General features: G+C 58.1%; 44 protein-coding genes and 3 pseudogenes (1 of these 47 cut by a window edge). 29 read left to right on the forward strand and 18 right to left on the reverse strand.

The window, feature by feature from the left end:
* From ACIQVE_RS15075 to ACIQVE_RS15085, 3 genes are all read left to right on the forward strand, one after another.
* Window positions 1-707: the final stretch of an Ig-like domain-containing protein gene (locus ACIQVE_RS15075; RefSeq protein WP_402809597.1), read on the forward strand. Its footprint begins 3028 nt before the window's first position; only the last 707 of its 3735 coding nucleotides appear in the window; the start codon falls outside the window, past its left edge; it ends in the stop codon at window positions 705-707.
* Between the two features lie 263 nt (window positions 708-970).
* On the forward strand, window positions 971-1951 hold the full coding sequence (locus ACIQVE_RS15080) for a hypothetical protein (protein ID WP_402809598.1): 981 nt from the start codon (window positions 971-973) through the stop codon (window positions 1949-1951).
* 38 nt (window positions 1952-1989) lie between these two features.
* The gene (locus ACIQVE_RS15085) at window positions 1990-3033 is read left to right on the forward strand and encodes a hypothetical protein (protein WP_402809601.1); all 1044 of its coding nucleotides are present in this window, start codon (window positions 1990-1992) and stop codon (window positions 3031-3033) included.
* Here the strand turns inward: ACIQVE_RS15085 and ACIQVE_RS15090 are convergent.
* Genes ACIQVE_RS15090 through ACIQVE_RS15115 form a run of 6 tightly spaced genes read right to left on the reverse strand, consistent with a single transcriptional unit; the run spans window position 3028 to window position 9747 of the window.
* Window positions 3028-4359, reverse strand: coding sequence for a DUF58 domain-containing protein (locus tag ACIQVE_RS15090; protein WP_402809603.1), 1332 nt, complete (start codon window positions 4357-4359; stop codon window positions 3028-3030). The two genes, ACIQVE_RS15085 and ACIQVE_RS15090, sit on opposite strands and share 6 nt — an antisense overlap.
* On the reverse strand, window positions 4356-5357 hold the full coding sequence (locus tag ACIQVE_RS15095) for an AAA family ATPase (protein WP_402809606.1): 1002 nt from the start codon (window positions 5355-5357) through the stop codon (window positions 4356-4358). Before ACIQVE_RS15095 ends, ACIQVE_RS15090 begins: the two co-directional genes overlap by 4 nt.
* Complete coding sequence (locus tag ACIQVE_RS15100) at window positions 5354-6517, reverse strand: DUF4350 domain-containing protein (RefSeq protein WP_402809609.1); 1164 nt, start codon at window positions 6515-6517, stop codon at window positions 5354-5356. The genes ACIQVE_RS15095 and ACIQVE_RS15100 overlap by 4 nt, the downstream gene beginning before the upstream one ends.
* Window positions 6514-8061, reverse strand: a complete 1548-nt coding sequence (locus tag ACIQVE_RS15105) for a DUF4129 domain-containing protein (RefSeq protein WP_402809612.1) — start codon at window positions 8059-8061, stop codon at window positions 6514-6516. The genes ACIQVE_RS15100 and ACIQVE_RS15105 overlap by 4 nt, the downstream gene beginning before the upstream one ends.
* The gene (locus ACIQVE_RS15110; protein WP_402809615.1) at window positions 8048-9025 is read right to left on the reverse strand and encodes a stage II sporulation protein M; all 978 of its coding nucleotides are present in this window, start codon (window positions 9023-9025) and stop codon (window positions 8048-8050) included. The genes ACIQVE_RS15105 and ACIQVE_RS15110 overlap by 14 nt, the downstream gene beginning before the upstream one ends.
* Window positions 9022-9747 (reverse strand): RDD family protein, encoded by a 726-nt coding sequence (locus ACIQVE_RS15115; RefSeq protein WP_402809616.1) that lies wholly within the window; start codon window positions 9745-9747, stop codon window positions 9022-9024. Before ACIQVE_RS15115 ends, ACIQVE_RS15110 begins: the two co-directional genes overlap by 4 nt.
* 181 nt (window positions 9748-9928) lie before the next feature.
* On the opposite strand from ACIQVE_RS15115, the gene sbcB reads away from it, so the two are divergent.
* Window positions 9929-11359 (forward strand): exodeoxyribonuclease I, encoded by a 1431-nt coding sequence (sbcB, locus tag ACIQVE_RS15120; protein ID WP_402809619.1) that lies wholly within the window; start codon window positions 9929-9931, stop codon window positions 11357-11359.
* 97 nt (window positions 11360-11456) lie between these two features.
* On the opposite strand, the gene mvaT is transcribed toward sbcB, so the two are convergent.
* Window positions 11457-11834 carry a histone-like nucleoid-structuring protein MvaT gene (gene mvaT, locus ACIQVE_RS15125; RefSeq protein ID WP_007933316.1) on the reverse strand — a complete coding sequence of 126 codons (378 nt, stop codon included), beginning with the start codon at window positions 11832-11834 and terminating at the stop codon, window positions 11457-11459.
* Between the two features lie 338 nt (window positions 11835-12172).
* Here mvaT and purU point away from each other — a divergent pair, with 338 nt between their 5' ends.
* On the forward strand, window positions 12173-13021 hold the full coding sequence (purU, locus tag ACIQVE_RS15130; RefSeq protein WP_402809621.1) for a formyltetrahydrofolate deformylase: 849 nt from the start codon (window positions 12173-12175) through the stop codon (window positions 13019-13021).
* Window positions 13022-13124: 103 nt separating this feature from the next.
* The gene (locus ACIQVE_RS15135; protein WP_402809623.1) at window positions 13125-13301 is read left to right on the forward strand and encodes a hypothetical protein; all 177 of its coding nucleotides are present in this window, start codon (window positions 13125-13127) and stop codon (window positions 13299-13301) included.
* On the opposite strand, the gene ACIQVE_RS15140 is transcribed toward ACIQVE_RS15135, so the two are convergent.
* From ACIQVE_RS15140 to ACIQVE_RS15160, 5 genes and pseudogenes are all read right to left on the reverse strand, one after another.
* Entirely contained in the window at window positions 13285-14283 is a 999-nt protein-coding gene (locus ACIQVE_RS15140) for a lysylphosphatidylglycerol synthase transmembrane domain-containing protein (protein ID WP_402809625.1), read from the reverse strand. The two genes, ACIQVE_RS15135 and ACIQVE_RS15140, sit on opposite strands and share 17 nt — an antisense overlap.
* Window positions 14280-15056 (reverse strand): DUF2334 domain-containing protein, encoded by a 777-nt coding sequence (locus ACIQVE_RS15145; protein ID WP_402809628.1) that lies wholly within the window; start codon window positions 15054-15056, stop codon window positions 14280-14282. Before ACIQVE_RS15145 ends, ACIQVE_RS15140 begins: the two co-directional genes overlap by 4 nt.
* Complete coding sequence (locus ACIQVE_RS15150) at window positions 15049-16161, reverse strand: glycosyltransferase family 4 protein (RefSeq protein WP_402809630.1); 1113 nt, start codon at window positions 16159-16161, stop codon at window positions 15049-15051. The genes ACIQVE_RS15145 and ACIQVE_RS15150 overlap by 8 nt, the downstream gene beginning before the upstream one ends.
* Before the next feature lie 279 nt (window positions 16162-16440).
* Complete coding sequence (locus ACIQVE_RS15155) at window positions 16441-17205, reverse strand: methyl-accepting chemotaxis protein (RefSeq protein ID WP_402809690.1); 765 nt, start codon at window positions 17203-17205, stop codon at window positions 16441-16443.
* A gap of 93 nt (window positions 17206-17298) precedes the next feature.
* Window positions 17299-18330: pseudogene (locus ACIQVE_RS15160) on the reverse strand (cache domain-containing protein); the annotation flags it as partial.
* A gap of 188 nt (window positions 18331-18518) precedes the next feature.
* On the opposite strand from ACIQVE_RS15160, the gene ACIQVE_RS15165 reads away from it, so the two are divergent.
* Window positions 18519-20006 (forward strand): helicase HerA-like domain-containing protein, encoded by a 1488-nt coding sequence (locus tag ACIQVE_RS15165; RefSeq protein WP_402809633.1) that lies wholly within the window; start codon window positions 18519-18521, stop codon window positions 20004-20006.
* A 145-nt stretch (window positions 20007-20151) separates the two neighbouring features.
* Here the strand turns inward: ACIQVE_RS15165 and ACIQVE_RS15170 are convergent, their stop codons facing one another.
* Window positions 20152-20607, reverse strand: coding sequence for a DUF721 domain-containing protein (locus tag ACIQVE_RS15170; protein WP_402809636.1), 456 nt, complete (start codon window positions 20605-20607; stop codon window positions 20152-20154).
* Window positions 20608-20914: 307 nt separating this feature from the next.
* On the opposite strand from ACIQVE_RS15170, the gene secA reads away from it, so the two are divergent.
* From secA to ACIQVE_RS15190, 4 genes are all read left to right on the forward strand, one after another.
* The gene (secA, locus tag ACIQVE_RS15175; protein ID WP_402809638.1) at window positions 20915-23650 is read left to right on the forward strand and encodes a preprotein translocase subunit SecA; all 2736 of its coding nucleotides are present in this window, start codon (window positions 20915-20917) and stop codon (window positions 23648-23650) included.
* A 121-nt stretch (window positions 23651-23771) separates the two neighbouring features.
* Window positions 23772-24989, forward strand: a complete 1218-nt coding sequence (gene argJ / locus ACIQVE_RS15180) for a bifunctional glutamate N-acetyltransferase/amino-acid acetyltransferase ArgJ (RefSeq protein WP_402809641.1) — start codon at window positions 23772-23774, stop codon at window positions 24987-24989.
* Window positions 24990-25295: 306 nt separating this feature from the next.
* Complete coding sequence (locus tag ACIQVE_RS15185; RefSeq protein ID WP_402809644.1) at window positions 25296-25928, forward strand: glutathione S-transferase family protein; 633 nt, start codon at window positions 25296-25298, stop codon at window positions 25926-25928.
* Complete coding sequence (locus tag ACIQVE_RS15190) at window positions 25925-26869, forward strand: Nudix family hydrolase (protein WP_402809647.1); 945 nt, start codon at window positions 25925-25927, stop codon at window positions 26867-26869. The genes ACIQVE_RS15185 and ACIQVE_RS15190 overlap by 4 nt, the downstream gene beginning before the upstream one ends.
* A gap of 123 nt (window positions 26870-26992) precedes the next feature.
* On the opposite strand, the gene ACIQVE_RS15195 is transcribed toward ACIQVE_RS15190, so the two are convergent.
* From ACIQVE_RS15195 to ACIQVE_RS15205, 3 genes are read right to left on the reverse strand one after another with little or no spacing between them, the layout of a single operon-like run.
* Entirely contained in the window at window positions 26993-27577 is a 585-nt protein-coding gene (locus ACIQVE_RS15195; RefSeq protein ID WP_402809649.1) for a cob(I)yrinic acid a,c-diamide adenosyltransferase, read from the reverse strand.
* A gap of 3 nt (window positions 27578-27580) precedes the next feature.
* Window positions 27581-29617 carry an ATP-binding protein gene (locus ACIQVE_RS15200; protein WP_402809652.1) on the reverse strand — a complete coding sequence of 679 codons (2037 nt, stop codon included), beginning with the start codon at window positions 29615-29617 and terminating at the stop codon, window positions 27581-27583.
* 45 nt (window positions 29618-29662) lie between these two features.
* Complete coding sequence (locus ACIQVE_RS15205; protein ID WP_402809655.1) at window positions 29663-30580, reverse strand: putative 2-dehydropantoate 2-reductase; 918 nt, start codon at window positions 30578-30580, stop codon at window positions 29663-29665.
* A 140-nt stretch (window positions 30581-30720) separates the two neighbouring features.
* Between ACIQVE_RS15205 and ACIQVE_RS15210 the strand changes: the two genes are divergently transcribed.
* A complete protein-coding gene (locus ACIQVE_RS15210; protein WP_042560649.1) occupies window positions 30721-31206 on the forward strand; it encodes a YajQ family cyclic di-GMP-binding protein in 486 nt (161 codons plus the stop codon).
* Between the two features lie 153 nt (window positions 31207-31359).
* Window positions 31360-32202, forward strand: a complete 843-nt coding sequence (locus ACIQVE_RS15215; RefSeq protein WP_402809658.1) for a mechanosensitive ion channel family protein — start codon at window positions 31360-31362, stop codon at window positions 32200-32202.
* A gap of 227 nt (window positions 32203-32429) precedes the next feature.
* Here ACIQVE_RS15215 and ACIQVE_RS15220 read toward each other — a convergent pair whose 3' ends face one another.
* Entirely contained in the window at window positions 32430-33755 is a 1326-nt protein-coding gene (locus ACIQVE_RS15220) for an OprD family porin (protein WP_402809661.1), read from the reverse strand.
* Between the two features lie 895 nt (window positions 33756-34650).
* Between ACIQVE_RS15220 and ACIQVE_RS15225 the strand changes: the two genes are divergently transcribed.
* Both ACIQVE_RS15225 and ACIQVE_RS15230 read left to right on the forward strand, forming a co-directional pair.
* Window positions 34651-35076: an HIT domain-containing protein gene (locus tag ACIQVE_RS15225; RefSeq protein ID WP_402809663.1), complete on the forward strand. Its 426-nt coding sequence runs from the start codon at window positions 34651-34653 to the stop codon at window positions 35074-35076.
* Between the two features lie 3 nt (window positions 35077-35079).
* On the forward strand, window positions 35080-35286 hold the full coding sequence (locus ACIQVE_RS15230) for a SlyX family protein (RefSeq protein WP_402809666.1): 207 nt from the start codon (window positions 35080-35082) through the stop codon (window positions 35284-35286).
* A gap of 72 nt (window positions 35287-35358) precedes the next feature.
* On the opposite strand, the gene ACIQVE_RS15235 is transcribed toward ACIQVE_RS15230, so the two are convergent.
* Window positions 35359-35961 carry a cold shock domain-containing protein membrane protein gene (locus tag ACIQVE_RS15235; protein ID WP_402809669.1) on the reverse strand — a complete coding sequence of 201 codons (603 nt, stop codon included), beginning with the start codon at window positions 35959-35961 and terminating at the stop codon, window positions 35359-35361.
* Between the two features lie 308 nt (window positions 35962-36269).
* Here ACIQVE_RS15235 and ACIQVE_RS15240 point away from each other — a divergent pair, with 308 nt between their 5' ends.
* The 14 genes and pseudogenes from ACIQVE_RS15240 to ACIQVE_RS15305 form a co-directional block, all read left to right on the forward strand.
* Window positions 36270-36740, forward strand: a complete 471-nt coding sequence (locus ACIQVE_RS15240; RefSeq protein ID WP_042560644.1) for a Dps family protein — start codon at window positions 36270-36272, stop codon at window positions 36738-36740.
* Window positions 36741-36921: 181 nt separating this feature from the next.
* Window positions 36922-37260, forward strand: coding sequence for a ribbon-helix-helix domain-containing protein (locus tag ACIQVE_RS15245; RefSeq protein WP_402809672.1), 339 nt, complete (start codon window positions 36922-36924; stop codon window positions 37258-37260).
* A gap of 131 nt (window positions 37261-37391) precedes the next feature.
* Window positions 37392-37613 (forward strand): FmdB family zinc ribbon protein, encoded by a 222-nt coding sequence (locus tag ACIQVE_RS15250; protein WP_402809675.1) that lies wholly within the window; start codon window positions 37392-37394, stop codon window positions 37611-37613.
* Window positions 37614-37721: 108 nt separating this feature from the next.
* Entirely contained in the window at window positions 37722-39497 is a 1776-nt protein-coding gene (gene aspS / locus ACIQVE_RS15255; RefSeq protein WP_402809678.1) for an aspartate--tRNA ligase, read from the forward strand.
* Between the two features lie 133 nt (window positions 39498-39630).
* The gene (locus ACIQVE_RS15260; RefSeq protein ID WP_402809680.1) at window positions 39631-40377 is read left to right on the forward strand and encodes a YebC/PmpR family DNA-binding transcriptional regulator; all 747 of its coding nucleotides are present in this window, start codon (window positions 39631-39633) and stop codon (window positions 40375-40377) included.
* A gap of 158 nt (window positions 40378-40535) precedes the next feature.
* A complete protein-coding gene (gene ruvC / locus ACIQVE_RS15265) occupies window positions 40536-41063 on the forward strand; it encodes a crossover junction endodeoxyribonuclease RuvC (protein WP_007912737.1) in 528 nt (175 codons plus the stop codon).
* A gap of 115 nt (window positions 41064-41178) precedes the next feature.
* Window positions 41179-41787, forward strand: coding sequence for a Holliday junction branch migration protein RuvA (gene ruvA, locus ACIQVE_RS15270; RefSeq protein WP_402809684.1), 609 nt, complete (start codon window positions 41179-41181; stop codon window positions 41785-41787).
* Window positions 41788-42849 carry a Holliday junction branch migration DNA helicase RuvB gene (gene ruvB / locus ACIQVE_RS15275; RefSeq protein WP_402809687.1) on the forward strand — a complete coding sequence of 354 codons (1062 nt, stop codon included), beginning with the start codon at window positions 41788-41790 and terminating at the stop codon, window positions 42847-42849. It begins immediately after the preceding gene.
* Between the two features lie 127 nt (window positions 42850-42976).
* Window positions 42977-43444 (forward strand): tol-pal system-associated acyl-CoA thioesterase, encoded by a 468-nt coding sequence (ybgC, locus tag ACIQVE_RS15280; protein ID WP_064391775.1) that lies wholly within the window; start codon window positions 42977-42979, stop codon window positions 43442-43444.
* Complete coding sequence (gene tolQ / locus ACIQVE_RS15285; RefSeq protein ID WP_008080223.1) at window positions 43434-44129, forward strand: protein TolQ; 696 nt, start codon at window positions 43434-43436, stop codon at window positions 44127-44129. Before ybgC ends, tolQ begins: the two co-directional genes overlap by 11 nt.
* A gap of 23 nt (window positions 44130-44152) precedes the next feature.
* Window positions 44153-44605: a protein TolR gene (gene tolR, locus ACIQVE_RS15290; RefSeq protein ID WP_187679779.1), complete on the forward strand. Its 453-nt coding sequence runs from the start codon at window positions 44153-44155 to the stop codon at window positions 44603-44605.
* Window positions 44605-45684, forward strand: a pseudogene (tolA, locus tag ACIQVE_RS15295) (cell envelope integrity protein TolA). Before tolR ends, tolA begins: the two are co-directional and overlap by 1 nt.
* A gap of 17 nt (window positions 45685-45701) precedes the next feature.
* Window positions 45702-46982: a Tol-Pal system beta propeller repeat protein TolB gene (tolB, locus tag ACIQVE_RS15300; RefSeq protein ID WP_402809692.1), complete on the forward strand. Its 1281-nt coding sequence runs from the start codon at window positions 45702-45704 to the stop codon at window positions 46980-46982.
* A 58-nt stretch (window positions 46983-47040) separates the two neighbouring features.
* A pseudogene (locus ACIQVE_RS15305) lies at window positions 47041-47145 on the forward strand (peptidoglycan-associated lipoprotein); the annotation flags it as partial.

Below are 47145 nucleotides of genomic sequence, written 5' to 3' on the forward strand. Positions count from 1 at the left end.
GGATTAATTATCTGTTTATAGCCGATGGCACCAACGATGGCAGCTTCGGTTTGTGCTTTGCCTCCGAGCTACTGGCGGACCTGTCCCCCGTGAACGCGATGTCCTTGGGCGAGGGCTCGCAAGTGATAAAAATTGCCGAGCGTCAGAGCGTCCACCAGACGTTGTTCTGGGGTGATGAGGTGTTTGAGGCGATCACGGTGGTCTCCTCGGTTACGAGTAAACCGATGGCGGGCAAACCCGTAACCTGGCGCAGTCCTGACCTTGGGGAAGTAACGACGGACAGCAGTTTTCAGGGCGTAGCGGGTACTCGCTTTGTTCCCGTTACACCGGGGGCGTTTGAGTTGATTGCAACAGTTGGCGATGCGCTGTATTCGGAGTCGCTTTCGTTGTCGTTTTTCCTGAATGAACCTCGGGAAATTCACTCATTCACCAGTCCGAAGCCCAGTGGCCATCTCGGAGAGCGGGTTTACGCTGTCGTTAATGTAGTGTCGGCCCTTACCGGCGAGCCTTTGCAGGACGTCGAGGTTGAATGGGAATACCCCGACAGAATTCTTGCACCGACCAGAACCGATGCCCACGGGGATGCTCGGGTTGAATTCAGATTACCAGGCATAAGACGTGCCTGGCTGCTTGCCTCCGTAAAGGGTGGCTTTGCCGGATGGGTAGTTAAATCTCTTGAGTTTCAGTTGGTGCCGACTGACGTCTAATCCTGTTGGAGGTTTTATCCCTTTGCTTAAATGTCGAAGCCCACTGGCAGTGTAAATGGCGAGAGCATAAGTTGGACCAATGTGCCAAAGACGTTATTGGCAGATAACGTTTGTGCGCGAGTAGTTTAACTGCGAATACAGTTTTTCTGGTAGCGAACCTGATGCTGTGTTTACGGTGGAGATACTGTTTTTTATTTTGATCGGAATAACGAAGTCGTTGTTTGGTTGTCGTGGTTTGGAGTTATCACAAAGGAGTCATTTACATGAATACTAAAACGATGCCTAGCTCGGAAACCTGGATGCAAGAGTTTACCCCCTATGTCAATGGCCAGCGAGTGAAGTGGCCTGACTTGGCATTGAATTTACTGGAAGGCGACGAATGCACACTAACACTGGACTATGAATACAGTTGGCTGATCGGTGATCCGTTCGCCTTTATTACTCTGCAGTATCAGTATGGCCAAGAGGGGCGCGGTCTGGTTTTCGATCCCCCTTTGATGCAAGTGATTAAAATGGCCGAAGGAACCACTTCGTTGAGTTGGACTATTAAAACGGATGGCGCACCAAGTGGAACTTTTGGATTGGAATTTAGCATACCTTTAATTACCGAACTTCCGGTGTCCCCACCAGTGCCGGGGACGATATTGAATCTGGCGCAGGAACTGGACGTTAAATTTGACGAGTTTGACGTTGCCTTCGGAGGCGGCGGCGTCTTCCCGTGCCATGGTGCGAAACATACGTTGACCGTTCGACCAAAACCCGCCAGCAAATTGCTGGATAAACCTATAAAACTGCAGTGGGAAAAGGCACCTGGCGCAAATCTTGGAGTGGCGATTACACCAGCATTGGGCAAAGAGGAAGTGCTCACGAAGGAGGGGAAAACATGGGAGTTGGACTGTCTCAACAGTTCCCGGAATATGGATTTTTCCTTGCAGATGACGCTAGTGGAATCGGGATCAACGTCATCACCAATAGCTATGTCATTGGCCCATAACCTTGTGAGCGTTGAGCGAAGGATTAAAGAACATTGGGGGCATCCAGACCTTACGTGGTATTCGCACCATATCATTGCTACGTCGGTTTTTTTGAAAAAGCCTGCATCAGAAGTTTTGGTGACTATAGTAAGAGATGGTCGTGATAGTTATTTGAAAGCAGACTCCAATGGGGAAGTTGTGGTGAATAACCATAATGGTGCAAGTATTAAGATGTCAGTGCTTAATTACTATAGCGGAGTGGTTGTTTGATTGGTGTGCCGAAATGTTTTTTTAAGGGAGTGATAAGCATGAACGAAGAAATTATACCCAGCTCAGATCTCTGGCATCGAGAGTTCACGCCCTACGTAGATGGCCGGCGGGTGAGGTGGCCTGACGTGGCGTTAAATTTGTCAGTAGGCGACGTCTGCACGTTGACCCTGGACTATGAATACAGTTATTTGATTGGCCAGCCTGAAAGCCGTATTGGTTTGTATTACCTGGCTGGTGAAGATGGGCTTGGACTGATTTTTGACCCGCCTTTAGAGCAGTTGATTGAAATGCCGATAGGAACCACGTCTGTAAGTTGGACTATCACGGCGCAAAACGCACCCAGCAATGCGTTTGTATTGCAATTCGGTCTTCCACGCGTTGCCGGCCTACCGAGGTCACCACCAGTGCTGGGGACGGTGTGGAATCTGGCGCAGGAACTGGACGTTAAGTTTGACGAGTTTGATGTTGCGTTCGCAGGCAACGCTTTTCCATGTCTTGGTGCAAAGCACAGGTTGACCGTTCGACCCAAACCCTTCAGCCATTTGCTGAACAAGCCGATAAAACTGCAGTGGGAAAAGGCACCTGGCGAGAATTCAGGTGTCAAGATTGCACCTGATCTGGGGAGAGAGGAACTGCTCACGCTGGAAGGGAAAACATGGGAGCTGGACTGTCTCAACAGTACCCAACGAGGGGATTTTTCCTTGCAGATAACGTTAGTGGAATGGGGGGTAACGTCTTCGCTCTTAGCTATGTCATTGGCCCATAACCTTGTGTGGGTCAAGCGTTGGACAACGCCAGAGTTCAGCTGGCCAGACATGAATTGGAACAAGCGTCACATTCAGGCGACATCTGTTTTTTCGGGAAAGTTGGCAGAGGGTGTTCCGGTCAATAAAGCCGGTTCCAGCCAGACTTACAAGCACACCAATTCATTGGGTGAGGCCGCTACGGATATTGCTTCACAAGGAGGGGGCGGCTGGAAATTCGCAACCGATACGACGGAACGATCGTTTGATACGGCTTGTGGGTCGCTATGCAATAAACACCTTTTCAATGAGAGAGGGTGTTTTACTCACCACCTATAAATCCCCCGCCTTCTTTAATGCCAGATACCGTGTCACCAATCCAACGCCTAGTTCAAAGGGGCGCGAATCCAAAAACTGGATGTCATGAGCATTCAACCGCTCATGCAGTTCCGCCCGTTCGTTCAAATAATTCACTGTCCCGCAATAGGCTAATGCCTCGGGTAATGTTTGCACTGGCGACTGACGCAACGTGTCGAGTGTGTCCTCGCGCAGGCTCGCCACCAGCACTCGATGTTGCTTGCCCAAGCGCTTGACTGCTTTCAGCAGTTCTTCATCGTCTTCATCACGCAGGTTGGTGATCAGGACTACCAGCGCACGGCGTTTTTGTCGGACCAATAATTGGTTGATGGCGGCCTGGTAATCGGCCGGGCGTTGGCTGCTGTCGAGGTCATAAACCGCGTTGAGCAGTACGTTCAGTTGGCCGTTGCCTTTCGCCGGCGCAACGTAGCGCGGTTGGTCACCCGCGAAAGTACTCAAACCCACCGCATCACCTTGGCGCAGGGCCACATAACTGAGCAGCAGGCAGGCATTGAGCGCGTGATCGAAGTGCGACAGCTCATCGTCCTGACTGCGCATGCGTCGACCACAGTCGAGCATGAAGATGATCTGCTGATCGCGTTCATCCTGATATTCGCGGGCAATCGGTGCGCGTTGGCGGGCCGTGGCTTTCCAATCGATCTGGCGCAGGCTGTCGCCTTCTCGAAATTCACGCAACTGGTGAAACTCCAGACCCTGGCCGCGACGTTGCCGTTGGCGTACGCCGAGCTGGCTGAGCCAGTTGTCCACCGCCAGTAGCTGGCCGCCGTAGAGACGCGCGAAGTCCGGGTAGACACGGGTGTTGTCGATAACGCTGAGCAGGCGTTTGCCCGACCATAAACCCAGTGGACTCGGCAGACTGATTTCGCACTGCTCGAAGCTGAAATGCCCGCGCTTGAGCGGTCGCAGGCGATAGCTGATCTGGCTGTGCTGAGCAGGTTGCAACTCGACGTTCAGCGGCAGGTTTTCGAAACTCAGGCCATCGGGCACGTGGTCGAAAATCTGAATGTTCAATGGCTCGGCAAAATCATGCTCAACCTTGAGCTGCACCGCACCCCAGCGCCCGAGCGCGAGGCTGCCGGGCATCAGTCGCGTGATCCGCACGGTGGGCAAACGCTTGAGGCGCACCGCGTCGAGCGTCGCCAATGCCAACAGTGCCAGCAGCAATCCCCAGTTGATCGACAGCAGACTGGCCGGGAGCTCGATTTGCAGTGCCTGCAACGTGCCGAGCACGATGCCGATGGCCAGCAGTACGGCGACCCAGCTTAGTAATAGTTTTGAGGGTTTCACAAACGCGGCGCCGGAATCTGGTCGAGCAGTTGCTGGAGCACCTGATCGACTTGCAGGCCTTCTATGTCAAGCTCCGGGGCAATGCGCACACGATGGCGCAACACCGCCAGCGCGCAGCCCTTGATGTCATCCGGGATCACGAACTCACCGCCGCGTAACAAGGCTCGGGCGCGGGCGCAACGCACCAGTGCAATCGAGGCGCGTGGCCCGGCACCGAGGGTCAGCCCCGGCCAGGTGCGGGTGCTAAGCGCCAGGCGCACGGCGTAATCGAGCACCTGATCGTCCAGCGGCAAATCGCTGGCGATGCGCTGCAAGGCCTGCACGTCCTTGGCTTGCAGCACCGTGCGCAACGGCTGCACATCGAGCATGTCGGCGCGGGTCGAGCGACTGACCTGACGCACCATGTTCAATTCCTGATCCACGTCCGGGTAGTCCATGCGCACCTTGAGCATGAAGCGGTCGAGTTCAGCTTCCGGCAGTGGATAAGTGCCTTCCTGTTCGATCGGGTTCTGCGTGGCCAGCACCATGAATGGCTGAGCGATCGGCAGGGCGCGTCCCTCAAGTGTGACCTGGCGTTCCTGCATTGCTTCGAGCAGCGCTGCCTGGGTTTTCGCCGGGGCGCGGTTGATCTCATCGGCCAGCAGCAGGTTGGTGAACAACGGGCCTTTGCGCAGCTTGAACTGTTCGGTGTGCAGGTCGTACACGGCGTGGCCGGTGACGTCGCTGGGCATCAGGTCGGGAGTGAATTGAATGCGCGCGAATTCACCACCGAAGCAACGCGCCAAGGCCCGCACCAGCAAGGTCTTGCCCAGTCCGGGAACGCCTTCAAGCAGCACGTGCCCGCCAGCGATCAGCGCCGTCAGTACGTCGTCGATCACTGCGTCCTGACCGATTACCGCTTTGCGCAATTCGCTGCGCACCGCTTGGGCCAGTTGACTGGCGCGCTGGCGTTGCTGGGCGGCGTGGCTGGCGCTGCCGGGCTCGATCTGTTCAGTCATAGCGTGTTCCTCAAGGTTTGCAGGTGGGCGACCTGGCGACAGAAGTCGGCGCTGGACATCCGCCGGTTCGGCACCGGGCTCAAGGCCTGGCTGATGGCGCGGGTGGGTTGTCGCGTCAGGCGCGACAACGCCAGCCATTGTTCGGCAACGTTCAATTGATCGAAACCGGGATGTCGGCGCCGGGCACGGCGCAACACGTCTTGTTGCAGGGCCTGTAACAGCGCCTGCTGACCGTTATGCCGAAGCATGAAATCGGCGCTGGCTCGCAAGTGTTCTTGCAACTGCCGACGGCCACTAGGGGCGGGCGCCTGAAGAGGGCCATGGCGCACGCCGGCCTGCCAGAGCCACAAACCGATCAGCGCCAGCAGGGCGACGATGGCTTGCGGAAAATAGCGCCAGAGCAGCGTCAGCAAGCCATCGTGTTCGGTGTTGTAGATCAGTGTGACGTCGGTGTCGGCACTCAGATACCAGAGCAACCACGCGTTGTCGTACTGGGCGATCGCCGTGGTTTTCCACAGCTCGGCATCGGTGACCACCGTGATCGAACCGAGGCTGTAGGCCAGTTGCATCATGTGTGTGGCCTTGGCGCTGTTGGCCCAGGCTTGCGCAATATTCTTCGGGTCGTCGAGGTGGAAGTCGGTGTCGAACCCGGCGTAGGCCGGCGCGTCTTCGTCCTCCAGATACAACTTGGTCAATGTCGGGTACGGGTCTTTCTCTTGATCGGCGGGCGGATCCTTCAGATCCTTGCTCAGGGATTGATGCAGTTGCACTCGATCAAGCAGCAGGTCGTTGCTCTGTTTTGTCTGTTCGTCCCACAACGATTCCGCGACGAATACCAGCCGTCCGCCAGCTCGCGTCCAGTTCAATACTTGATCGACCTGGCGCGGGGTCATCCGCGAACGATCGTTGAGCAGCAGCAGGGTGTGTCCGCGCGGTTCGATATCCGGCAGCACAGCCAGGCTTTCGGCATGGCTGACGTTGATGTCGCGATCACGCAAGAACATTTCCGCCGCCAGATAGGGATTGGCCTGTGCGGCGGGCGAGGGGCCGTGATCGATTTGTTCCTGATAAGGCTTGGCGGCAAAGAAGAGAAAAACCCCCAGCGCACTCAGCAGAGCGACGATCAATGCGCCGACCCACCACAGCGTGCGCCGATTCAACGGGACACTCCATGGCCGAACAACGCGCGCCAGCCATCGCACAATTCCTGCTGCAGATGCACCGCCGGTACGCGATGCCCGTAGGCCATGTTCTGCCAATGGGTGGTCAGGGTGCGGCTGAAAGCGAGCAGTTCCGGACGCTGGAGTTGTTCGACTCGGGCCAGTACCTGATTTTCGGTGTCGGCGGCTTTCAGGGTCAGATCAAAGTCGTGGAGCAAGTGGCTGAGCAGGCCACGATAGAGCAGGCTCAGGGCCGCGCGTGGCTGACTCTGCCAGAGTTGTTCGGCGTGGGCGGCGATATCGTCGGGCAAGGTGTCGCGGTTCAGATCCAGACCGAAGACTTGCTGTGACGCTGGCCGTTTTGCCCGAGGGGGCAGCGCCGGACGGCGGCTGACGAACGCTTGCAGGAACTCGCGATAACGCCAGATCAGCCAGCCAAGCACGGTGATCACCGTGCCCCACAGCAACACTTCGATGATCGTCGCCAAGGCGTTGAAGTGCTGACCGTCCAGCCAGCCCAATAGAGTTTTGAGCCACTGCGGGGCTTCACCGGGTTTTTCTTCTTTGGCGGTGGTTGCCGGGTCATCGCCAAAGCGATAGCGGGTAACGGATTCCGGGTTTTTGAATGGTGGCTGTTCGAGCAGCGCCTTGATGCTGTCGCGCGATACCTGACTGGTCAGTGGCTGATTCAACAGACGTGGAGCGTCCGGTGCATCAATGGGCTCGACCGCCCACACCGGTTGCACATTCGGCAGCAACAGACACACCGCCAGCAGCACGCCGAGCACGCTGCTGTTCAAACGTTGGCGCAAGCGCCGGAACACCAGTTCAATGTCCCAGGCCTCCAGTTGCGTGCGCCGGTTCAGATAAAGGCTGAACCCGCAGGCCACGTAGATCGGCTCCCACACCACCAGCACTAGCGCATAAAAGGCATTGGTCAGATGCTCCAGCCAGCGCCAGTCGTGATCCGCGGCGAGGATCAACGACTGCCAGTCCCAGTCGATTTCAATTTGCTGAGGCAACAACATATAGAACAGTACCAACAGACCAATCCACAGTGCCGTTTCCAGATGCACGCCGATGATGGTCAGCCACTGCGCGGCGCCGGCGTTGCGTTGCAGCAGCACCTGCAGACGTTGTTGCCGAGCGTCGCCGGCCAGACCTTCGAGTTGCACCACGGGCATCAGAAAACTGCGGCTGAAGGTCAGCCGTCGCCAGGTCAGGCTGGCCAGCAGTTGTGGCTTGAGCAGGCGCGGCCACTCTCGCAGGGCTTGTTTGAGTGTCGGGGTTTCGCCGAACAGGGCTTTGGACAGGATGTACAGCGGCAGACGTTCGTAGGCCGGTTTCAGCCACCAGAAGATAAACACCGCCAGTGATGGCGAGTCCCACAGCAACACGCTGAGCAAGGCGAACAGCGGCAGGGTGACGATCGCCCAACTGGTCATCAGCAGACGCCGATGTTGCTGGCTCATGAGTACGCCCAGGTCCATGGCCTCCCATGTTGTACGCGGTCGGATCACCACCGTGGCGTCACTCAGGCGCATAGCGTGTCCTTCCGGCGAACAGCAAATAGCTGGCGACCAACACCCAGAGACCGGCGCCGGCCAGGTATTTGGTGAGCGGCGCGACGCTGGTTTTTGACGACCAGTACGCTTCGATGAACGCCGCGATCAGCAAGAACAGCATCACCCCGCAGATCAGCAACACGCTCTTGCGTGCGGCGCGTTTCAACGCTTCGGCGCGGGTCAGACGGCCCGGCGCGATCAATGCCCAACCCAGCTTCAGACCTGCGGCGCCGGCCAAGGCAATGGCCGTCAGTTCGAAAGCACCATGGGCGATGACGAATGACCAGAAGGTCTGGCCGAAACCGATTTCGCTCAGGTGCCCGGCCACGGCGCCGATGACCAGACCGTTGTAGAGCAGGAAAAACGCGCTGCCCACGCCCATCAGCAATCCGCTGGCGAACGTCTGAAAGGCAATGCCGATGTTGTGCATCACGTAGTAACCGAACATTACCCAGTCTTCGCTGGCGGCCCGCTCGGCCGGGCGCCCGAGGTGACCGGCCACTGGGTCATACATGCCTTGCATTTCACGCACTTGATCGGCGGGTATGAGGTTGTAAACCAACTCGGGGAAAATGTAGACCAGAACCCCGACACCGATCAGGCTGCCAAAAAACAGCAGGCCGGCGACCAGCACGAAGGGCCATTCGCTGCGCACCAGGCGCGGGAAGTCGGCGAGGATGAAGCCGAGCAGGTTGGCGCCCAGTAGACTGCGATGCCGGTACAGTTGTTGATGACCGCGCAGCACCTGCTGTTGCAGAGAGTCGATGAGAAAACTGCTGTAGCCGCGTTCCTGCGCCAGCGCCAGGTGTTGGCAAAGGCGCCGATAAGCCTTGGGAAAACCCGCCACTTGCGAGGTTTCCTTGCCCCGTTCGAGGCGTTCAAGGGCCAGCGCAAAACGCTCCCATTCGGCCTTGTGGCGACTTTCGAAAAGACTTTGCTTCATGTCGGGCCCAACAAGCCGCGAGCGATCCCGTTGAGTTCGGCGACGGCTTTGGGGGCGGAAATACGCAGCGGCTGGGCCAGCAAACCGGCTAGCTCATTGACCCGTGCGGGTGACAGTTCACCTTGGCGCTCAGCAAAACCGAGCACAGCACGTTGCTCGCTCAGGGTGAGCGGCACGGGCGCACGGCGGGGTTCGGCGACGGGTAATTGCGGGCGGGTCAGCGGGCGTTCGCTGTACACCACCAGCGTACCGGCGGCGATATCGCCCAAACGCTTGAAGGTCGGGTGTTGCAGGCAACTGATGGCGCCGAGGAAGTAGCCGAACGGCAGCAGGTCGACAAAGCGCAGCAGGTTGCGCAGCAAGGAGGCCGACCAGCCGATGGGGGTGCCGTCGTCGTGCACCACCCGCAACCCCATCCATTGTTTACCCGGCGAGCGTCCCTGACGCAGCACTTCGAACAGCACCATGTACCACCAGCTGATCGCAAACAACAGCAGCGAGCCAAGGCCCATGCCGAGTCTGCCGAGCAACGCCAGCACGATGAACAGCACGCCCATGATCAAGCCACGAATCCCCAGATCGATCGCGAAAGCGATGGCCCGCACCATCAACCCGGCCGGACGCAACGGCAAGTCGATGCCCTCCGGCGTTTCGACCTGGTGCCGTGTATCCAGCGGCGGGGCCAGCGATGCTTTCCTTGGCGGTGCTGTAGGCTCGAGCATGGGCTACCTGATGTTCGCCTGTTCGGGGTGCAAGTGGGGCCGATGCTAGCAGCCTCTCGGGGGAAAACGACATAACTATGTATTGCACATCGTGTGTCACCCGGTGGTTGAATGACGCGAGGCTGGCCGCAACCGCGGTTGAGCGCCTAGACTTCGCCGATCTTCAGTTCAGGAACCGCCCGTGACTTCCATCTTCTGGTACGACTACGAAACCACCGGCATCAATCCCCGTTGCGACCGGCCGCTGCAGGTTGCCGGGATTCGCACCGATCATGAGCTCAACGAAATCGACGAGCCGGTCAACCTCTATTGCCAGCCCAGCGAAGACATCCTGCCGCACCCGGCCGCGTGCGCGATCACCGGTATTAGCCCAAGCCAGCTCGCCGAAAAGGGTTTGAGCGAAGCCGATTTCATGACCCGTGTTCACGCGCAACTGGCTGCTCCCGGAACCTGTGGCGCGGGTTACAACACCTTGCGTTTCGACGACGAGATGACGCGCTACAGCTTGTATCGCAACTTCTTTGACCCGTACGCCCGTGAATGGCAGGGCGGCAACAGTCGCTGGGACTTGATCGACGTGGTGCGTGCCGCCTATGCCTTGCGGCCGGACGGGCTAGTCTGGCCGACTGATGACGAGGGGCGCGTCACCCTCAAGCTTGAACGCCTGACGGTCGCCAACAACATTGATCACGGGCATGCCCACGAAGCGTTGTCCGACGTGCGCGCGACCATCGCGCTGGCGCGGTTGATCCGCGAAAAGCAGCCAAAGCTTTACGACTGGCTGTTCCAATTGCGCAGCAAGCAAAAAGTCATGGATCAGATTCGCCTGTTACAGCCGATGGTGCATATCAGCGGACGTTTCTCGGCGGCGCGCAGCTATGTCGGCGTGGTGCTGCCGCTGGCCTGGCACCCGAAAAACCGCAACGCCTTGATTGTCTGCGACTTGCACCTTGATCCGCAGGGCTTGCTCGATCTGGATGCGCAAGCCCTGCGCCAGCGCCTGTACACCCGTCGTGACGATTTGTTGGAAGGCGAGTTGCCGGTGCCGCTCAAGCTGATTCATATCAACCGTTGCCCGGTGGTAGCGCCGTTGTCGGTGTTGCGTGCGCAGGATCAGCAAAGATTGGGTCTGGACATGGCGCTTTATCAGGAGCGAACGCTGCGACTAACTGACGCACAGCAAGTTTGGAAAGATAAAGTTGCGGCGATTTATGCCAGTGAAGATTTCACCCCGAGCGAGGATCCGGAACAACAGTTGTACGACGGATTTATCGGTGACCGCGACCGGCGTCTATGTGAGCAAGTCCGAGCAGCCGATCCTGCTCAATTAGCGCAAGAGCAATGGCCTTTCGATGATGAACGTTTGCCTGAATTACTCTTTCGATATCGAGCGCGCAACTTTCCAGATACGTTGAATTCTGAAGAGCAGGAGCGCTGGCAAATATTTTTGCGGCAGCGTTTGTCCGAGCCTGAATGGGGTGCGCCAAATACCTTGAAATCTTTTACAGAGGCCGCAGAGCAATGGTTGCTTAGTGCGACACCGGTGCAGAGAGAGGTGCTCAATGAATGGCAGAATTATGTCCAGGCATTACGCAAACGTTTGAATCTTTGAAATCGAACATGGCCGGGAACAAATTCCAGGCATAAAAAAACGCCAGCATTCGCTGGCGTTTCTTTTTTCGCGGATCGCTCTGCGAAGGCGTTGCGGCTTAGCCCAGCAGGGTAGCCCAGCCTTCAACCACGTCACCGCCCCACTTGGCTTTCCACTCTTTCAGAGTTTTGTGGTTGCCACCTTTGGTTTCGATGACTTCGCCGTTGTGCGGGTTTTTGTATTGTTTAACTTTGCGAGCACGCTTGGTGCCGGTAGTTTTTACTGCGCCGCCGCGTGGTGCTTTGGTTTTCGATTCCGGATCCAGCAGCGCGATGATGTCACGCAGGGATTTGGAGTATTCGCCCATCAGGGTGCGCAGTTTGCCTTCGAATTCCAGCTCGGTTTGCAGTTTGTCGTCTTGCGACAGGTTCTTCAAACGGGCTTGCAGCTCTTTGATAGCTTCTTCGGTGGCGCGATATTCGTTGATCAAGGACATGATTACTACCTTAGTAGAGTGCTGGATGGCAGGGTACAGTGGCGCAATAATAGTCAGGCTGTTTCATCAAGTAAACATTTAACCGGGTTTTTTATTTAAATGAGTTACAAGAATTAGCAGCAAATTGAATGTTCAGTTAAATAGTGTGATGCAGTCATCACAGATATTCACAGTGATCTGCACAAAAGCGGCCATTGGCTTGCCGTCAAGTTGACGGTGACCCCCTTCAAAAAAGCCGTGCTCCGGCGCAGGACGCGTGCCTACGCTCATCAATACTGCAGTTTTCCTGCGCAGTCGCTAGAATGGCAGCCTTTGCGAAGTTCTGGAGTTACCCCCTCATGCGCACTTTTCGGCTGGTGATTTCTTGCCCGGACCGCGTTGGCATCGTTGCCAAAGTCAGTAATTTTCTGGCATCCCACAACGGCTGGATCACCGAAGCGAGCCACCACTCGGACAATCAGGTTGGTTGGTTCTTCATGCGTCACGAGATTCGTGCCGATTCGCTGCCGTTCGGTATTGAAGTATTGCGCGAGAAGTTTGCGCCAATCGCCGAAGAGTTCTCGATGGACTGGCGCATCACCGATACCGAACAGAAAAAACGCGTGGTGTTGATGGCCAGCCGCGAATCCCATTGCCTGGCCGACCTGCTGCACCGTTGGCACAGCGATGAGCTGGACTGCGACATCGCCTGCGTGATTTCCAACCACGACGACCTGCGCAGCATGGTCGAGTGGCATGGCATTCCTTACTACCATGTCCCGGTCAATCCGCAGGACAAGGAGCCGGCCTTCGCCGAAGTGTCGCGCCTGGTCAAACAGCACGACGCCGAAGTCGTGGTGCTGGCGCGCTACATGCAAATCCTGCCGCCGGCGTTGTGCCGTGAATACGCGCACAAGGTCATCAACATTCACCACAGCTTCCTGCCGTCGTTCGTCGGCGCCAAGCCGTACCACCAGGCCTCCATGCGTGGCGTGAAGCTGATCGGCGCGACCTGCCATTACGTGACCGAAGAGCTGGACGCCGGGCCGATCATCGAGCAGGACGTTGTGCGCGTCAGCCACAGCGACAGCATCGAAGACATGGTGCGTTTCGGTCGTGATGTCGAGAAGATGGTACTGGCGCGCGGTCTGCGTTATCACCTCGAAGATCGAGTGCTGGTGCACGGCAACAAGACTGTGGTGTTCTGATCGAACTCACACAGGCTTGAAAAAGGAAGGGCCTGGGCGTTCAATCGTCCAGGCCCTTTTTTTATATAAGTGCCTTTGCCGTTTCTGATCCGAGGAAAAGCTGATGAGCGATCCACTGGACAAAGCCACTTCCAAAGCCCCCGCTACTTTGGGCGAAGGATGTTTGAGTCGTTATGACCCGGATGATATGAGTCCGGAGGATGGCACCGAGTTTCCCGGTGCGGCCGAGTTATGGGAGCAACTCATCGATGAACAGGATGAGACTAAGAAGCCCGCCTGACTTTCATTAACTTCCTCAACAGCGGTCGCCCAAGCATCAGCACAAACACCGGCCCACCCACCACCAGATAGAAATAAAACGTCACCACCCGCCAGATCAGAATGGCTGCCGCCGCTGTCGATTTGCCAACCATGGGCGCCAGTAGCGCCGCCGAGGTCAACTCCGCAGCGCCTGCGCCTCCGGGCAACAGACTGAACTGCCCGGCGCCCAGCGAAAGCATCTGCACCAGAAAACTCCACGCCCATTGCAAGTCCGCCCCCAGGCCACGCAATGCCAGATACAGCACGCTGTAGCGCAGCAACCAATGCACGCAGGTCAGGGCGAAGACTTTGCTCAACGTTTGCCATGGCAGTTTCAAGGTGTCGATAAACGCCGCGAGAAAATGCAGCAGCTTGCGTGCCCAGCGGCGACGGGTGTCGGCGCGCACGTTCATGCGGGCCAGCAACCGACCGCTCAGGCGAATCAGTTGGCGGTGGTAGCGCGCCAGCAGCACACAACTGCACAATCCGCCGAACAGCGACACCGCGCTGATAATCAGCAGCCATTCCATGCGGTCGCTGAGGTGTTGAAAAAGCGCGTAAATCAGAATCCCGCTCAGGGCGCAGAGAAAAAACAGCAAATCGTTGAGCTGATCCATGGCAAACACCGCACTGCCACGGGCCGGCCGCACGCCGCAGCGGGCCAGCAACGCCATGATCGTCAGCGGCCCGCCGCTGCCGCCGGGTGTCGCGCAATAGGCGAACTCGGCCGCCATGACCACGCCCAGGCTTTTCAGCGGCGTGACGCGGTCACGTTGATCGCCGAGCAACAAGCGCAGGCGCAGGGTGTTGATGCCCCAGCACAGCAGAATCATGCCGAACATGATCAGCAGCCATTGCAGCGGGAAGCTTTGCAGGCGCGCCCAGATTTCGCTGCCGCCGAGCAACAGCGGAATCAGCACCGCCGCAAGCAGGCCGATCAACAACACAATGATGCGGTTCATGCGGCGCGTTCCAGTTGACCGCGCTGTTGGGCGAGCCAGTTCATTTTGGTCATCGGTACTCGTCCATCCGTCAGTAACCGTTCAAGGGTATTGCGCCAATATTCGCGGGAGAACCCGTGGCGCATGTCCACGGGGTGCAATCCTAGCCGAATCACCGGCGCTTGGCGCCAGCGCTGTTCACGTTGCTCGCTGAGGATTTTTGACAGGCCACGACGCCAGGCGCTGCGGGCACTCCAGACCAGCCCCGGCGCGTCGATCGAAGTGAAGTCCGGCAAACGATACAGATGCTGCGGATCACTGGTGTAGCGCAGCGGCAATTCGCGCAGCGCCTGGCGCGTGCCCTCGCTCATCAACCAGGCTGGGGCGACGAAACCGTGCAGCGGCCAGTCGTGGCGCTGGAACATTTGAATGCCGGCGCGCAGGCGGGCGAGGGCGGTCTCGTGGGACAAGCGATAGAACTCGCCTTCATGGGTATAGACGCGGCGCATGAACCAGTCGCGCGGTGTAGTCGGGCGAGGTTCCTGGTCATCATGGAAAAAACCGTGCAGGGCCAATTCATCGCCACGGGCGACGCGCGCGCTCAGCAGCCGACGAAAATCCGCATGCGCGTCGAGGTGGTCGTGGCGATGAAAATCCGGCACCACCAGCCAGGTCATCGGCACGTTGCCCAGTGCGTCGACCGCCTCGACAAACGGTTGGTAATCCGCCCAGGTTGATGGCGCCACGTCGTGCAGCACCAACAGTACGGCGGGGCGGTGGCTGAGATCAGGCATTGGCCACCCGTGGGATCGTGTGGCCGAGGACCGCGTGATAGTGAGTCAGCAAGCTGTCGACCACCGCGTCCCACGCGTAATGGCGTTCGACATGTTGGCGCGCCTGACCACCGAGTTTGGTAACGCCGCGACTGAATAGTTCGCGCACGGCATTGGCCATCGCCTGCGGGTTATTCGGTGCGCAGAGCAAGCCGCAGGATTCTTTGACGATTTCTTCAAACGCCCCGGCCGCCACCGCCACGACCGGAATGCCGCAGGCCATGGCCTCAAGAATCACCAAGCCGAAGGTTTCCTGATCACCTGCATGCAGCAATGCGTCGGCACTGGCCATCAGTCGTGCAACGGTCGGTGCCGGGCAGAACTCATTGATGACGCTGACGTTGTCCGGCACCACGGCGGGCATCGACGAGCCGACCAGCAGCAAGTGATAGCGCGGACCGAGTCGCTGCATGCACTTGAGCAGTATCGGCAGGTTTTTCTCTTTCGAACCACGCCCGGCGAAGATCAGCAGACGCGTGTCTTCGCCGATCCCCAGTTCCGCGCGCAGCCCTGGATCACGGGCGTCAGGATTGAACGTTTGCAGATCGACCCCCAGCGGTTGCACGAAGACGTTACGCACGCCGAGGGTGATGAGCTTGTCAGCCATGACCTGACTGGGCGCGAGCACCCGGTCAAAGTTGCCATAGAGCTTGGTGACGTAGGCTTCGATGTTCGGCGTGACCCATTGGCCCATGCGGTTACTGACCAACAGCGGCAGGTCGGAATGATAAAAGCCGATCACTGGCACATCCAGTTGCCGCCGGGCATCCAGAGCGGCCCACGCGGTGAGGTACGGATCGCCGACTTCGATCAGATCCGGCTGTAAATCCTGCAGGACATTTCGCCAAGGTGCCAGACGCACCGGGAAACGATAACCCTTGCCGAAGGGCAGGGCGGGGGCGGGAACCGTGTAAACGCCATCGTGTTCGCCGAATTTTGCGCCGGGGATCAGCAAGCTGTGGCGAATCCCGGATTTAATACCCAGCCGACGGTGCTTGGCATCCAGATAAGTACGCACGCCGCCGCTGGCCGGGGCGTAGAACATGGTGATGTCGGCGATGTGCACGGTGATGGTCCCTGCGCTGTGGTTCTCCCTTGGTTGACCTTTATCCTGAAGGGATGTTCGGTCGGGATTTTTGCGCTGGAACGAAGAGCGCCCTCACCCTAACCCTCTCCCGGAGGGAGAGGGGACTGATCGAGGTGTTTGGGCTTGCTGCGTCGAGCTGAAATTCCGAGTCGAACGCCGGATTTGAATAGCATGAAGATCTGCTCCCTTTCCCCCTCGCCCCCTTGGGGGCGGTCCGACGTTTCGGGAGGGTTGGGGTGAGGGGGTAAGTTCTTGATCTTAAATGCGGAAGCTACCCACCAATTGCGTCAACCGCGAAGCCTGCTGCTCCAGATCCGAACACGCACGCAACGTTGCCTGCAAGTTCTCCACGCCTTCCTGGTTCAGCGTGTTGATCTCGGTAATGTCGACGTTGATCGACTCGACCACCGCTGTCTGCTCCTCGGTCGCCGTGGCCACCGACTGGTTCATCCCGTCGATCTCGCCAATCCGCTGGGTCACGCTGTTCAAGCGTTCACCGGCAAGGTTGGCGATCTCGACGCTGTCCTGACTGTGACGCTGGCTTTCACTCATGGTGCTCACTGATTCGCGGGCGCCGACTTGAAGCTCCTCGATCATGGTTTGCACCTGTTGCGCCGACTCCTGCGTTCGGTGCGCCAGATTACGCACTTCGTCCGCCACCACGGCAAAACCACGACCGGCCTCACCGGCACGCGCCGCTTCAATCGCGGCGTTGAGTGCCAGCAGGTTGGTTTGTTGGGAAATGCTGGTGATCACTTCCAGAATCTGGCCGATGTTCACGGTTTTGCTGTTCAGCGACTCGATGTTGCTGCTCGACGCGCTGAGCATGCTCGACAGTTGATTCATCGCCTTGATGCTGCGATCCACCACTTGCTGGCCGTCTTCGGCGAGGCCGCGGGCGTCGCTGGCCTGATTCGAAGCCTGGGCTGCATTGCGGGCGATTTCCTGCGCTGCGGCGCCGAGTTGATTGATCGCGGCGGCAACGCTGCTGGTACGCGAAGCCTGCTGATCGGAGTTGTACATCGACGAGTTCGACGCAGCGACCACGCGCAGGGCGACTTCGTTGACTTGTCCGGTGGCCGACGACACTTCGCGGATCGAGCCGTGAATCCGCTCGACGAAGCGGTTGAACGCCGTCCCCAGAACACCGAATTCATCGTTGTTGACGATGGTCAGACGCTTGGTCAAATCGCCTTCGCCATCGGCGATGTCTTCCATGGCGCGAGTCATGACGTGCAGCGGCTGGATCAGGATGCGGATCAGCATGCCGAGCAGGGTAAGGATGATGCCGACGGCGATGATGGTCGCAATGACGGCTGAGGCGCGGAATTCGCTGAGCATCGCGTAGGCCTGATCCTTGTCCACCGACAGGCCGATGTACCAGTTTACTGACGGCAAGCCTTTGATCGGCGCGAAGGTGACGATGCGTGTTTTGCCATCGACGATCACTTCACTGAAGTCGGTGCTGATGCGCGGGGTGTCCTGTGGGAAGGCTTCTTTGAGCGACTTCATCACCAGCGCTTTGTCTGGATGCACGAGGATCTTGCCGTCGGCGCTGACCAGGAACACATAACCCATGCCGTCGAAATCCCGGGCAGCAAGGGTGTCGACCAGTGATTGCAGGCTCAAGTCACCGCCGACCACGCCAACGCTCTGGCCGGCTTTTTTCGAGGCGGTGGCGATGGAGATGATCAACTGACCGGTGGCCGCGTCGATGTACGGTTCGGTCAAGGTCGAGGTGCTGCTGCTCTCGGCACCTTTATACCAAGGGCGCACGCGTGGATCGAAACCGTCTGGCATCTTCACGTCCGGGCGGATGGTGAAGTGGCCGGTGGCATCGCCCAGATAGGTGGCCATAAACGTCGACGTCAGGGTTTTCTGTTCCAGCAGACTGGCGACGTTGGCGGGCTCGGGGTTGATGGCAATGTTCTGGGCGGCGTTCTCGACCAGCATAATGCGGCCGCTGAGCCAGGTCTGGATGCTGCCGGCAGTGACTTCGCCCATCTCATTGAGATAGTTGTTCAGGTCTTCACGAATCGCATTTCGCTGTAGCCAGTCGTTGTACAGCGTAAACGAGGCGAAGGCGGCGATGACGATGAGGGCGGCGGCAAGCAAAATTTTATGGCTGAAGCGCAGATTTTTGTTCATGGCTTGGGGTTCCGCTAAGGTCTTAATGTCCTGGGCGTGCTTTTATAAAGACGCGCAATATGGGCAAGGGTGAATAAAAGCTGATATTTCCGTCTCTCCTTAGGGAAATGTCCTACCGACTTTTCAGTCAGGTCTACGCCTTTATCTATCGGCCATCGCGCATTAAAGATTAACCATTGGGTGACAAAATGCCTGACTCATCGCAACTCGTAATCGGCGCCGACCTCACGGGGCAACCGATCGCCCAGGCCATGCGCCTGGCAAACCGTCACGGCCTCATCGCCGGCGCCACCGGTACCGGTAAAACCGTCACCTTGCAGCGTTTGGCTGAAGCGTTCAGCGATGCTGGGGTCGCCGTGTTCGCCGCCGACATCAAGGGCGACCTGTGCGGCCTCGGTGCTGCCGGCAATCCGCAGGGCAAGGTCGCCGAGCGTATCGCCGGCATGCCTTGGCTCAATCATCAGCCGCAGGCTTATCCGGTGACGTTGTGGGATATCCACGGCGAGTCCGGTCATCCCTTGCGCACCACGTTGAGCGAAATGGGCCCGCTGTTAATCGGCAGTCTGCTGGAACTCACCGACAGTCAGCAGTCGGCGTTATATGCCGCATTCAAAGTCGCGGATCGCGAAGGGCTGTTGCTCCTGGATCTAAAGGATCTCAAAGCGCTGCTCAACCACCTCAAGGACAATCCGCAGTTGCTGGGCGAAGACGCCGCGCTGATGACCACCGGTTCCAGTCAGGCACTGATGCGCCGCTTGGCGACCCTGGAGCAGCAGGGCGCCGAAGCCTTGTTCGGCGAGCCTGCGCTGCAACTCGAAGACATCCTGCAACCGGCCGCCGATGGCCGTGGGCGCATTCATCTGCTGGATGCCAGCCGACTGGTGCACGAGGCGCCGAAGGTCTATGCGACATTCCTGTTGTGGCTGCTGGCCGAGTTGTTCGAGCAGTTGCCGGAGCGCGGCGATGCCGACAAGCCGCTGCTGGCGCTGTTTTTCGATGAGGCGCATTTGCTGTTCGGCGATACCCCAAAGGCGTTGCAGGAGCGGCTGGAGCAAGTGGTGCGGTTGATACGTTCCAAAGGCGTCGGCGTGTATTTCGTCACCCAATCGCCGACCGACTTGCCGGACGACGTACTGGCTCAGTTGGGCCTGCGCGTTCAGCATGGCTTACGCGCGTTCACCGCCAAGGAGCAGAAATCCTTGCGCGCTGTGGCGGACGGCTTCCGGCCGAACCCGGCATTCGACAGCCTGTCGGTGCTGACTGAGCTGGGGATTGGCGAGGCGCTGGTCGGCACGCTGACGGAAAAAGGCACGCCGGAAATGGTTCAGCGTGTGCTGGTGGCGCCACCGCAATCGCGAATCGGGCCGCTGACCGAGACCGAACGCACGGTGCTTATTGCGGGGTCACCGTTCAAGGGGCGCTATGACAAACCGATTGATCGCGAGTCGGCGTATGAAATCCTGATGGGGCGTAAAGGTCTGGCGCCGGAGGCAGAGGCTCCCGCGGGCAAACCGGCGGCCGAGGAACCGAGCCTGGCTGATCGTGCCGGGGAGTTTCTCGGCACGGCGGCGGGTCAAGCCTTGAAGTCAGCGATGCGCCAGGCAGCCAACAACCTGGGCAAACAACTGGTGCGCGGGCTGATGGGCTCCCTGCTCGGCGGCAGCAAGCGCCGCTGATTAAATGGTGTGGATGTAGATCTAAATGTGGGAGCGAGCTTGTTCGCGAAAGCGGTGTGTCATTCAGCGTCTATGGCGTCTGACACGGCCTCTTCGCGAGCAAGCTCGCTCCCACATTGGCTTTGTATACAAATGTAGATAGATGTCAGGTTTTGTCTTTGGCGTGCGCCGCCAGTCGCTCCAGCGCCGCGCGCAACCCCGGATCACTGATCCCGTCCGCCGTAGCCTGAATGGTCGCCGCCGCGTTCGTCGACAGATCCATCGTGTGCCCGGTCGCCCCGCGCTGAACCGTCGGCGGCTGCACCTTGAACAGAATCCGCGTCAGGCTGGCGAACTCATCGAACATCTGCAATTGCCGTTGCAGGCGTTTTTGTTGATAGCGCAGGCGCGTGGCCCAGTGGCCATCGGTAACGATCAATAACAGACTGCCTTCACGCCACGACGCCACATGGCAATGTTCGCGGGCGGCGGGTTGCAGCTGGCTTTCGAGCAGGCGTTGCAGATGACCCAGTCGATGGGCATGGCCGAGGATGGCTTTGAGCGGCTTGGCTTCGCGTAGCAAAACGGCGGGTGCTTTGGCCGTAAGAGGGCGAAATGCCATGATCGAACACCTGAAGTAACAGAAGCGCCATGGTAGCAGAAAGCACCGAAATCACTCGCCCATTGCTTTTGTCCCCGCTTTACTCATTAAATCAACGACTAACTTCTTTCCCGTGTGGGTTGAAGTTGAGCAAAACGCCCCTATTTTAAGTGAGCCCCGTCAAAGCGCAGTGCCAGCATCGTGGAACATCGCCACTTTCCTCACCACCGTTTCCGGGTAGAATGCTCGTTCGCATGCGGCCATGAGGGCTGCTCGGGCGACTCACGGTGCCGCCCTCCATACCTTTAGTGTGGAAGATCCTGCCGATATGTTTGCGCCTTTGTTAAAGAAACTTTTTGGAAGCAAGAACGAGCGTGAAGTCAAACGCATGCTCAAGACGGTGCAGCTCGTCAATGCCTTCGAAGAGCAAATGGTGGCCCTTTCGGACGATCAATTGCGCGCCAAGACCGATGAGTTCAAGGCCCGCATCGCCAAAGGGGAAACCCTCGACAAGCTTTTGCCAGAAGCCTTTGCGGTAGCCCGCGAAGCCGGCAAGCGCATCATGGGGATGCGCCACTTCGACGTGCAACTCGTCGGTGGCATGACCTTGCACGAAGGCAAGATCGCCGAAATGCGCACCGGTGAGGGTAAAACCCTCGTGGCGACCCTGGGTGTTTACCTCAACGCACTGTCCGGCAAGGGCGTGCACGTTGTGACGGTGAACGACTACCTGGCGCGTCGTGACGCCAACTGGATGCGCCCGCTGTATGAATTCCTCGGCCTGACCGTCGGCGTCGTGACGCCGTTCCAGCCACCGGAAGAGAAACGCCTGGCCTACGCGGCCGACATCACCTACGGCACCAACAACGAATTCGGTTTCGACTACCTGCGCGACAACATGGCGTTCAGCATGGAAGAAAAATTCCAGCGCGAACTCAATTTTGCCGTGATCGACGAAGTCGACTCCATCCTCATCGACGAAGCACGTACCCCGCTGATCATTTCCGGTCAGGCCGAGGACAGCTCCAAGCTGTACACCGAGATCAACAAACTGATCCCGCAGCTGGAACTGCACGTTGAAGAAGTCGAAGGCGAAGTTACCAAGGCTGGCCACTACACTGTTGACGAGAAGACCCGTCAGGTCGAACTCAACGAAGCCGGTCACCAGTTCATCGAAGACATGCTCACCCGCGTCGGCCTGCTGGCTGAAGGCGAGAGCCTTTACTCGGCACATAACCTGGGCCTGTTGACCCACGTTTATGCCGGTCTGCGTGCGCACAAGCTGTTCAACCGCAACGTTGAATACATCGTGCAGGACGGTCAGGTCGTACTGGTCGACGAACACACCGGTCGTACCATGCCCGGCCGTCGTTTGTCCGAAGGCCTGCACCAGGCCATCGAAGCCAAAGAAGTTCTGAACATTCAGGCCGAGAGCCAGACCCTGGCCTCGACCACGTTCCAGAACTACTTCCGTCTGTACACCAAGCTGTCCGGCATGACCGGTACTGCTGACACCGAAGCGTTCGAATTCCACCAGATCTATGGTCTGGAAGTGATGGTCATTCCGCCGAACAAGCCGTTGGCGCGTAAAGACTACAACGACCTGGTGTTCCTGACTGCCGAAGAGAAGTACGCGGCAATTGTCACGGACATCAAGGAAAGCATGGCTGCCGGTCGTCCGGTGCTGGTGGGTACTGCGACCATCGAAACCTCCGAGCACATGTCCGCATTGCTCGTGAAGGAAGGCATAGAACACAAGGTTCTGAACGCCAAGTTCCACGAAAAAGAAGCCGAGATCATTGCCCAAGCCGGTCGTCCGGGCGCACTGACCATCGCTACCAACATGGCCGGTCGTGGTACCGACATCCTGTTGGGCGGCAACTGGGAAGTTGAAGTGGCGTCGCTGGAAGATCCGACCCCTGAGCAAATCGCCCAGATCAAGGCCGACTGGCAGAAGCGCCACCAACAAGTGCTCGAGTCCGGCGGCTTGCAGGTGATTGCTTCCGAGCGTCACGAATCCCGTCGTATCGACAACCAACTGCGTGGCCGTGCCGGTCGTCAGGGTGATGCCGGTTCGAGCCGCTTCTACCTGTCGCTGGAAGACAGCCTGATGCGCATCTTCGCCTCTGATCGGGTGAAGAACTTCATGAAAGCCCTGGGCATGCAGCCCGGCGAAGCGATCGAGCACCGCATGGTGACCAACGCGATCGAGAAGGCGCAGCGCAAGGTTGAAGGCCGTAACTTCGACATTCGTAAGCAACTGCTCGAGTTCGATGACGTCAACAACGAACAACGTAAAGTGATCTATCACATGCGTAACACGTTGCTGGCCGCCGACAACATCGGTGAAACCATCGCTGACTTCCGTCAGGACGTACTCAACGCCACCGTCAGCGCGCACATTCCGCCGCAATCGCTGCCAGAGCAGTGGGACGTCGCCGGTCTGGAAGCCTCGCTGGCGAGCGACTTCGGTGTTCCGCTGCCGATCCAGCAATGGCTCGACGAAGACGATCACCTGTACGAAGAAACCCTGCGCGAGAAGCTCATGACCGAGCTGATGGCGGCGTACAACGAGAAAGAAGATCAGGCCGGTGCCGAAGCACTGCGCTCCTTCGAGAAGCAAATCGTTCTGCGCGTGCTGGATGATCTGTGGAAAGACCACCTGTCGACCATGGATCACTTGCGTCACGGCATCCACCTGCGTGGCTACGCCCAGAAGAACCCGAAGCAGGAATACAAGCGCGAGTCGTTCACGCTGTTCTCCGAGCTGCTCGATTCGATCAAGCGCGACTCGATCCGTGTGCTGTCGCACGTTCAGGTTCGCCGCGAAGATCCGGAAGCCGAAGAGCAACGTCTGCGTCAGGAAGCCGAAGCATTGGCCGCCCGCATGCAGTTCGAACACGCTGAAGCCCCTGGTCTGGAGCAGCCGGAATTACTCGGTGAAGAGGTCGATGTAGCCCTCGCCACTGCACCGGTTCGCAACGAGCAGAAGCTGGGCCGCAACGAACTGTGCTACTGCGGTTCGGGCAAGAAATTCAAGCATTGCCACGGGCAGATTCAGTAAAATCCGCTTCAATTGCTGAAATACCCGCGCCGCGACCGGCTCCTGCCGTCGCGGCGTTTTGCCATTTAAACCACTGCCTTCATAGGGGCGGTGCTGACATCATTGAGTAAGGAGCGCATTCATGGCTGTTGGTCTTGGTCCTTTGCCAACGTTGCACCCGGTTGCCGGTTTTGAACTCGGTATCGCCTCGGCCGGCATCAAGCGCCCTGGGCGCAAAGATGTCGTGGTGATGCGCTGCGCCGAAGGTTCGACGGTGGCGGGCGTGTTCACGTTGAACGCCTTTTGTGCCGCGCCAGTGATCCTGGCGAAAAAACGCGTGCAGAACGCAGTGCGCTATCTGCTGACCAACACCGGTAATGCCAACGCGGGCACCGGTGAGCCAGGCCTGGCAGCCGCCGAGCGCACCTGCGCGAAGCTCGCTGAGCTGACCGGCGTCGATGCCAACCAGATTCTGCCTTACTCCACCGGTGTCATCGGCGAGCCACTGCCGGTCGAGAAAATCGAAGGCGCACTGCAAGCTGCACTGGACGATCTGTCGGAAAACAACTGGGAAGCGGCCGCCACCGGCATCATGACCACTGACACCTTGCCAAAGGGTGCCAGCCGCCAGTTCCAGCATGACGGCGTGACCATCACCGTCACCGGTATCAGCAAAGGCGCGGGCATGATCCGCCCGAACATGGCGACCATGCTGGGCTACATCGCTACCGACGCCAAAGTCTCCCGCGATGTACTGCAAAACCTGATGCTCGACGGCGCCAACAAGTCGTTCAACCGCATCACCATCGATGGCGACACCTCGACCAACGACTGCTGCATGCTGATTGCCACCGGCAAGGCTGCACTGCCGCAAATCACCCGTGCTGAAGGCGAGCTGTTCGCCAAGTTGAAGCAGGCTGTGTTCGAAGTGTGCATGGACGTGGCCCAGGCCATCGTGCGTGACGGCGAAGGCGCGACCAAGTTCGTGACCGTTGAAGTCAATGGCGGCGGCAATCACCAGGAATGCCTGGACGTTGGCTACACCGTGGCGCATTCGCCATTGATCAAGACCGCGCTGTTCGCCTCCGACCCGAACTGGGGCCGCATTCTGGCGGCTGTCGGTCGTGCCGGCGTGCCGGACCTGGACGTGAGCAAGATCGACGTGTTCCTTGGCGACGTATGCATCGCCAGCCGTGGCGCCCGCGCCGCGACTTACACTGAAGCGCAGGGCTCTGCGGTGATGCAGCAGGAAGAAATCACCATCCGCATCGAACTGGGTCGCGGTGATTGCAGCGAAACCATCTGGACCACCGACCTGTCGCATGAGTACGTGAAGATCAACGCTGAGTATCGGACCTGATCTGAGACCGAGTCGCCGCCATCGCCAGCAGGCTGGCTCCCACAGTATTGCTGTCGAACACGAAATCTGCGTTCACTGAAGATCTGATGTGGGAGCTAGCCTGCTAGCGATAGCGGAGTTTCAGGCAGCATTTATGTTGAATCTGCTGGCCTCTTCGCGAGCAAGCTCGCTCCCACAGGGTTCACTGGTGTACACAACATTTGTGACTATCCGTGAACCCTGTGGGAGCGAGAGCTTGCTCGCGAAGGCTGCAGCCCAGACACTATGGGTCCCAAAGCTGTTCCTCTGACGAAAAGGCGCCACACCATGTCCTTGCACCTGATCATCGGCGACAAACTGCTTTCCTCCTGGTCCTTGCGCGCCGCACTGGCGCTTGAGCTGACCGGCGCCCCTTTCACCGAAGAGTTGATCAAACTCGGCAAGCCTGACACCCGTGCGCTTTTGCTCAAGCATTCGCCAACTGCCAAGGTCCCGCTGCTGAAAACCGTACGCGGCACCGTTGCCGATTCGCTGGCGATTGCTGAGTATCTGGCCGAGCAGTTTCCTTCCGAGCAACTCTGGCCAATCGACATCGCCGCCCGCGCCCAGGCCCGATCCGCCTGCGCGCAAATGCACAGTGGCTTCTTCGCCATGCGCAACCACATGCCGTTCAACCTGAGCCACGACGCGCCGCTGAACCCGGTGCCGCCTGAGGTGAAGGTCGATATCGAACGCATGCTCGCGTTGTGGGCAGAATGCCGTGCCGCCGCCACCGAATCCGGGCCGTATCTGTTTGGTCGCGTGAGCCTGGCCGATGCGTTCTTCGCACCGATCGCCGTGCGCCTGCGCACCTATCAGGTGCAACTGCCGGACGCTGACGAAGCCTATGTTGAAACCGTCTACCAATGGCCCGCCTTCAAGGCGTGGCAAAAGGCTGGACTGGAGGAATTGAACCCGTGAAACGCGTACACGTCGCCGCTGCCGTCATTCGTGACAACAGTGGCAAAATCCTCATTGCCCGTCGTGCCGACACCCAGCATCAGGGTGGTTTGTGGGAGTTTCCCGGCGGCAAGGTCGAGGCCGACGAATCGGTTGAAACCGCGCTGGCCCGCGAGCTGCACGAAGAGTTGGGCATCGTCGTTGGCGCAGCACGGCCGTTGATCAAGGTACGTCACGATTACCCGGACAAGCAGGTGTTGCTGGATGTCTGGGAAGTGTCGAGTTTCAGCGGCGAGCCGCACGGTGCCGAAGGCCAGCCATTGGCCAGGGTGACGGCGAAGGAGCTGGCGAACTACGAGTTCCCCGCCGCCAACCAGCCGATTGTCGCTGCGGCACGTTTGCCTGCCGAATACTTGATCACCCCGGAGGATCTGGAAACCCCGGCTTTGCTGCGCGGCATCCAGAAGGCGATTGCCGACGGGATCAAATTGATCCAGCTGCGCGCACCGAATGGCTATGACCCGAAGTACCGCGATCTGGCGGTGGATGCCGTGGGTCTGTGTGCGGGCAAGGCGCAATTGATGATCAAGGGGCCATTCGAATGGCTCGGCGATTTTCCGTCTGCCGGGTGGCACATCACTTCCGCACAGTTGCGTAAATACGCGGCGGCGGGGCGTCCGTTGCCGGCTCAGCGTTGGCTCGCAGCGTCCTGCCATAATGCCGAAGAACTGGCGCTGGCTGAGCAGATGGGCGTGGACTTCGTGACCTTGTCGCCGGTGCAGCCGACCTTGACGCATCCTGATGCGCAGCCGTTGGGCTGGGAGCAGGCTTCGACATTGATCGAGGGCTTCAACAAGCCGGTGTTTTTGTTGGGTGGAGTTGGACCAGCAGAACGTGAGAAAGCCTGGAGCTTCGGGGCGCAGGGTGTGGCTGGGATTCGGGCGTTCTGGCCCGAAGCCTGATTTTGCGTTGATGCTGCCGGCCCTTTCGCGAGCAAGCTCGCTCCCACATATGACTGCATTCCAACTGGATGAACGCAATCAACTGTGGGAGCGAGCTTGCTCGCGAAGGCGTCCTGCCTGGCGCTAAGAGTCCTGATGTTTCGCCGCAGGCTGCCACAAAATCTCCGCAATCCCCTGTCGCCGCGCAATCACCCTTGCCGCCACAAACAACAAATCCGAAAGCCGATTAATGTAAGCCAACCCAACGCCGGCCAAGGGTTCTTCAGCATTCAAATGCTGACACCGCCGCTCGGCACTCCTTGCCAGACTCCGACACACATGGGCCTGAGCTATCAGCATCGAACCGCCCGGCAAGATGAAATTCTCCAGCGGTCCCAACTCCTCATTCCAGATGTCGATCGCCACTTCCAGTCGTTCGATTTCCGCCGCGTTCAGCGCCTGATACTCCGGCATCGCCAACTCGCCGCCGAGGTCGAACAATCGATGCTGACAGGGCGTCAACACCTCGATCAACTCGTTCAAGCCTGGGTACGTCTCACGTTCGGCAGTCAGCCCGGCCAGCAAAACGCCCACTTGGCTGTTCAGCGCATCGACCTCGCCAATCGCTTCGATCCTTGGGTGATCTTTGGGTACGCGGCGGCCATCGCCCAGGCCGGTTTCGCCTTTGTCGCCGGTGCGGGTGTAGATCTTCGACAGGCGAAAGCCCATGGGTTACCTCGTTAGTTGATTGGTTTCAGCCGCAATGGGCAGCGGTTGGGCCAGCGGCAGACGCAACGTGAAGCACGTGCCTTGCCCGGGCGCCGACTGCACTTCCATCTGCCCTTTGTGATTATTGGTGATGATGAAATACGACACCGACAAACCGAGGCCCGTGCCCTGGCCGATTTCCTTGGTGGTGAAAAACGGCTCGAAGGTGCGCTTACGTATGTTCTCGCTCATGCCGATACCGTTGTCCTCGACCTGAATCTCGGCCCACGGTGGATTGAGTTTGGTGCGCAGAATAATCCGCCCTGGCTCGCTGTCCTCTTCGCGCTGATGAATGGCTTGCGCGGCGTTTTTCAACAGGTTAAGCAGCACTTGCTCCAGCTCGTTGGCGGTGCCCGGCACGGGACCGAGTGCCGGGTCGAACTGGCGGATGATCGCCTGACCCTTGAAGTCAAAACCGATGGCCAGGTCGAAGTCGTTACCGGCGATTTCCACCGCTTGATCGATCAGCGCCGGCAGATCGCACGGCGCCATCTGCCGAGTGCTGCGACGGCTGAAGCTGAGCATGTGAGTGACGATTTTCGCCGCCCGCGCACCGGCCTGTTGAATACCATCGAGCAGTTTCGGCACTTCCCGGCCTTGCAGATAGCGGTTGACCGTGTCCAGCTCAATGCCCAGTTGTTCGGCGGTTTCGAGATTCTTTGGCAGGTCTGCCGACAGCCGTCGACGGATGTTCTGCACGTTGTGCAGGATCGCGCCGAGCGGGTTGTTGATTTCATGGGCCATGCCTGCCGCGAGGCCGCCGACCGAGAGCATTTTTTCCGACTGCACCATCATTTCTTCCAGTGACAGGCGCTGGGTGATGTCGTCGATACGGATCACCACACCACGCCCGGCGCCGCCCATCAGCGGATAGAAGGTCAGCGCGTAGTGCTTGGGCTCGTCGTCCTTGAACCATGTCACCCGTTCGACTTTCGCCACGGTGTGCTGCTCGACCGTTTGCTTGAGCTGCGGCAAAAACGGTTTGAGCGGCTCGAAGGCGAGGAAGATCGGCTGGTTCAGCGCTTCGTCCAGACGTGTACCGGAGAGGGCGCTGGCTTCCTGGTTCCATTGGGTGACGTAGAGCTGCTCATCGAGGGCGATCAGCGCCGAAGGCATCGAGTCGATGATGCTGTTGAGGTAGTTCTGGAAACCGGTGAGTTTCTTCTCGATCTTGCTGCGCACCTGAACTTCCAGCTCAAGCTTGCGGTTGGTGTGGCGGGTTTCCTCGGCCAGCCCCTGAGCCTGATCGTAAGCGGCTTGCGAGTCATCGCGGGCGCGTTTGAGTTGCTGCTCGCGGGCTTCGATGCGCGACAGCATGGTGTTGAACGCTTCGGCGAGGCTGCCGATTTCGTCGTGGTTGCCGCGTGAGGCACGCAACGCGTAGTTCTCTTCGCGGGTGACCTGGCGCGACAGCTCTTCCAACTGATGGATAGGGCGGGTGATCAGGCGTTTGATCTGCCGGGCAATCACCAGCCACAGCAGCACACTGAATATCAGAATGCCGAGGCTCGCCGTGAGCGTGCCGGTGTAGAACGCCATTGGCAGTTCGCTACTGGCCACCAGCAGCAGATGACCCGGCGCGGTGCCGGGGCGGGGCAGGGTGATCAACTGGTTGGTGCGAAACTCGGTGAGTTGCCAGGCTTCGATGTGCCGGTAACGTTCCGGCAAGTGGAGTTTGTCGCCGTGTTGCAACTGCGCCAGGCGTTCGCCCTTGCCGTCGTACAGGGCGGCAGCGCGCAGTGGTGAATAACTGTCGAGCTCCTTGAGCAGGCGTTCGGCGCTTTGCGGAGATTGCAGGGCTTCGCTGACCAGGCTCGGGTTGGCGATCAGTCGGCCGATGGTCTGCAAGGCCTGCGGGGCCATGCTTTCCTGGGAGATGTAATAGGCGGCGCTGATAAACGTCAGGTTGGCGACCAACAACACAGTGGTCAACAGCACCAGCAGGGCGGCGAGGAGTTTCTGGCCGACCGGGAGGTTTTCGAGGCGCTGGCGCAATGGCATCAGGTTTTTCGCAACAAAGGAACAAGTGGCCAGCGTAGCCGCTGCTCAGTCGCTGGGCAATCCAAGGCTGTTCAGATGAGTGACCAGTCGCTGCTGCAATTGACTGAGGTGCGGCAGGTTCAGCTGGTGGCGTGCGGCGACTTTGCAGGCGTGGCCCAATAGATAGCTGATCTCGGTGCGGCGCTGATTGGCGACGTCCTGATACATCGATGAGTAATTGGCCGCGGTGGCCTGGATCACGCGTTCGACTTCCTGTTGCAGATTGTCCGCCGCCGCGGGTTGACCGCAGCGCTCCAGCAGTTCGGCGAGTTCGTTGCAAAGCGTGGCGACTTCGCAGTGATGCGTCTGCAAGCCGCCGTTGCGGCAGTTGTGCAACACCGTCAGCGGATTGATCGCGCAGTTGAGCGCCAGTTTGCGCCACAGCCGCGTGAGGATATCGGTGCTCCATTCGTGGGGGATTTTCGCTGCCTCAAGATCATCCAGCCAGATCGGCGCCACCGGATGAGCAGCATCACCGAGCCAGGTGTAACCGTGGCCGGCGAACACTACGCGCCAATCGCCGTCGCGGAACGCCCCTTCGGTGCTGGACGCGCTGATGCAGCGTGCTTGCGGCACCCGTGCGGCGACAGCGTCCTGACTGCCGAGGCCGTTTTGCAGCAGAATAATTTCGGCGTCCGGTGTCAGGCGCGGTGCGAGGCGGGCGACCGCGGTTTCGGCATCGTATGCCTTGCAGGCCACCAGCAGGCGACGGATCGGTTCGGGGCTGTCCGGGGTTTCGCCGGGAACTGCATAGGTGCTGGCTTGTCCGTTTTCCACGAGGGTCAACCCACCGGCGGCGTTATAGCTGTGCAAACGCGTCGCGTCGCGCACGATTAGCCTCACCGGCAGACCGGCCCGAGCCAGTCGCGTAGCCCAGAGTGTGCCGAGACTGCCGGCGCCGAGAACATGCCAAGGGGTAGACATCAGTTTTTTGCTCGATTGGGTAAAGGCATGTGCGGCTCGCCGTGTCGTCAGGAAAAGACCCGTTATAATGAGCCCGATTTTAACCGCAAGCCAAGCGCGCTCCATCCACATCGGGCGCGCCTTTTTATTGGAGAGATTACATGCCGTCGTTCGACGTGGTATCCGAACTGGACAAACACGAACTCACCAACGCGGTCGAGAACGCCGTGAAGGAACTCGATCGTCGTTATGACCTGAAAGGCAAAGGCAGTTTCGAGTTCAAGGAAAAGGACCTGACGGTCAGTCTGACCGCTGAAGCCGGATTCCAGCTGGAAGCGATGATCGAAATCCTCAAGTTGGCCCTGGTCAAGCGCAAGATCGACGTGCAGTGCCTTGAAGTAAAGGATGAGTACGCCTCGGGCAAGCTGATGAAGCAGGACGCCGTGCTCAAGGAAGGTATCGACAAGGAACTGGCGAAGAAGATCGTCGGCCACATCAAGGATGCCAAACTCAAAGTGCAGGCCGCCATTCAGGGCGAGCAGGTGCGTGTGACTGGCAAGAAGCGTGATGACCTGCAAGAAGCCATCGCGGCTCTGCGTGCCAAGGAATTCGGGATGCCACTGCAGTTCAACAACTTCCGCGACTAAGCATGCTCAAAGAAAACTGTGGGAGCGAGCTTGCTCGCGAAGGCGCCGGGTCAGGCAATTGATTGCTGAATGACACACCGCTTTCGCGAGCAAGCTCGCTCCCACATTTGTATTGGTGTACACCCCGGGTAGCCGGAAATCAGGAGATAGAACATGGATTTGAACGCTGAAGTAGACCACCTGGTCAAGGCATCCCAGGCGTGGATCCCGATGATCATGGAGTACGGCAGCCGTGTGCTGCTGGCGGTGATTACCCTGGGGATCGGCTGGTGGCTGATCAACAAGGTCACGCAGAAACTCGGTGGTTTGCTGGCTCTGCGTAACGCTGATCTGGCACTGCAAGGTTTTATCAGCAGCCTGGCCAACATCATTCTCAAGGTGCTGCTGATCGTCAGCGTGGCCTCGATGATCGGTGTCGAAACCACCTCGTTCGTTGCGGCAATCGGTGCCGCGGGTCTGGCCATTGGTCTGGCGTTGCAGGGCAGCCTGGCGAACTTCGCTGGCGGTGTGCTGATTCTACTGTTCCGTCCGTTCCGTATCGGTGACTGGATCGAAGCGCAAGGCGTGGCGGGTACTGTCGACAGCATCCAGATCTTCCACACCGTGCTGCGTACCGGCGACAACAAGACCGTCATCATGCCAAACGGCAATCTGTCGAATGGCATCATCACCAACACCAACCGTCAGCCTACCCGCAAGGTTGTGTTCGATGTAGGCGTGGATTACGACGCCGATCTGCAAAAGGCCCGTCAGATACTGCTGGATCTGGCCAAGGATGAGCGTGTTCTGCAAGATCCTGAGCCGCAGGCTGTGGTTTCGACACTGGGCGACAGTTCGATCACGGTTTCCCTGCGTGTGTGGGTTAAAACTGCGGACTACTGGGATGTGGTGTTCATGTTTAACGAACATTCCCGCGATCGTTTAAAGGCTGCAGGAATTGATATTCCCTTCCCACAACGAGTTATTCGTGTGGTTCAGGAAAGCGCTGTTCAGTAACAACATTGATACCTGGCTTTACGGTCAGTTAATAAATGCAAAACCCAAGAGATGTTCGCACTCTTGGGTTTTTTTATGTCGGTGTGAAAGTTTGCTGGCTAATAGATAGCTGGCTAATATTTGTGATCTGGGTGAAGTTTCTCGCACATAAAAAAACCGCCCACCTGGATCAGGTGGGCGGTTCTTGTTAGAGCAGTGCTCTACAGTACGTCAGCTGTACATCTCTATTAGAGGATGTTCAGTGGGTACTCAACGATCAGACGGGTGTCGTTGTTGTCAGACGAGTAGCCGCTGTACGCGCCGTTGGAGCGGTACATGGCGTAGCGCAGACGGAACGACAGGTCTTTGGCCGGGCCTTCCTGGATCACGTACTTGGACTCGGCGTTCCACTCGTTTTCCTTGCCTTCGCCCAGACCGTTGGTGGTGATGTGATCACCCATCACGTAACGGGTCATGAAGCTCAGGCCTGGTACGCCGTAGGTTTTCATGTTCAGGTCGTAGCGAGCTTGCCAGGAGCGCTCGTCGCGGCCCACGAAGTCGGAGATCTGAATGGAGTTGGCCACGAAGATGGTGCTGTTGCCGTCAACGCCATAGTAGTAAGCGTTGTCGCCGCTGGAGCGCTGGTGAGCCAAGGTGAACTTGTGAGCACCGATGCTGTAGGCAGCAGCCAGGGACCACAGGTTGTTGTCCACGCCGGTGGTGCCGTCGCCGATGGCATCAACCAGATCGCCACGGCTGTCGCCTTTGGTGTGGTAACCGTTGAGGTCGAAGTTCAGCGACTGATCGTCGTTGATCGGCAAGGTGTAGTTCAGGTTGACGTAGTACTTCTTGAAGTAGTCATCAGCATCGGACGCAGCCAGTGCGCCGGTGAAGTTATCGGTGAACGCGTAGCTGGCACCGAAGATGTTGATGTTGGTCAGGCCTTTGCCGCCATTGCCGTTCTCATCAGGCAGACCGCCGATGCTGTCACGGCCCATACCGGTTTGCTTGCTCAGGGAAGTGAAGCGACCTGCGCTCAGTTCCAGACCTTTGATCTCTTTGGAAGTGATCAGGGTGCCGGTAGCGACTTCTGGCAGCATACGGCTGTCGTCAGTTGCGAAAACCGGGCTGGCAACGAATTGCTGACCGTATTTCAGCACGGTGTCGGATACGCGGAATTTGACTGCGCCGCCGATTTTACCCTGGGATTTTTCCGGGTTGCCGTCGCTGTCGTTGGCGAACAGGCCGTTACCACGGTGGCCCGAGCCGCCGTCGAGTTTGACAGCACCCATTGCCATGGCGTCGAGACCGAAGCCTACGGTGCCTTGAGTGAAGCCCGATTCATAGGACAGCAGTTGGCTGACGCCGGTGTCCTGGCGATAGCCAGCAGTGCCGGAAGTGCTATTGCCCGCACCGTTTTTGTAGTCGCGGTTCATGTATTCCATACGAGTCTTCAGTTTCAGACTCTGGTCTTCCAGGAAACCTTTGGCTTCATCCTGCGAAGACGCCATTGCGAACTGCGAGGTGCCTGCTGCTACAGCCAGGGCGATCATGCTCCACTTCATCACGCGCATCGTGATTTGCTCCTTTGGTTTTTAGAAGAGTACTGCCGTCCCACCTGTTTTATTATCTGGGCGGCTCTTTCTTTTTGTGTCGGCGCAAACTTATATCACGCCGACATTGTTGGCGATACTTGCGAATCTAACCTTTCAGCTTCTTTACGACGCTGTCGCCGATGGCTTTGTAGATGTCGCAAATTCACAGTACCGATGCAGTCGGACCGACAACTTTCTCGCTGTTTTTCTAGCCTTTTGCATCGCTAAAAAAGAGTCCCTGGCAAAACACTTGAATCTCCATCGGGCAACCCTGCCACTGTTTTTATCGGGCTTAAGGCTCCCACTTCCCGTGGTGCGCTTATAGTCCATATGAGTACGAATGCAACAAGCGTGCACAAACTGCGATGTCGGTGCGGTTATTTTTCAGAACGCCTGTCTTTACCTGTAAAAGCCTCATAAATACGGGGCGCCAAGCCGCTTTTTGTCAGGGCTTGACGCGATTGTTCGTATGGTGTTGCCACACCTCTATCGGCGCGTGACAACCAAAAACGTTACCGGTTCACCCCGCCAGTGAGTATTCGGCGGATGCCCGACGCACTGAGCGTAGACGCAGTGTGCGGTTTTGGTGCAAAAAATTTACGCGCTGTACCGTGTTCATTCAGTTCGGGTTGTCGATGATCGTGAGCAGCTCAGGGTTTCTCGGGCATTTCAGCATTAGGGTCATCAGTGCGGGTTCCGTACTGGTGCAGGGTGTCTGAAAATGTCACAAGTCGGGGCGCCCGGAGAATGGCAAGGGTACTGTGGTCGTGAAGGCGAGCGCATTCGCAGGTATGCTGCGGTTCTGTCGCTTGGTGCGCTGCCTGTCGGGTTGGCTGCCAAGCTGAATTATGTAGATCAGCCGGGAGTGCGCGCAGTGTTTGCTTTAGATTCACGACTTCAACAGGACACGCTGACCATCGGCGACTTCCCGCTCTGCCGGCTTTTGCTGTCCAATGACGCCAACTACCCGTGGTTCATCCTGGTGCCGCGCCGCGACGATATCAGCGAGTTGTTTCAGTTAGATGTCGCTGATCAGCAGCAACTCTGGCTGGAAACCACCGCGCTGGCCGAGTTGCTCAAAGACTTGTTCGATGCCGACAAAATGAACGTCGCAACGCTGGGTAACGTGGTCAGTCAGATGCACATGCATGTGATCGTGCGCAAGCGCGACGATGCCGCGTGGCCGGCGCCGGTCTGGGGCAAGCACCCGGCCAGGCCTTATGCCAGCGAACAGGTGGACGCCATTCGAGCGCAGTTGCGTGTGGTGCTGACCGAAGATTTCACCTTTGTGGAGGGCTGAGTCATGACCCTGGAAGAACGCGTTAACGATCTGGAAAGCCGTCTGGCGTTTCAGGACGACACTATTCAGACATTGAATGACATCCTGGTGTCGCAGCAGCGGGTGGTCGAGCGCCTGCAATTGCAAATGGCTGCACTGCTCAAGCGTCAGGAAGAGATGGTCGGGCAGTTCGAATCCTTCGAGGAAGAAGCACCGCCGCCGCACTATTGAGGCGCGTTCTTTTCATCAGGCATAAAAAAACCGCGAACAGCACGCTGCTCGCGGTTTTTTTTATGCCTTGGATCAGCGACGCGGCAGCGCGGCGATCACGTCCTCGGCTTGCAGACCCTTGTCCCGGTTCATCACCGAGAACTCCACGCGCTGGCCTTCGACCAGAACGCGGTGGCCTTCGCCACGGATCGCGCGAAAGTGCACGAAAATATCATCACCGGAATCCCGGGAGATAAAGCCGAAGCCTTTGGAGGTGTTGAACCACTTGACGGTGCCAGTATCGCGGTTGGTCATGTCGTAGCTGGTTGACGCGGCAACTGGTGAAGAACGATAGAAGCTGACGGCCAGGTGCAGGACCACGGCAACCAGGGCAATGACCAGACTGAACAACACGGCTGGCTGGCCGGCGATGACAGGCATCGGCGCGATCAGGGTCAAGGTTTGCAGGACGACAGTCAGCACCAGAAGAGCGCTGACCAGATTTTGCAGATGCTGGCGCGGACCTTTGTTCCAGTAAGGAATCACTGGGGCAATGACCAGGTTCAGCAGGCCGAAAAAGGCCAGGTAAAGTGCATCGGGTTGTTGCAGGTAGGGAACGGCTTCGGATTTCAAGCTAGGTATGAACGACAGCAGCAGTGCCGCTGCGCCCATTAGCAGGTGGACGATTTTCAACATTTTGATTGGCTCACGTTATGACGGCTCACAAGGAAGAGCTGAAGGCGCACGGTTCGCTTCGGAACAAAATAAGAGGCGGTGGACACGGACACGGCATCAGCATGCGCAAATCCCCGAAAAAAGGGGCATGGCGACACACTGCCTATTTAACAGCAAAGCCTGCAGCTACTCAAATCAGGCCGGCCAGCGGCAGGGAAGTGGTCGATTTGTCGCAGTGCCGGTATTGATTCGGGGCTGCGAGGTGTCGACAGCCTTGCTAGAGTGGGGCTGCACCTTGGATGAATTCAAATCGCCGTTAGGGGGTAAACATGGCAATCGATATCGGTATCAGTGAAGAAGATCGCAAGTCCATCGTTGAGGGACTGTCGCGTCTGCTGTCGGACACCTACGTGCTGTATCTGAAAACCCATAACTTCCACTGGAACGTCACCGGACCGATGTTCCGCACGCTGCACTTGATGTTCGAAGAGCAATACAACGAATTGGCGCTGGCCGTCGATTCGATCGCCGAGCGCATTCGCGCCCTTGGTTTCCCTGCGCCGGGCGCCTATGCCACGTATGCGCGGCTTTCTTCTATAAAAGAGGAAGAGGGCGTACCCAGCGCCGAGGACATGATCAAGCAACTGGTCGCCGGTCAGGAAGCCGTGACCCGCACCGCGCGCGGCATTTTCCCGCTGCTCGACAAGGTCAGCGATGAGCCGACTGCCGACCTGCTGACCCAGCGCATGCAGGTTCATGAAAAAACCGCGTGGATGTTGCGCGCATTGCTTGAAGCCTGACCCAAGTGCGCGGGTAGGCCTTGGGGATGCCCGCGCTGTCCGGCGTCTTACTTCTATCGTTGGCTTATCCTACGGGGATGGTCAATTAGTCATCTGGATATAACTTTGCGTCTGCGCTTTTATGGAAGTCACAGGATGTGACTTCGAAAACAAGCAGAGATGGCAAAGGAGTGTCACTAATATGGTAGAGGGAGACAGGCGAGGCGACAGGATTGTCGGCTTGCAACATGAATTGAAGTTCGATCCGTTCGTCAACGAATTCGACATGTCATTGGTACAGCCGCTGTCCCGATCCGTGCGTTTGAACGGATACGCGACGTGCCTGCGGCTGGAGCAGGTGTACTGGAACATCCTCGGCACGATGGCCAAAGACAACTGCTGTTCGATCAGTTCACTGTTGTCCCACGTTGACCGTGAGGTGCATCTGCGTCACGGCGGGGTGAAAAATTTCAGTGCGCTGGTACGAGTGGTGTGTGTCATGAACGGGGTCAAAGTCGCTGAACCAGCGAATTCGCTCTGAAACAGCGGTTGCAAAGGAGGTTGCGGCCTGTGCAGTCTTACGGCTGCACAGGCCGCATTTAATGGATATAATCCCGCTCTTTCGCCGCAAAGCCCTGCGCGCGGTGGCAATCTGATCGCCGAGACACCTCCATGCCGATGTACGATTATCAATGTGCTTCCTGTGGTCATCAGTTGGAAGCCATTCAAAAGATCAGCGATGCACCGCTGGTCGACTGCCCTGCCTGCCAGGCGCCAGCGCTCAAGAAACAGCTGTCCATGCCAGGCTTTCGCCTCAGCGGCAGCGGTTGGTACGAAACCGATTTCAAGACCGGAACCAAGAAGAACCTGGCCGGTGGCGACAAATCTGACTAGGGTTCAGGCCCTGGACGAACGACACGAGTGAGTTTCCACAAGTCGCACAATGCTTGAGTGCGACGGGATCTCCACCGAATTTCGAATTACGAGAAGCGAACCACTACCATGATGCGCAGCCACTATTGCGGCCAACTGAACGAAAGCCTGGAAGGTCAGGAAATTACCCTTTGCGGATGGGTTCACCGTCGCCGCGACCACGGCGGGGTGATTTTCCTCGATATCCGTGATCGTGACGGTCTGGCCCAAGTGGTGTTCGATCCGGATCGCGCCGAGAGCTTCGCCGCCGCCGATCGCGTGCGCAGCGAATACGTCGTGAAGATCACCGGTAAGGTGCGTCTGCGTCCGGCCGGTGCAACCAACGCCAACATGGCGTCGGGCATGATCGAGGTGCTGGGTTACGAACTGGAAGTGCTGAACGAGTCGGAAACCCCGCCGTTCCCGCTCAACGAATACTCCGACGTTGGCGAAGAAACGCGCCTGCGCTATCGCTTCCTCGATCTGCGCCGTCCGGAAATGGCCGAGAAGCTGCGTCTGCGTTCGCGCATGACCACCAGCATCCGTCGCTTCCTCGACGAAAACGGCTTCCTCGACGTTGAAACACCGATCCTGACCCGTGCAACTCCAGAAGGCGCACGCGACTATCTGGTGCCAAGCCGTACTCACGCCGGTTCGTTCTTCGCCTTGCCGCAATCGCCGCAGTTGTTCAAGCAACTGCTGATGGTGGCCGGCTTCGACCGTTACTACCAGATCGCCAAGTGCTTTCGCGATGAAGACCTGCGTGCCGACCGTCAGCCTGAATTCACCCAGATTGACATCGAGACCAGCTTCCTCGATGAAAAAGAGATCATGGGCCTCACCGAGCAAATGATCCGCAACCTGTTCAAGGAAGTGCTGGGTCTGGAATTCGGCGACTTCCCGCACATGACTTTCGAAGAAGCCATGCGCCGCTACGGTTCCGACAAGCCAGACCTGCGTAACCCGCTGGAACTGGTCGACGTTGCCGATCAACTCAAAGAAGTTGATTTCAAGGTCTTCAGCGGCCCGGCCAACGATCCGAAATGCCGTATCGCCGCACTGCGCGTTCCAGGCGGGGCGAGCATGCCGCGCAAGCAGATCGACGACTACACCAAGTTCGTCGGCATCTACGGTGCCAAGGGCCTGGCGTACATCAAGGTCAACGAGCGTGCTGCCGGTGTTGACGGTCTGCAATCGCCGATCGTGAAAAACATCCCGCTGGACAACCTCAATGCCATCCTTGATCGCGTTGGTGCAGTCGACGGCGACATCGTGTTCTTCGGCGCCGACAAGGCCAAGATCGTCAGCGAAGCTTTGGGCGCACTGCGCATCAAGCTCGGTCACGACCTCAAGCTGCTGACTTGCGAGTGGGCGCCAATGTGGGTCGTCGACTTCCCGATGTTCGAAGAAAACGACGACGGCAGCTTCTCTGCGCTGCACCACCCGTTCACCGCGCCGAAGTGCACGCCGCAAGAGCTCGAAGCCAACCCGGCCGGCGCTCTGTCCCGCGCGTACGACATGGTGCTGAACGGCACTGAGCTGGGTGGCGGTTCGATCCGTATCCACCGCAAGGAAATGCAGCAGTCGGTGTTCCGTCTGTTGGGCATCAACGAAGCAGAACAGGAAGAGAAATTCGGCTTCCTGCTCGACGCCCTGAAGTACGGTGCACCGCCGCACGGTGGCCTGGCCTTCGGTCTGGACCGTCTGGTGATGCTGATGACCGGCGCCCAGTCGATCCGTGAAGTGATCGCCTTCCCGAAAACCCAGAGTGCTGCCGACGTCATGACGCAAGCACCGGGTGTGGTGGATGCCAAGGCATTGCGCGAGCTGCACATTCGTTTGCGCGAAACGCCAAAGGCTGAGTAAGACGGGCCTGAAGGCGCATCTTCGGATGCGCCTTTTTTCTTTCTTATGGTTTGAAAGCTGTTCAAGATTTTTTGTTTGCCGGCCGCTGCGAGAGCAGGGCGGGCAACGTTTCAAAGAGAATTCGGAGCGAGTTATGGCGGGTCATTCCAAGTGGGCGAACATCAAGCACCGCAAAGAACGTCAGGATGCCAAGAAAGGCAAAATCTTTACCAAGTGGATTCGTGAGCTGACCGTCGCTGCCCGTCAGGGTGGCGGTGATCCGGGTTCCAACCCGCGTTTACGTCTGGCACTGGACAAGGCTCTCGGTGCAAACATGAGCCGCGATATCATCGATCGCGCGGTTGCCCGTGGTGCCGGTGCTGCCGACACCGACGACATGGTCGAACTGAGTTACGAAGGTTACGGCCCGGGCGGCGTGGCGGTGATGGTCGAGTGCATGACCGACAACCGCAATCGCACCGCAGCAGCCGTGCGCCATGCGTTCAGCAAGTGCGGCGGTAACCTTGGTACCGACGGTTCGGTGGCGTATCTGTTCGAGCGCAAGGGCCAGATCTCCTTCGCGCCGGGCGTTGATGAGGACGCTCTGATCGAAGCGGCGATGGAAGCCGACGCCGATGACGTGGTGACTCACGAAGACGGTTCGATTGACGTGTTCACTTCGTTCGCCGGTTTCTATTCCGTGCGTAACGCGCTGGAAGCCGCCGGTTTCAAAGGTGATGACGCGGAAATCGTCATGCTGCCGACCACCAGTGCCGAACTGGATCTGGAAGGCGCGGAGAAGGTGCTCAAGCTGATCGACATGCTTGAGGACCTGGATGACGTGCAGAACGTCTATTCCAACGCAGACATTCCGGAAGACGTCGCCGCTCAGCTCGGTTAAGAGCGACTAGGCTTTCATGTGGGAGCTGGCTTGCCAGCGATGGCGTCGGCACATCATATAATGATGTCGTCTGACACTCCGTCATCGCTGGCAAGCCAGCTCCCACATTTGTTATTTGTTGTACTGAATTTCGTGCTTTTTCCGAATCCGCAGGCGTTATGACTTTAATTCTTGGTATCGACCCCGGTTCGCGCATCACCGGTTACGGCATTGTTCGCGATACCGGACGTGGCGGCTGCATCTACGTCGCCTCGGGCTGTATCCGCACGGGCGCAGGCGAACTGCATGAGCGACTGCAAATCGTCTATCGCGGCGTGCGTGAAATCATTCAGACCTACGGCCCGGTCACCATGGGCATCGAAAAAGTGTTCATGGCAAAAAACGCCGATTCGGCACTCAAACTCGGGCAGGCCCGTGGCGCGGCGATTGTTGCCGGTGCCGAAGAGAGCCTGGAGATTGCCGAGTACACGGCAACCCAGGTCAAGCAAGCCGTGGTCGGTACTGGCGCGGCCAATAAAGAGCAGGTGCAGATGATGGTCATGCACATGCTGAAGCTGACCAGCAAACCGCAAATCGATGCTTCGGACGCTCTGGCGATTGCCATTTGTCACGCCCACACCCGTTCCAGCCTGTTGCCGCATGGCTTGGGAGCGGCACGCAGTCGTGGCGGGCGCCTGCGTCTCTGATAGCATCAGCAATCAAATTTTCCGGAATGCGGGTTTTGCGCCTGGGTCGTCGGCCTGAAGCACGCCTTTCGTCAGTCGCCAGCCCACGGCTGGCCAACGCTCAAGGATCTGAAACGTGATTGGACGCTTGCGCGGCACCCTGGCTGAGAAACAGCCGCCGCACCTGATTCTCGATGTAAATGGTCTCGGGTATGAGCTGGAAGTGCCCATGACCACTCTGTATCGCCTGCCGTCGGTCGGTGAACCGCTGACCCTGCACACGCACTTGGTCGTACGCGAAGACGCGCAGTTACTCTATGGTTTCGCCGGCAAGCGTGAGCGAGACTTTTTTCGCGAGTTGATCCGTCTCAATGGTGTCGGGCCGAAATTGGCCCTGGCATTGATGTCGAGCCTGGAAGTCGACGAACTGGTCCGCTGCGTCCAGTCCCAAGACACGTCGGCCCTGACCAAGGTGCCGGGCGTTGGCAAGAAAACCGCCGAGCGTTTGCTGGTCGAGCTGAAAGATCGCTTCAAGGCCTGGGAAACCTCGCCGGCCATGTTCGCCCTGGTGCCAAACCAGCCGGATGGCCCGGCGCCGGTCAACACCGCCGAGAACGATGCGGTCAGCGCGTTGATTTCCCTGGGTTACAAGCCGCAGGAAGCGAGCAAGGCAATTTCGGCCATCAAGGACAAGAATTTGAGCAGTGAAGACATGATCCGCCGCGCCCTGAAGGGAATGATTTAAGTGATTGAAGCTGATCGTCTGATCGCTGCTGCGCACGTTCCGCGCGAGCGCGAAGAAGTCCAGGACCGGGCCATTCGCCCGGTCAGTCTGGCCGACTACATTGGCCAGCCGACGGTGCGCGAGCAGATGGAACTGTTCATCCAGGCCGCCCGTGGTCGTAGCGAATCGCTTGATCACACGTTGATTTTCGGCCCGCCGGGGCTGGGTAAAACCACGCTGGCCAACATCATCGCCCAGGAAATGGGGGTGTCGATCAAGAGCACCTCGGGCCCAGTGCTTGAACGTCCGGGTGATCTGGCGGCATTGCTGACCAATCTTGAACCGCATGACGTGCTGTTCATCGACGAAATTCATCGCCTGTCGCCAATCGTGGAAGAAGTGCTGTACCCGGCGATGGAAGATTTCCAGCTCGACATCATGATCGGTGAAGGGCCGGCAGCACGTTCGATCAAACTCGATCTGCCGCCGTTCACCCTGGTCGGAGCGACCACTCGCGCCGGCATGCTGACCAACCCGTTGCGTGACCGCTTCGGTATCGTCCAGCGTCTTGAGTTCTACAGCACTGCCGATCTGTCGACGATTGTCAGTCGTTCGGCGAATATTCTTGGCCTGCCACTGGACCCCGAGGGCGCTTTCGAAATCGCTCGACGTGCCCGTGGTACACCGCGAATTGCCAATCGATTGCTGCGCCGCGTACGCGATTTTGCCGAAGTACGCGCCAAGGGCCACATCACCAAAGCGGTGGCGGATCTGGCGTTGAATCTGCTGGATGTCGACGAGCATGGTTTCGATCATCAGGACCGGCGTCTGCTGTTGACCATGATCGAGAAGTTCGATGGCGGGCCGGTCGGGATCGACAGCCTTGCAGCGGCAATCAGTGAAGAGCGCCACACGATTGAAGACGTGCTGGAGCCGTATCTGATTCAGCAGGGCTATATCATGCGCACACCACGGGGCAGGGTGGTGACGCGGCATGCGTATCTGCATTTCGGTTTAAACATTCCGTCACGAATGGGTGAGACGCCCGTGGTAGACGAGTTTCTCGATACCGTGGACGATTAATACACATTTGTTGTCGATTTATTCAGGGTTTGTACTGTCTGAGGACGGTACTTTTGCGGTAAAGCCCTGAAACAACGAAAAACAGTTGTCTGGCCGGATTGGCAACATGAGGAGTAAGCACTAGAGTATGCGCGCGCAAAACGGGCTTGAGCCGTTCGCACATCGTTGTCGCGTTTATTACGAGGACACCGATGCGGGCGGCATCGTGTATTACGTTAATTACCTCAAGTTTATGGAACGGGCTCGAACCGAGCGGCTCCGCGAACTGGGCTTTGCCCAATCGCAGTTGGCCGGAGAGGACCTGTTGTTTGTCGTGCATTCCAGCGAAGCGCGTTACCACGCGCCGGCGCGACTGGACGACGAGCTTCTGGTAAGTGCTGAAGTAATCGAATTGAACCGTGTCAGCCTGCGTTTCAAACAGCAGGTCAGGCGGGCAACGGATAATGTGCTGCTCTGTGAGGGGCAGTTTTTGGTGGCCTGTGTGCGCACTAACAGTTTGAAACCCCGGGCCCTTCCCGAAGACTTGCGTGCGGCTTTCGCCGACGCGGTCGGCCCGGGTACACACTCAAAGCAGGAGATAAAGCGTGGAAGCTAACGTCGTCGACCATTCCTCCATGTGGAGCCTGGTCAGCAATGCCAGCATCGTGGTGCAGTTGGTAATGTTGACTCTGGTGGCCGCATCGGTGACCTCATGGATCATGATCTTTCAGCGCAGCAATCTGCTGCGTGCCGGTCGACGCGCCCTGGAGAGCTTCGAAGAGCGCTTCTGGTCGGGTATCGATTTGTCCAAACTTTACCGTCAGGCCGGCAGCAACCCTGATCCGGATTCGGGCGTCGAGCAAATCTTTCGCGCCGGTTTCAAAGAGTTCTCCCGTCTGCGCCAGCAGCCAGGTGTCGACCCTGAAGCTGTGATGGAAGGTGTGGCCCGTGCCATGCGCGTTGCCATCTCGCGTGAAGAAGAAAAACTCGAGCAGAGCCTGCCGTTCCTCGCCACCGTTGGGTCGGTCAGCCCGTACATCGGTCTATTCGGTACCGTATGGGGCATCATGAACTCCTTCCGTGGTCTGGCCAGCGCCCAGCAAGCGACCCTGGCCACCGTGGCTCCGGGTATCGCTGAAGCACTGATCGCTACGGCGATCGGCCTGTTCGCGGCAATCCCTGCAGTAATCGCTTACAACCGTTTTGCTGCTCGCAGCGAAACCCTGCTGGGCCGTTACTACACCTTCGCCGATGAATTCCAGGCGATCCTGCACCGCAAAGTGCACACCAGCGAAGAATAAGCAGGTAATTTCCAATGGCTTTAATCGCTCGAGCTCGCAAAAAGCGCAAGCCGGTCGCCGAGATGAACGTGGTGCCTTACATCGACGTGATGCTGGTACTGCTGGTCATTTTCATGGTGACCGCGCCGATGCTCAATCAGGGCGTGAAAGTTGATCTGCCCAAGGTTTCCAGCGAAGCCTTGCCGCAGGACAACAACACTCAGGTCCTGACCATTTCGATCAAGGCTGACAAGACCTATTACTGGAACCTTGGCAGCGAAGTCGACACCGAGAAGCAACAGGACAGGGCTATGACCCTGCCGCAAATGACCGACGCGGTGACGAAAATCATTGCGGCCGGCAACGGTAACGGCAAGCGTACCCAGGTCTTTATCCGCGGCGACAAAACCGTCGACTATGGTTCCGTCATGGGCGCCATGGGCGGGTTGCAGAAAGCCGGGGTCGGTAATGTTGGTTTGATTACCGAGGCCCCCTGATGCAGCCACTGCGAGAGCCGTCTGCCTCGGAAAGCTACTTCTGGCCTAGTGTTCTGGCGATTGTCCTGCACGTGCTGGTATTCGGCATGCTGTTCGTCAGTTTCGCCTTTACACCAGAGTTGCCGCCGGCCAAGCCGATTGTCCAGGCGACCCTGTACCAGCTGAAATCGAAAAGTCAGGCAACCACCCAGACCAATCAGAAGATTGCGGGTGAGGCGAAGAAATCCGCCGAGATACATACCTAAGTCGAGCAGATTTTGTATATATAGTTCGAGATGTATGCTTTTAAAGATTCGTTTCATAATATAGTTGTTGGGGGTATAATTGCCGAGGAAGCCAAGAAGGCCGACGAGTCGAAAAAAGCGGACGAGGCAAAAAAGGCTGATGAAGCCAAAAAAGCCGATGACGCGAAGAAGACCGCCGAAGCCAAGAAGGCAGAAGAGAAACAATTGGCTGATATAGCCAAGAAGAAATCTGAAGAAGAAGCCAAGAAGGCTGCTGAAGAAGAGGCCAAGAAAGCGGCCGCTGAAGAAGCGAAGAAAAAGATCGTCGAAGACGCGAAGAAGAAAGCCGCCGAAGACGCCAAGAAGAAATCTGAAGCTGAGGAGGCGAAGAAGAAAGTCGCCGACGAAGCGAAGAAGAAAGCTGCTGCCGATGCTGCGAAGAAGAAATCGCAGGATGCGGCACGTAAATCTACCGAAGACAAAAAGGCTCAGGCCTTGGCAGATTTGCTTTCCGACACGCCGCAGCGTCAGCAGGCCTTGGCCGATGAGTTGGGTGACGAAGTCGCGGGCAGTTTCGATGACCTGATTCGTGCGCGGGCAGCGGAAGGCTGGGCTCGTCCACCTTCGGCACGTAAAGGCATGACGGTCGTGCTGCAAATCGGCATGTTGCCGGACGGTACGGTGACTTCGGTCAACGTGGCCAAATCCAGTGGCGATGGTCCGTTCGATGCTTCGGCAGTAGCGGCGGTCAAGAATATTGGACGTTTGACAGAAATGCAGGGAATGAAGCCGAGCGATTTCGCTCCGTATCGTTCATTCAAGATGACATTCACACCTGAGGATTTAGCCTTGTGAGAAACCTTCTTCGAGGAATGCTGGTCGTGATCTGCTGCATGGCAGGGATCGCGATGGCTGATGAAAAGAACATTCTGGTCACCAGCGGCAGCGATCGGGCTACTCCGATCGCGGTTGTACCGTTCGGTTTGCAGGGCGGCGCCGTTCTGCCGGACGACATGGCTGAAATCATTGGTAACGATTTGCGTAACTCGGGCTACTACTCGCCGATTCCAAAGCAAAACATGATCAGCCAGCCAAGCCAGGCGAGCGAAATCATCTTCCGTGACTGGAAGGCGGTAGGTGCTCAATACATGATGGTCGGCAGCATCGCACCAGCGGGCGGTCGCCTGCAGGTGCAATGGGCACTGTTCAACGTGGCCACCGAGCAGAAAGTGGCTGACGGCAGTGTTTCCGGTACCACCGAGCAGTTGCGCGACATGGCGCACTTCATCGCTGACCAGTCGTTCGAAAAACTCACCGGTATTCAAGGTGCGTTTTCGACCCGTTTGCTGTACGTGACGGCTGAACGCTTCTCCGAGAAGAACACCCGTTACACCCTGCAGCGTTCGGACTACGACGGTGCCCGCGCCGTGACTCTGTTGCAATCGCGCGAGCCGATCCTGTCGCCGCGTTTCGCACCGGATGGCAAGCGCATCGCCTACGTGTCGTTCGAGCAGAAGCGTCCGCGCATCTTCATGCAGAACATCGACACCGGTCGCCGTGAGCAGATCACCAACTTCGAAGGCCTGAACGGCGCTCCAGCCTGGTCGCCGAATGGTGATCGTCTGGCGTTCGTACTGTCGAAAGACGGTAACCCGGACATTTACGTGATGAACCTGGCTTCGCGTCAGATCAATCGTGTAACGGCGGGCCCTGGCATCAACACCGAACCGTACTGGGGCAAGGATGGTTCGACCATCTACTTCACGTCCGACCGTGGCGGCAAACCACAGATCTACAAAACCAGCGCCAGTGGCGGTGGTGCCGAGCGTGTGACGTTCGTAGGCAACTACAACGCCAACCCGAAACTTTCGGCTGATGAAAAGACCCTGGTGATGATCCATCGCCAGGATGGTTTCACCAATTTCAAGGTGGCAGCCCAGGATTTGCAGCGAGGTAGTGTAAAGATCCTCACTGATAGCACTCTGGACGAGTCGCCTACTGTTGCGCCCAACGGCACCATGGTAATCTACGCCACCCGCCAACAGGGCCGGGGAGTCTTGATGCTCGTGTCCATTAATGGACGCGTTAGGCTCCCGCTTCCTACCGCTCAAGGCGAAGTCAGAGAACCGTCCTGGTCCCCTTACCTGAAGTGAGCGGGCGCTACACGTTTTACTTAACACACTGGGGTTCATTAGGAGTTTCACGAAGGAAATGCTGAAGTTAGGTAAATTTGCTGCGCAGGCACTGGCCATCGCAGTAGCTGTCGGATGCTCGTCCAAAGGCGGCGACAACGCCGGTGAAGGCGCTCTAGATCCA

Source organism: Pseudomonas sp. NPDC098747 (genome assembly GCF_044760045.1).
Taxonomy (GTDB): Bacteria; Pseudomonadota; Gammaproteobacteria; order Pseudomonadales; family Pseudomonadaceae; genus Aquipseudomonas.

What these genes read in the sequence shown, in the direction of transcription:
- ACIQVE_RS15080 (WP_402809598.1), top strand. Translation starts at nt 971, where the DNA reads ATGAATACTAAAACGATGCCTAGCTCGGAAACCTGGATGCAAGAGTTT.
- ACIQVE_RS15085 (WP_402809601.1), top strand. Translation starts at nt 1,990, where the DNA reads ATGAACGAAGAAATTATACCCAGCTCAGATCTCTGGCATCGAGAGTTC.
- ACIQVE_RS15095 (WP_402809606.1), bottom strand. Translation starts at nt 5,357, where the DNA reads ATGACTGAACAGATCGAGCCCGGCAGCGCCAGCCACGCCGCCCAGCAA.
- ACIQVE_RS15105 (WP_402809612.1), bottom strand. Translation starts at nt 8,061, where the DNA reads ATGCGCCTGAGTGACGCCACGGTGGTGATCCGACCGCGTACAACATGG.
- ACIQVE_RS15110 (WP_402809615.1), bottom strand. Translation starts at nt 9,025, where the DNA reads ATGAAGCAAAGTCTTTTCGAAAGTCGCCACAAGGCCGAATGGGAGCGT.
- ACIQVE_RS15115 (WP_402809616.1), bottom strand. Translation starts at nt 9,747, where the DNA reads ATGCTCGAGCCTACAGCACCGCCAAGGAAAGCATCGCTGGCCCCGCCG.
- mvaT (WP_007933316.1), bottom strand. Translation starts at nt 11,834, where the DNA reads ATGTCCTTGATCAACGAATATCGCGCCACCGAAGAAGCTATCAAAGAG.
- purU (WP_402809621.1), top strand. Translation starts at nt 12,173, where the DNA reads ATGCGCACTTTTCGGCTGGTGATTTCTTGCCCGGACCGCGTTGGCATC.
- ACIQVE_RS15135 (WP_402809623.1), top strand. Translation starts at nt 13,125, where the DNA reads ATGAGCGATCCACTGGACAAAGCCACTTCCAAAGCCCCCGCTACTTTG.
- ACIQVE_RS15140 (WP_402809625.1), bottom strand. Translation starts at nt 14,283, where the DNA reads ATGAACCGCATCATTGTGTTGTTGATCGGCCTGCTTGCGGCGGTGCTG.
- ACIQVE_RS15145 (WP_402809628.1), bottom strand. Translation starts at nt 15,056, where the DNA reads ATGCCTGATCTCAGCCACCGCCCCGCCGTACTGTTGGTGCTGCACGAC.
- ACIQVE_RS15155 (WP_402809690.1), bottom strand. Translation starts at nt 17,205, where the DNA reads ATGTACAACTCCGATCAGCAGGCTTCGCGTACCAGCAGCGTTGCCGCC.
- ACIQVE_RS15165 (WP_402809633.1), top strand. Translation starts at nt 18,519, where the DNA reads ATGCCTGACTCATCGCAACTCGTAATCGGCGCCGACCTCACGGGGCAA.
- ACIQVE_RS15170 (WP_402809636.1), bottom strand. Translation starts at nt 20,607, where the DNA reads ATGGCATTTCGCCCTCTTACGGCCAAAGCACCCGCCGTTTTGCTACGC.
- secA (WP_402809638.1), top strand. Translation starts at nt 20,915, where the DNA reads ATGTTTGCGCCTTTGTTAAAGAAACTTTTTGGAAGCAAGAACGAGCGT.
- argJ (WP_402809641.1), top strand. Translation starts at nt 23,772, where the DNA reads ATGGCTGTTGGTCTTGGTCCTTTGCCAACGTTGCACCCGGTTGCCGGT.
- ACIQVE_RS15185 (WP_402809644.1), top strand. Translation starts at nt 25,296, where the DNA reads ATGTCCTTGCACCTGATCATCGGCGACAAACTGCTTTCCTCCTGGTCC.
- ACIQVE_RS15195 (WP_402809649.1), bottom strand. Translation starts at nt 27,577, where the DNA reads ATGGGCTTTCGCCTGTCGAAGATCTACACCCGCACCGGCGACAAAGGC.
- ACIQVE_RS15200 (WP_402809652.1), bottom strand. Translation starts at nt 29,617, where the DNA reads ATGCCATTGCGCCAGCGCCTCGAAAACCTCCCGGTCGGCCAGAAACTC.
- ACIQVE_RS15205 (WP_402809655.1), bottom strand. Translation starts at nt 30,580, where the DNA reads ATGTCTACCCCTTGGCATGTTCTCGGCGCCGGCAGTCTCGGCACACTC.
- ACIQVE_RS15210 (WP_042560649.1), top strand. Translation starts at nt 30,721, where the DNA reads ATGCCGTCGTTCGACGTGGTATCCGAACTGGACAAACACGAACTCACC.
- ACIQVE_RS15215 (WP_402809658.1), top strand. Translation starts at nt 31,360, where the DNA reads ATGGATTTGAACGCTGAAGTAGACCACCTGGTCAAGGCATCCCAGGCG.
- ACIQVE_RS15220 (WP_402809661.1), bottom strand. Translation starts at nt 33,755, where the DNA reads ATGCGCGTGATGAAGTGGAGCATGATCGCCCTGGCTGTAGCAGCAGGC.
- ACIQVE_RS15230 (WP_402809666.1), top strand. Translation starts at nt 35,080, where the DNA reads ATGACCCTGGAAGAACGCGTTAACGATCTGGAAAGCCGTCTGGCGTTT.
- ACIQVE_RS15235 (WP_402809669.1), bottom strand. Translation starts at nt 35,961, where the DNA reads ATGTTGAAAATCGTCCACCTGCTAATGGGCGCAGCGGCACTGCTGCTG.
- ACIQVE_RS15240 (WP_042560644.1), top strand. Translation starts at nt 36,270, where the DNA reads ATGGCAATCGATATCGGTATCAGTGAAGAAGATCGCAAGTCCATCGTT.
- ACIQVE_RS15245 (WP_402809672.1), top strand. Translation starts at nt 36,922, where the DNA reads ATGGTAGAGGGAGACAGGCGAGGCGACAGGATTGTCGGCTTGCAACAT.
- ACIQVE_RS15250 (WP_402809675.1), top strand. Translation starts at nt 37,392, where the DNA reads ATGCCGATGTACGATTATCAATGTGCTTCCTGTGGTCATCAGTTGGAA.
- aspS (WP_402809678.1), top strand. Translation starts at nt 37,722, where the DNA reads ATGATGCGCAGCCACTATTGCGGCCAACTGAACGAAAGCCTGGAAGGT.
- ACIQVE_RS15260 (WP_402809680.1), top strand. Translation starts at nt 39,631, where the DNA reads ATGGCGGGTCATTCCAAGTGGGCGAACATCAAGCACCGCAAAGAACGT.
- ruvC (WP_007912737.1), top strand. Translation starts at nt 40,536, where the DNA reads ATGACTTTAATTCTTGGTATCGACCCCGGTTCGCGCATCACCGGTTAC.
- ybgC (WP_064391775.1), top strand. Translation starts at nt 42,977, where the DNA reads ATGCGCGCGCAAAACGGGCTTGAGCCGTTCGCACATCGTTGTCGCGTT.
- tolB (WP_402809692.1), top strand. Translation starts at nt 45,702, where the DNA reads ATGCTGGTCGTGATCTGCTGCATGGCAGGGATCGCGATGGCTGATGAA.